Consider the following 57,671-nt stretch of genomic DNA (forward strand, 5'->3'; position numbering starts at 1 on the left):
AACAGCCAGCGTCCTCATCTGTCATTAAAATACAAAACGCCTGATGAGGTACATCAGGCGTTTTAAAAGATAAAAAAGTGTCAACCTATGCCAGGACTAGTCAACAACGTGATCAGGCCAGACGACCGTGACACTGTTTGTATTTTTTACCTGAACCGCACGGGCAAGGATCGTTACGGCCCACTTTACGTTCGCCGCCCTGCTGCGCAACGGACTCCGCCGCCAGGATTTCTTCGCTGGCATGGCTCAACTGCTGTTGTTGTGCCAGGCGCTCGGCCTCTTCACGACGTTGTTGCTCCATCGCTTCGACTTCTTCCGGCATACGAACCTGTACTTTGCTCAGGGTACTGATCACTTCGTACTTAAGCGTTTCCAGCATCGCGGCAAACATAGCGAACGATTCACGCTTATATTCCTGCTTAGGATCTTTTTGCGCATATCCACGTAAGTGGATGCCCTGACGCAGATAATCCATTGCGGCCAGGTGCTCTTTCCACAACGAGTCCAGCGTTTGCAGCATGACGCCTTTCTCAAAGTTGCGCATCATTTCCGCGCCGACGATCTCTTCTTTTTCCGCATAACTTTCGGCGGCGTGCGTCATGATACGTTCACGCAACGTCTCTTCATGCAGATCCGGTTCTTTGTCCAGCCATTCGCTAATCGGCAGATCCAGATCGAAATCGTTACGCAGGCGCTCTTCAAGGCCCGGCACATCCCACATTTCTTCCAGCGACTGAGGCGGAATATAGCTGTCGATAATGGATTTATAGACGTCTTCGCGAATACTGTTGATGGTTTCTGACACATCAGACACATCAAGGAGTTCATTACGCTGGCTATAGATAGCACGACGCTGATCGTTGGCCACGTCATCATATTCCAGCAGTTGCTTACGAATATCGAAGTTACGGCTTTCCACCTTACGCTGCGCGTTGGCAATGGCTTTGGTCACCCACGGATGCTCAATGGCCTCGCCAGGTTTCATTCCCAGTTTGCGCATCATGTTGGAAACACGATCCGAGGCAAAGATACGCATCAGCGCATCTTCCATGGACAGGTAGAAGCGTGAAGAACCGGCGTCACCCTGACGACCCGCACGACCACGTAGCTGGTTATCAATACGACGTGATTCGTGACGTTCAGTACCCACGATATGCAGACCGCCCGAAGCCAGCACCGCATCATGGCGAATCTGCCAGGCGGCTTTAATCTCTTCGATTTGCGCATCTGATGGGTTTTCAAGCTCGGCAACTTCTGCGTGCCAGCTACCGCCCAGCATGATATCCGTACCACGGCCCGCCATGTTAGTGGCGATAGTGACAGCACCCGGTTGACCGGCCTGCGCCACGATATCCGCTTCGCGGGCATGGAACTTCGCATTCAGAACATTGTGTTTAATGCCGGCGCGCGTCAGTTCGTTTGATACCACTTCTGATTTCTCAATCGAAATCGTACCGACCAACACAGGTTGTCCGTTGGCGGTACGCTCGCGGATGTCTTCAATGATGGCATCGATCTTCTCTTTCTCGGTCATATAAACCAGATCGGCAAGATCTTTACGCACCATAGGACGGTTGGTCGGCACAACAATGGTATCGAGTTTGTAGATGGAGCTGAACTCAAACGCTTCGGTATCAGCTGTACCGGTCATCCCCGCCAGCTTGTCATAAAGGCGGAAGTAGTTCTGGAAGGTGATAGAAGCCAGGGTCTGGTTTTCGTTCTGAATCTCAACGCCTTCTTTGGCTTCAATCGCCTGATGCAGACCGTCAGACCAGCGACGACCCTGCATCGTACGACCTGTATGTTCGTCGACAATGACGACTTCATCATCTTTTACAATGTAGTCGACATCGCGCGTGAACAGCGCATGGGCGCGAAGTGCCGCAGTAACGTGGTGCATCAGCATAATATTGGTCGGTGAATAAAGTGATTCGCCTTCCACCATAATGCCCTGACTTACCAGCAGTTCTTCTACTTTTACCAGACCGCGCTCGCTCATGTGCGCCTGACGCGCCTTCTCATCGACCCAATAGTCGCCTTCGCCCTGGAAGTTGTCTGAATCTTCCTTTTCCTGGCGAATCAAATGAGGAATGATTTTATTCACTTTGGTGTAAAGTTCTGAGCTGTCTTCGGCCGGACCAGAAATGATCAGCGGCGTACGCGCTTCATCAATCAGGATGGAGTCAACTTCATCCACCAGTGCATAGTGCAGCTTACGCTGTACGCGCTCTTCTGGACTGAACGCCATGTTGTCACGCAGATAGTCAAAGCCGTACTCGTTGTTGGTACCGTAGGTGATGTCTGCTGCATAGGCTTCGCGTTTGGCGACAGAAGGCAGGCCAGACATGTTGATCCCGACGCTCAGGCCAAGAAACTCAAACAACGGACGGTTATTTTCCGCATCACGCTGGGCCAGATAGTCGTTGACGGTGACGACGTGTACGCCCTGGCCGGTTAAGGCATTCAAATAGGCCGGCAGGGTTGCCGTCAGGGTTTTACCTTCACCGGTACGCATCTCTGCGATACAGCGGTTATTCAGCACCATGCCGCCAATCAGCTGCACGTCAAAGTGACGCATGCCAAACACACGTTTACTGGCTTCACGTACGGTTGCAAAGGCTTCGGGGATAAGGCTTTCCAGTGATTCACCTTTTTTCAGGCGCTCACGGAAGAGTACCGTTTTGGCTTTCAGCTCGTCATCGGAGAGCACCTCGAACTCGGGCTCCATCTTGTTGATGATATCAACGTTTTTACGCATGCGGCGCAAAGTACGATCGTTGCTGCTACCAAAAACCTTGGTCAACATTTTGATTAACATAATAAATATATTCTCAATTCAGCCGGAGAGTCCGGACTGCGAAATCTAAATGGGATTAAAAACAAAGAGATTAGCAGAACAATAAAGCGGGTCCGGCACGGATACCGTGCACTTTGCCATGTCCGTCAGAACGCGTCTGTGTCGGAGCGGCAGGAAGGGGTTGCGAGGAGACACGAACCGGGATGCTGGGTTGTGCCGCCTGGGAGGTTAATAATGCATGAAGTGAATCAATCAACGCTAGCTTTTGTGCGGCCAGCGGATGCACCTGCTCTTCCGCCTGCGCCTGCGGCGTTAACGTGAAAGAGAGATGGCGGATAACCGTGCGGATGGCGTGCTGGTGCCAGTAGTCAACCGAGAAACTGGGACGTCGCGAGGCTTCCTGAAGACGAATCAAATGGTCAAAACGAACGGCATTGCCGATAAACAGGCTACTGGCGGAAGATTCTGATGCGGTATTGAGTTCAGCCGTTTGCGCACACGCTGGCAAGCCAAGACTGGCCGCCACCATTCCGAGAAGGAAATGAGGCCAGAAATAGCGTCTACCTAATTGTCGCCAGCGTAGAAGGATTCCGATCACAATTGTTCCATTGCGCATAACATTTTAATTATTCACCGCGGTTTTCAGCAGCATGCAGCCTGTAAAAGCGCCAGAGATAGTAACACTAATGTGGCGCGGCGACACCTGGGATTAGCGCAACAACGGGAGAAATCGCGCGCGATTGTGCAGCAATTCAGCAATTGTTTGCTTTGACGTGGGAATGCTATCGCAACAAGCGGAGATTAACAGCGAGGCAATAAAAAACGGCTGGTGCCACTGACCGGAGAGAGTGTCAGCACAGCCAGCCGTTTTACGTTCTGAACGGATTTAAGCCAGAACCAAATTTGGTGCTTTGAACGCCAGTGGCAATTCAGCTTCGTCTTCGAAGGTTGCCCATTCCCAGGCTTCCTGCTTAGCCAAAACGGCCTGCAGCAGTTTGTTGTTCAGCGCATGGCCTGATTTGAACGCGGTGAACGCGCCAATAATATTGTGGCCACACATAAACAGATCGCCGATAGCATCCAGCATTTTGTGACGCACGAACTCGTCTTCAAAACGCAGGCCTTCTTCATTAAGCACGCGGAAATCATCAAGGCCAATCGCACAATCTAAACTACCGCCCAGGCACAGGCCTTTAGACTGCAGATATTCGATTTCACGCATGAAGCCAAAAGTACGTGCACGGCTAATCTGACGAACAAACGCTTCGGCAGAGAATTTCATCTGGTAGCGCTGAGAGCTGGAATCGATAGCCGGGTGTTTGAAATCGATAGTGAAATCAAGCGAGAAACCGTTATAAGGTTTGATCTCTGCCCATTTGTCACCGTCTTCAACACGCACAGTCTGCTTAACACGCACAAATTTCTTGGCGCTGCTGAGCTGCTCGATACCTGCATCCATCAGCAGATAGATGAAAGGCGCTGCACTGCCGTCCATAATCGGGATTTCTGGCGCATCGACTTCGACAATGATGTTATCGATGCCAAGACCTGCCAGTGCGGCATTTAAGTGTTCAACTGTCGAAATACGCACGCCTTCATCGTTCACCAGGCAGGTGCTCAGCATGGTGTCGCGCACGTATTTTGCATCAGCCGGAAAATCAACCGGTGGATTCAAGTCAGTGCGACGATAGATGACCCCGGTATTAGCCGGCGCAGGGCGCAGGGTCAGACTGACTTTCTTGCCGGTATGTAAACCGACACCTGTCGCCTGAACAATACGTTTTAATGTCCTTTGTTTGATCATCGTTATTATCTCGCAATATCGCTTTCCGACCGCCAGTATACGTTACCAGCGGGCGAACACTTTAGCACAAAGAGCGGGAAATCCCAATTATAGGGTTATTCCTAGTCGGCCTGCTTACGCAAAAATGCCGGAATATCAAGGTAATCTGGCTCTTTGTTAGACTGTGCACTCTGATCGTTCACCACTTTAGCGGCAGGTTTTTGCTCCTGCGGCAGCGGAGACATACCGTGCTGCTGGTAACGATGATCCATCACAGGCTGACTGGCTGGTTTGTTAGTGACCAGGGTGATCTCTGGACGCTTATCCATGCCAATACCGGTTGCCACCACAGTGACGCGCAGTTCGTCATTCATTTCTGGGTCCAGCGAGGTACCAATCACGACGGTTGCGTTGTCTGAGGCGAAGGCGCGAATAGTGTTACCCACGGTTTCAAACTCATCCAGACGCAGGTCAAAGCCCGCAGTAATGTTGACCAGCACGCCGCGCGCACCAGAGAGATCGATATCTTCCAGCAGTGGGCTGGAGATCGCCATCTCAGCGGCTTCTTCTGCACGGTCTTCACCACAGGCCACGCCAGAACCCATCATTGCGTAACCCATTTCTGACATTACGGTACGCACGTCAGCGAAGTCCACGTTCATCAGGCCAGGACGAGTAATCAGCTCGGCGATACCCTGTACGGCGCCTTTCAGTACGTCGTTAGCCGCGCCAAAAGCATCGAGCAGGGAAATACCACGTCCAAGGACTTTTAACAGCTTGTCGTTAGGAATGGTAATCAGTGAATCCACGTGCTTGGACAGCTCAGCGATACCCTGCTCAGCAAACGCCATGCGCTTCTTGCCTTCAAAGTTAAAAGGCTTGGTCACGACCGCGACGGTCAAAATACCTAAATCTTTGGCCACTTCAGCCACAACAGGCGCTGCGCCGGTACCGGTACCGCCACCCATACCTGCTGCGATGAACACCATGTCTGCCCCTTCCAGCGCAGAACGCAGTGCTTCGCGATCTTCTTCTGCAGAGTTACGGCCTACTTCCGGGTTAGCACCCGCGCCCAGCCCCTTGGTAATGTTATTACCAATCTGGATGGTCTGGCCGACCGCTGTCTTACGCAACGCCTGAGCGTCGGTATTCACAGCGAAGAATTCCACACCTTCGATACGCTCGCGTACCATGTGCTCTACGGCGTTGCCACCGCCACCGCCGACGCCGATGACTTTAATCACCGCGTCATTGGTTAATTCCATAGGTTCAAACATGATTTCTCTCCGTTATGTGCCTGTCGCCTGGAGATCACTAAAGAAAACAGCATGATCCCCTTTTACAAAAATTAAAACTCTTTTTTTAACCAACTATTAATACGTTTAAACCAGTTACCCACGGAAACGCGCTTTTCAGCCTCTGCGTCACCGTTCAGGTGTGACTCTTTACCGTAGTGCAACAGCCCCACCGCAGTGGAATAGTAAGACTCCTGCGCGTAGTCCGTCAGACCCGTGATGTTTAGCGGCTGTCCAATGCGCACCTGCGTATGAAATACGCGCTGCGCACAGGCGGCCAATCCTTCAATCTGCGCCGCGCCGCCGGTTAACACAATCCCTGCTGCAAGATGGTGTTTAACGCCCTGCTGGCGAAGCTGCTCTTGTAACTGCAAAATCTCGTCATTGACCAGATTTAAAAGCTCTGTGTAACGTGGCTCGATCACCTCGGCCAGCGTCTGACGTTGCAGGCTACGTGGCGGCCGTCCGCCCACGCTTGGCACTTCAACGTTTTCGTCTTTTCCGACGATCGACCCGAGTGCACAGCCGTGTCGCACTTTGATGGCTTCCGCATCGGTGGGCGGCGTACCAAATGCGTAGGCGATATCACTGGTGACCACATTGCCAGCATAAGGAATAACCTTAGTATGACGTAATGCGCCGCCCGTGTAGACGGCGATATCCATTGTGCCGCCACCAATATCCACCACACAAACGCCCAGTTCGCGTTCGTCTTCGGTCAGGACCGCAAAGCTGGATGCCAGACCGGCAAAAATCAGTTGGTCAACTTTGAGGCCACAACGTTCAACGGCTTTGACAATATTTTTTGCCATGTCGTTGTGACAGGTGATCAAATGCACCTTTGCCTGCATGCGCACACCTGACAGACCAACCGGATTTTTAATGCCTTCCTGATAGTCGATGGCATATTCCTGAGGAATAACGTGCAGAATGCGATGCTCGTCACGAACGCGCACTGACTTGGCCGTATGCACCACATTCTCTACATCATCCTGAGTCACTTCCTCTTCGGAAATCGGAACCATCCCGATTTCGTTCTGACAACTGATATGTTTGCCCGATAATGCAAGGTAAACGGAGGAGATCTGGCAATCCGCCATCAACTCAGCCTGATCGATGGCGCGCTGTACGCATTTCACCACCGACTCAAGATCGTTTACGCCACCTTTATCCATACCGCGGGACGGGCAACTGCCGACCCCAATAATATTGACCATACCATCAGGCAGAATTTCCCCAACCAGGGCGGCGACCTTCGCAGTGCCGATTTCGAGTCCAACTACCAGTTTTCTGTCCGTTGCCTTGATCATTGTTGTTTAGCCTGTGCCTGGTTTTGTTGCTGATTACTGTCCTGTGGCTCCATCACTATCGGTGTCCAGCCAACAGAAGCGCCAGAGTCATAGCGTAAATCAACCGAGTTGATGCGCTTGTGTTCATTCTGACCTTGCTGCAGCAGCACCGGATAGAGCTCAATAAAACGATTCAGACGCTTCATGGTATCGGTACGACCCAGCTCAATACGTACATCATCGCTGGTCACTAACTGCCATGAACGCCGCGCCGTCATCGACGCCACCTTCAGGGTAAACTTCCTAGCTTTCAGCACGTCATCCATACTGTGATAACCCGCCAGCACCTCTTTTTCACTGCCTTCTGGACCGTATAACATCGGCAGCGTTTCTTTACCCATATGGTTAGCCGGTACGCTGAATGACACGCCGTCGCTGTCAACCATGTGAGAGTCGTTCCAGCGCGCCACCGGCGTATATTCCACCAGATGGATTTTCAGTTCATCCGGCCACTGCTTACGCACGCTGACCTGCTTTATCCATGGCAATCTTTCTATCTGCTGCTGGATGATGTTCACATCCTGCGACATAAAGGTGCCAGGTGAACCTAACGACAAAATCGCCTGGCGAATATCGTCGTGAGTGGTGTAATGCAGTTGTCCCGTCACTACCAGCTTTGACAGCGGTAACCGAGAGGCATCGTTCATCCACTTCAGCACCACTAAGCCACCCGCAATCATTACGCCCATCACCATCAGCAGAAACACGATGCCGAAGAGCCGGGCACCGTTACTGCGACCGTTGCGTGCCCGCTCCTGCGCCTCACGGTTACGTACGTTCATCGCCGCCTGTGACATATCAGTCGGCCAGTTCCAGAATGCGTACAACCAACTGAGAAAACGTCAGGCCAGCCTGCTTTGCTGCCATCGGCACCAAGCTGTGGCTGGTCATACCGGGTGACGTGTTCGCTTCCAACAGTTGGAAGTGTCCTTCACCATCGGTCATGACATCAACGCGTCCCCAGCCACTGCATCCCAGTGCACGCCAGGCAGACCAAACCAGCTGTTGTAATTCTGCCTCACGCTCTGCACTCAGTCCGGCTGGACAGAAGTACTGAGTATCGTCAGAAATGTATTTAGCTTCATAGTCATAGAACTCGCTGGCGGTCTTTATTTTTATGGCTGGCAGAATCTGCTCGCCCAGAATGCCAACGGTATATTCCTCACCGCTCAGAAACGCCTCAACCAGCACGTTATCGTCGTGGCGAAATGCTTCTTCCAGTGCTGCGGTCAGATCGCTCTGCTGATTCACGCGGCTGATCCCAACACTGGACCCTTCGCTGCTCGGTTTAACGAACAGCGGTAAACCTAATGCGCTAATCGCTGTCTTGGTGGCCGTATCCAGACCGGCCTGCATCTGTTCACGCGTGATCCAGACAAATTTACCCGCCGGCAGTCCCCTGCCCTGCCACAGCAGCTTGGTGCGCAGTTTGTCCATGGTCACGGCCGATGCCATCACGCCGCTGCCGGTATAGGGCAACTGCAGGAACTCCAGCACCGCCTGAAGCGTGCCGTCTTCACCGCCACGACCGTGCAGGGCGATAAACACCTTTTCAAAACCTTGTGCAGTTAAATCCAGCACTGAAACGTCGCGGGTATCAATACCCTGTGCGTCAATACCTGCTTCGCGTAAGCCGGCCAGCACGGCACCGCCGGACATCAGGGACACGTCGCGCTCGGCTGACGTGCCGCCCATTAAAACGGCAACTTTAGGCATGACGGCCCTCCACTTTGCGCTCTGGCTGCAATTTGCAGTCGGCCAGTTTACGCGCCACTTTACCTACGTTCCCTGCACCCTGAACCAGAATCAGATCGTTACCTGACAGCAAAGGTGCCAGCATTTCAACGAGCGAATCATGCTCCGGCACCAGAATAGGATCGACCTTGCCACGGTTACGAATGGCACGGCACAGTGCACGGCTGTCCGCGCCAGGAATGGGCGTTTCACCTGCCGCGTACACATCCAGCATCAGCAAAACGTCAACCTGAGACAGCACGTTGGCAAAATCATCAAACAGGTCACGGGTTCGCGTGTAACGGTGCGGCTGAAACACCATCGCCAGTTTTTTATCAGGCCAACCCGCGCGCGCCGCTTTGATGGTAGCGTCCACTTCCGTGGGATGATGACCATAATCATCCACCAGCATGGCGGTGCCAGGCTGACCGTTGACCGGTTCGGTAGGAAACTCGCCCAACTGATCGAAACGACGGCCGGTTCCCTGAAAGCTTTCCAGCGCCGCCAGAATGGCGCTGTCTTCAATTCCTTCTTCGCTGGCAACGGCTACGGCCGCTGCTGCGTTTAATGCATTGTGCCGACCCGGCGCGTTCAGGGTGATCTGTAACGGCGCCTTGTCCTGACGAATCAGGCTAAAGTGCACCTGTGCACCACGCTGTTCAAAGTCTTCGATGCGGAAGTCAGCATCGTCACTGAAGCCATAGGTCGTAATCTGGCGGCCTACGCGAGGAAGCAGGTCACGAATCACGGCATCATCGACGCACATGACTGCGCGGCCGTAGAACGGCAAATTGTGCAGGAAATTAATGAACGTCTGCTTCAGGTTTTCAAAATCTCCCTGATAGGTGTCCATATGATCCGCTTCGATATTGGTGACGACAGCGACCATTGGCTGCAGATGGAGGAATGACGCATCGCTCTCATCCGCTTCGGCGATCAGATAGCGGCTGCTGCCTAAACGCGCATGCGTGCCTGCCGCTTTAACCAGCCCCCCGTTAACGAAAGTCGGGTCCAGGCCACCTTCTGCGTAAATGCTCGACACCATGGCTGTTGTCGTGGTTTTGCCGTGCGTGCCGGCAATCGCAATACCGTGACGAAAGCGCATCAGTTCTGCCAGCATCTCCGCGCGACGAATCACCGGGATACGTTGCTCGCGTGCCGCCACCAGTTCAGGATTGTCCTGCGCAACGGCGCTGGACACCACGACTACGCTGGCATCCGTTACGTTTTCCGGGCGATGGTTAAAGTAAATCGTTGCGCCCAGTTTGATCAGATTTTGTGTTACCGGATTCGGCGCCAGATCAGAACCGCTGATATGGTAGCCTTCATTTGCTAACACTTCGGCAATACCGCCCATGCCAGCACCGCCGATGCCGACAAAGTGAATGTGCCGGACGCGACGCATCTCGGGCACGATTGAACGCAGTTTCGCCAGTTGTTGTGTATTCATTACGCTTTATTACCTACCTACTCATTCAGTTTGTGCTCAGTTTGAGCACGGGTCAGCCAGGCTGACCTGATGCGTTAATGTGCGGCGTGAGCCACTGCCTGCGCGACCCGTTCAGTCGCATCGGGTACCGCCACCTCATGGGCTTTTTCAGCCATCGCGAGTAATGTCGGGCGATCCCAGTGACGCAACGTTTCCGCTACCGCCTCCGCTGTAAACTGCGGCTGCTCAAAAATTTTGGCTGCACCTGCGCCCTCAAGCGGCAAGGCATTCCAGTACTGCTGACGATCTTTGTGCTGAAACGGCACGAAGATGGCCGGTAATCCCGCGGCAGCAATTTCACTCACCGTCAGTGCACCTGAGCGACAAATCACTACATCAGCCCAGGCATACGCCGCCGCCATATCATCAATAAATTCGGTCACCTTGTGCTGCTGACCTGCCTGCTGATAGGCATGCTCTACGTCCTGCAATGCACCTTTACCGGTCTGATGCCAGACGGTGATCTGCTCACCCAGTTTTGCCGCAACCAGGGGCACCGTCTGGTTAAGAACGCGCGCGCCCTGACTGCCGCCCACCACCAGAATACGGATGGCACCACTGCGCCCGGCCAGGCGCTGAGTCGGTGATGGCAGGGCCAGCACGTCAGTACGCACCGGGTTTCCTACCACCTCTGCGTGGGGAAACGCACCGGGAAATGCCTGCATAACTTTGGTGGCAATTTTTGCCAGCCACTTGTTGGTGAGTCCGGCAATACCGTTTTGCTCATGCAGCACGACAGGGACACCACAACTCCAGGCAGCCAGGCCACCCGGGCCCGATACATAGCCACCCATGCCCAGCACGACGTCCGGCTTCCAGGCTTTAATAATCTTGCGAGCCTGACGCCAGGCGTTAAAAATACGCACCGGCGCTAGCAACAGGGCTTTGATGCCCTTGCCGCGTAATCCGCTGATACGGATAAAGTCGATGTCGATACCGTGCTTGGGTACCAGGTCGGCTTCCATACGATCTGCGGTGCCTAACCAGCGAACTTCCCAGCCCTGCGCTTTCAGATGATGGGCCACGGCCAGCCCCGGGAACACATGTCCGCCAGTGCCACCTGCCATGACCATCAATCGTTTACCACTCATCGACCACCTCGGGTAAACGCCTGCGCTTTAGCCAGACGCGTTTCATAATCAATACGTAACAAAAATACGATGGCCGTAGACATAATGATGAGACTCGAACCACCGTAACTAATTAACGGTAACGTCAGCCCTTTGGTCGGTAACATACCCGCCGCGGCGCCCACGTTGACCAGTGCCTGAAAGCTAAACCATACGCCGATTGAACAGGCTAAGAAGCCCGAAAAACGTTGGTCAAGTTCAAGCGCGCGTCGACCGATCGACATTGCGCGAAAAGCGACGAAGAATACCATTAACAGCGCTAAAACCACACCGATGTAACCCAGTTCTTCTCCGATAATGGAGAAAATAAAGTCGGTATGCGCTTCGGGCAGATATTCCAGTTTCTGAACCGAATTCCCCAGCCCCTGGCCCCAGAATTCACCGCGGCCAAACGCCATCAGCGATTGTGTAAGCTGGTAGCCGCTGCCGAAAGGATCTTCCCATGGGTCCCAGAATGACGTGACGCGGCGCATACGGTATGGCTCGGCGATAATCAACAGCACCACGGCAAAAATGCCGGAGCCGATGATGGCCAGAAACTGCCACAGCTTGGCCCCCGCCAGAAACAGCATCGCCAGCGTGGTAACAAACAGCACCACCACCGTCCCAAGGTCCGGTTGAGCCAGCAGCAGTACAGCCAGCACGACCATCACGCCCATCGGCTTACAGAAGCCCCAGAAGTTATTTCGCACCTCTTCGACTTTACGCACCAGGTAACTGGCGAGATAGCAGAAGAGCGTGAGTTTAGATAATTCGGCTGGCTGGATACGTAGCGGGCCTAACGCAATCCAGCGTGAAGCACCATTGACCGAGCTACCCACGACTAAAACAATCAACAGCATGGCGACAGACACCATCAGCATCACGTTGCTGTAACGCTGCCAGAAATCCATCGGGACACGCAGGGTAACCAGCGCCATACCGAATGCCAGGGCGATATAAAACGCATCACGCTTGGCAAAATAGAACGGATCGTCATTCAGACGCTGACCTACCGGCATCGACGCAGAGGTCACCATCACAAAGCCGATGGCGGCTAATCCCAGCGTTAACCAGAGCAACGTACGGTCATAGAGCACCAGCGAGGTATCATCGCTTTCGCGCGACCCCATTACCCAGTTACTCAACCGACTGGACAGGTAACTCGCAATGCCCGAACCAGGAATACGCATCAGCTTAGCTCCCTGGCCAGTTGCGCGAAGACGTCACCGCGCTGCTCAAAACTGCGAAACTGATCGAGGCTGGCACAGGCTGGCGAAAGCAGTACCATATCGCCCGGCTGGACCTGCCTGGCAATCTGTTCCATAGCCTGCTGCAGCGTTTCAGTGCGTACTGCGACGTCGGGCCGCAGCGCGGCCAGCGCATCACCATCGCGACCAAAGCAGAACAACCGGATACGATCGCCCTGAACATAAGACGCCAACGGCGAGAAGTCTGCTGATTTGCCATCCCCACCAAGCAGCAGCCAGAGCGTGCCGTTAACCTGCAAGCCTTTTAATGCGGCTTCTGTACTGCCGACGTTGGTCGCTTTTGAATCATTAATCCAGCGTACGCCGCGACTCTCATGAACCAGTTGAAAACGGTGTGGCAGGCCGGAATAGGCTGCAAGCGCAGACAGGCTGGTGGATCGTGGTAACCCCACCGCATCTGCCAACGCTAATGCCGCCAGCGCATTGGTGTAATTATGTTGCCCCACCAGCGTCATTTCATCGGTGTTCAGCACCTTCTCGCCTTTGGCGCGGAGCCAGATACTGCCCTGCTGCTTATTGAGATGGTAATCCCCGATATCGATGCCAAAACTCACACAGCGCGCGTCAGCGCCGCGCACCGGCATCGTCATGCCATCATCAGCGTTCACCACACAAACCTGGGCGTTCTCGTAAATACGCAGTTTGGCTGCCCGATACTGCTGCATACCTAACGGATAGCGATCCATATGATCTTCCGTCACGTTAAGAATGGTGGCGGCTGCGGCTTTCAGGCTGTGCGTGGTTTCCAACTGAAAGCTGGAGAGCTCCAGCACATACAGCTGCGCAGGCGCTTTCAGCAGGCTGAGCGCGGGCAAACCAATATTGCCACCCACGCCTACCTGCCAGCCTGCCGCCTTCGCCATTTCGCCGACCAGGGTGGTGACCGTACTTTTTCCGTTCGAGCCGGTAATCGCCACAATCGGTGCCTGTGCTTCACGACAAAACAGCTCAATGTCACCGACGATTTCGATGCCCGCGTCCGCAGCTTCACACAACGCCGGATGCGCCAGCGCAATACCGGGGCTGGCAATGATAAGGTCTGCCGCTAACAGCCAGTCACTGTTGATACCGCCCACGTAGCGCTCTACCTGCTCAGGCAACTTATCCAGCCCTGGCGGTGACATACGGGTATCCATCACGCGTGGCGTTACGCCCTGCGCTACAAAGAAATCAACACAGGACAGCCCGGTCAGGCCTAATCCGATGATGACGACTTTTCTCCCGCGATAGTCAGCCATGATTACCGTACCTTCAGCGTCGCCAGGCCAATCAGCACCAGCATGAGCGAAATAATCCAGAAGCGCACAATGACGCGCGGCTCTGGCCAGCCTTTCAGTTCGTAGTGATGGTGGATTGGTGCCATACGGAAAATGCGTTGCCCGCGTAGCTTGAATGACCCCACCTGCAGAATCACCGACAGCGTTTCAACAACAAACACGCCGCCCATGATCACTAATAAAAATTCCTGACGCAGCAGCACGGCGATGGTCCCCAATGCGCCGCCCAGCGCCAGCGATCCGACATCGCCCATGAAAACCTGGGCCGGATAGGTATTGAACCAGAGGAACCCTAATCCTGCCCCCACGATGGCGGTACAGACGATCACCAGTTCACCGGCATGCCGTAAATAAGGAATATGCAGATATTCGGCGAATTTCACGTTACCTGTTGCCCAGGCGACCAGTGCAAAACCTGCCGCCACAAAGACGGTTGGCATAATGGCCAGGCCATCCAGACCGTCGGTCAGGTTGACGGCATTACCGGTACCCACAATGACAAAGTAAGCCAGCACGATGTAAAACAGCCCCAGCTGTGGCATCACGTCTTTGAAGAAAGGCACAACCAGCTCTGTGGCTGGCGTATCTTTACCGGCCAGGTAAAGCGCAAAGGCAACACCCAGGGAAACCACCGACATCCAGAAGTATTTCCAGCGCGCGATCAACCCTTTGGTATCTTTGCGTACTACTTTGCGGTAATCATCGACAAAGCCAATCACGCCAAAGCCCACCAGCACCACCAGCACACACCAGACATAGGGGTTGGATGGGTAAGCCCACATTAATACCGACAGGGTGATCGAAGTCAGAATCATGATGCCGCCCATGGTCGGCGTCCCACGCTTGCTAAAGTGCGACTCCGGGCCGTCGTTACGCACCACCTGACCGATTTGCAGTTTCTGCAGCCACGCAACCAGGCGTGGCCCCATCCACAGGGAGATAAATAACGCGGTCAGCAGGCTGACAATGGCGCGAAACGTCAGATACGAAAAGACGTTAAAGCCGGAATAAAATGCGACCAGATGTTCGGCCAGCCAAACTAACATGTTCCTTTCTCCTGTAAGCTCTGTACTACCTGCTCCATGGCGGCACTACGTGAACCCTTAATCAATACGGTCATTTCTTTGTGTTCGGACAGTAACTGGCGTAAACGTTCAGTCAGCGCGGTTTTATCGCTGAAATGTTCGCCAACGCCACTGCTTTCGCTAATTAAATGGCTTATCTGACCGGTGCTTAACACCCGATCAATGCCTGCGGCTTTGGCGGCCAGGCCCACTTCACGATGGCACTGTTCGCTTTCGTCGCCTAATTCAGCCATATCGCCCACCACCATGACGCGGTAACCCGGCATCTCAGACAGCACCTGAGCTGCAGCGATCATTGAGCCGACGTTTGCGTTGTAGCTGTCATCGAGCAGCAGTTGCTGCGCGGAGAGGCGAATGGGGAACAGGCGTCCGGGCACGGACTGAAGGTTTTTCAGGCCACTCTGCACTGCGCTGAGCGGGGCATCCACCGACAGCGCGAGCGCGGCAGCAGCGAGCGCATTCGCAATATTATGCCGTCCCGGCACCGGTAAGGTAATGTCTGCTTCGCCATGCGGCGTGTGCATAACAAAGTGCGTGCCATCCTGACTGATGCGAATATCGCGCGCGTGAAAATCGCAGTCAGCATCCTGGGGGGAGAAACGCCATACCGTTTTACCGTGCAGGTTCTCCTGCCAGTGCGGCCAGTCATTGCTGTCAGCGTTTAATATCGCCGTTCCCTTCGCGGGCAAACCGTTAAAAATTTCACCTTTGGCTTTTGCCACGCCAGCCAGCGAACCAAACCCTTCAAGATGAGCCGCGGCAAGGTTATTGACCAGCGCGCTTTCCGGACGGACCAGATCGGTGGTGTAGGCGATTTCGCCCTGATGATTTGCACCCAGCTCAATGACCGCGAACTGATGTTCAGGCGTGAGGCGCAATAAGGTCATCGGCACGCCAAAATCGTTGTTCAGGTTACCGGCGGTATGAAGTGTTTCACCACATTGACGTAAAATCGCAGCCGTCATCTCTTTCACCGAGGTCTTACCGGAAGAGCCTGTCAGGGCAACGACCCGAGCGCTGGCCTGTTGACGCACCCATGCTCCCAGCTTGCCAAACGCCAGGCGCGTATCCTTAACCACGACCTGAGGCACAGATACAGGTAAACGCTTACTTACCAGCAAGGCTTTGGCCCCCTTGGCAATGGCATCTTCTGCAAAGTCATGGGCATCAAAACGCTCGCCCACGATGGCCACGAACAGGCTACCTGCGGTGACCTTGCGGGTATCCGTAGTGACATCATTTAATGTCAGGTCGTCGCCGTGCAGGGTGCCGCTGGTGATCTGTGCTAACGTGCTCAATGAAACCGGAATCATGCTACGCCTCCTAGCAATGTGGCGACCGTCGCACGATCGGAGTAATCCAGACGTTGATTGCCAACAATTTGATAGTCTTCATGGCCTTTCCCGGCCACCAATACGATGTCATCGGGATGAGCCTGCATGATGGTGCTGGTCACGGCCTGCGCGCGTCCGGAAACGACACGGGCACGGCCAGGATCGAGCAGCCCACTCAGAATGTCCTGCACAATCGCCTGAGGATCTTCACTGCGCGGATTATCATCCGTCACCACCACCACGTCGGCAAACTGCTCAGCAATTGCTCCCATTAGTGGGCGCTTACCTTTGTCGCGATCGCCGCCACATCCGAACAGGCACCACAGTTTGCCTTTGCAATGCAGGCGCGCGGCTTCCAGTGCTTTCTCTAAGGCATCCGGCGTGTGGGCATAATCCACCACGACGGTAGGCTTACCCGGGGCGCTGAAGACTTCCATTCGCCCGTTCACCGGCGGCAGTCTTGCCGCAACCCGCAGTAGATCATCCAGCGCATAACCCAGCGCCAGCAGCGTTGCCAGAGCCAACAGTAAGTTACTGACGTTGAAGGCCCCCATCAGGCGGCTGTTTATCTCGCCCTCGCCCCAGCTTGAGTCGAAGCGAATGTCGGCACCATTATCGTGATAGTTCACGTCGGTCGCACGAAGCCAGCGGCCATGATTACCGGGCTGCAGGTTATTTTCCATCGTGACTGCCACGGCATCAGGCAGATTTGCCAGCCAGCGGCGACCGACGTCATCGTCAGCATTAAGCACGGCCACACCGACCTGATGCTCGGAAAATAACAACCATTTTGCCGACGCATACTGCTGCATATCACCGTGGTAATCGAGATGGTCACGGCTGAGGTTGGTAAACACCGCAGCGGCAAAGGGCAGTGCTGAAACACGATGCTGCACCAGCCCGTGTGACGAAATTTCCATTGCCGTCAGCGATGCGCCTTTCCGGACCAGTTCATCCAGGTTGTGCTGCACGTCTACGGCTGAACCCGTGGTATTTTCCGCTGGCACCAGTTGCCCGACCAGCCCATTGCCTACCGTGCCCATCACGGCACTGGTTTCGCCCAGCAGGCTGGCCCATTGCGCCAGTAACTGCGTGGTGGTCGTTTTACCATTGGTACCGGTTACGCCAATCAGCTTTTGCTTTTCGCCAGGCTGCTGGTAAAAACGGCCTGCCAGAGCAGAAAGACGTTGATGCAGCTGCGCCAGATAAATGACCGGCACGCCGTGCATCTCACGAATTTCGCCGTCGGTCGCTTCCCCTTCTGCTTCCGCGATAACGGCAGCCACGCGCTGCGCAATCGCCTGAGGAATAAACCGGCGACCATCAACCTGATGGCCGGCAATGGCCACAAACAGATCGCCCGCCGCCGCACTGCGGCTGTCCAGAGTCATGTCACGCAACGGGCGCGCAGGTGCGTCAGGCACCCACGGTCCGAGTAAGTCGCGCAGGTTACGATCTGTCACTTGATTCCTCACTTCTGTTTGTCACCAACTCGTTTTTGTCATTGGTCGGCAGGGCATCCGGTTCGATATTCATGGTACGCAGAACGCCGCCCATGATGGCACCGAACACCGGTGCAGAAACCGCACCACCATAATATTTACCGGCCTGGGGATCGTTAATGACCACCACCAGCGCAAAACGAGGGCGACTGGCAGGCGCAACGCCTGCGGTATAGGCAATGTATTTATTCACGTAACGACCATCCGGCCCGACCTTTTTCGCGGTACCGGTTTTGATCGCCACGCGATAGCCTTTGATGGCGGCTTTCACGCCGCCTCCGCCCGGTAACGCCACGCTTTCCATCATGTGCACCACGGTTTTCACCAGGGCTTCAGGAAACACGCGCTCACCACCAACCGGCGGATCAACTTTGGTTATCGACAGCGGACGTGCAATGCCGAAGCTGCCAATCGTTGCGTAGACTCGCGCTAACTGTAACGGCGTTACCATTAGCCCGTAGCCGAAAGAGAAGGTGGCCCTCTCTATGTCAGACCACCGTTGTTTTTTAGGGTATAAGCCACTACTTTCCCCGACCAGCCCCAAATTGGTCGGTTTACCCAGTCCAAAGCGCGCATAAGTATCTACAAGCGCTGAGGAGGGCATCGCTAACGCTAGTCGTGAAACACCGACGTTACTCGATTTCTGTAAAACACCTGTCAAAGTCAGTTCGCTGTAGCGCGCCACATCTTTGATTTCATGGCCGTTGACGCGATAGGGAACGGTATTCAGTACGCTGTTCTCTTTCACCACACCGCGTTGCAGGGCCGTCATCACCACCATCGGCTTCACCGTTGAGCCAGGCTCGAAAATGTCGGTGATAGCGCGGTTACGCATCAGGTCTTTTGCCGTGTTGCTCAGGTTATTCGGGTTGTAAGCCGGGCTGTTGGCCATTGCCAGTACTTCGCCGGTGTTCACATCCACCAGCACCGCCGTGCCCGATTCCGCTTTGTTAAAGGCCACTGCGTTGTTGAGTTCGCGGTAGACCAGCGCCTGCAGGCGTTCGTCGATGCTCAGCGTCAGGTTATGCGCGGCACGGCTGTCAACCGAAGAGATATCTTCAATCACACGTCCGTAGCGATCTTTACGCACGGTTCGCTCGCCCGGTTCACCGGTCAGCCATTTATCGAAGCTCTTTTCGATGCCTTCAATGCCCTGGCCGTCGATATTGGTAAAGCCGATGAGATGTGACGTCACCTGACCAGCCGGGTAGTAGCGTCGGGACTCTTCACGCAAATGAATGCCCGGCAGCTTGAGTTTTTTAACGTATTCACCGATGGCGGGATTGACCTGACGCGCCAGGTAAATAAAGCGCCCTTTGGGATTCGCATTCACGCGTGCGGCCAGTTGATCAATGGGGATAGAAAGGGCATCGGATAAGGCTTTCCAGCGGCTGTCAAGCGTGACCCCGCCAGCATCATGCAGCTCTTTAGGATCGGCCCAGATCGCATTTACCGGCACGCTGACCGCCAGCGGGCGTCCACCACGATCGCTGATCATGCCGCGCGCGGTCGGCACCGCCTGAACGCGTAATGAGCGTAAATCGCCTTCTTTAACCAGCTTGTCTGGGTTGATCACCTGCAGCCACGCAACCCGGGACAACAGCCCACCTAACGCCAGCAAAATGCAACCGCATAACAACGCAAAACGCCAGCTTACAAAGCTGGCTTTATCTTCCGGTTTTTTTAACTTCAGCGTTCTTTTTACGCCGTTCATTAGCAGTAACAGATCCTTATTTTTGCACCACGATGTTTTCCTGCGAAGGATCAACGTGCTGCATCTGCAGCTTTTCGGTGGCGATCCGCTCAACGCGGCTGTGATCGCCAAGGGCGTTCTCTTCCAGAATTAAATTGCGCCACTCAATGTCCAGCGCATCACGCTCCAGCACCAGTTGCTCTCGCTGGGCGGTTAACAGGCGCGTTTTGTGCGTAGTGGTCACCACCAATACGGCAGAAACCAGTACGGCTATCAGCAACAGCAGGGGAATTTTGCCTTTGCGCAAAATGTCCCCGGCGATAACGCCGGGTAAGCTGTGCCGTTCGTTGCCGATCATGCGTCAGTTCTCTCCGCGATGCGTAAAACGGAACTGCGTGCACGAGGGTTCTCTTTCACCTCAACGTCACCCGGTACCATTTTTCCCAGTAGCTTTAACTGACGGCCACCCAGCGCATTGAGCTGCTGTTCGGTCATAGGGAGTCCATGTGGCACCTGCGGACCCCGACTCTGATCGCGCATAAAACGTTTTACCAGTCGGTCTTCCAGCGAATGGAAGCTGATAACGGATAAACGCCCTTGTGGGGCAAGTACCTCAACCGCACCTTTCAACGCGATATCAATCTCTTCCAGTTCGCTGTTAATCCAGATCCTGATCGCCTGGAAGCTGCGCGTGGCCGGATGTTTAAACTTATCTTTTATCGGTGTGGCAGCGGCAATTACCGCAGCCAGCTCTTTCGTGCGCGTCATCGGTTCTTCACGATTACGTTCGACGATGGCGCGGGCAATGCGTTTCGCAAAACGCTCTTCACCGTAAGTTTTCAGCACAAACGCAATATCCGCTTCTTCTGCCTGCAATAACCATTCGGCGGCAGAGTGACCCCGCGTGGGGTCCATGCGCATATCCAGTGGTCCGTCACGCATGAATGAAAAGCCTCGTTCGGCATCATCCAGTTGGGGGGACGAAACCCCCAGATCCAGCAATATGCCGTCGATACGGCCAACCAGTTCCCGCTCGGCCATGTACTCTGCCAGTGCGGAAAAAGGACCATGAACAATCGAAAAACGTGGGTCCTTTATCTCAGCCGCTGCGGCGATAGCTTGCGGGTCACGGTCAATGGCGATGAGCTTTCCGCCAGCGCCAAGCTGCGCCAGAATTAAGCGCGAGTGGCCGCCACGACCAAAGGTGCCGTCGATGTAGATGCCGTCTTCCTTGATGTTGAGGCCATTAACCGCCTCATCCAACAGCACGGTGGTGTGTTTGTAATTTTCCTGCATAGCTATAGCGATAAATCCTGCAACCGCTCAGATAAAGGCTCCTGAGCTGACTGTTCTGCGTCAATATCTTCCCTGACTTGTTGATACCAGGTCTGTTCATCCCACAGTTCAAACTTGTTGAACTGCCCAACCAGCATCACTTCTTTGCTTAAATTTGCATGCTGACGAAGCGTATTCGCCAACAACAAGCGGCCTGCATTGTCCATCTGACATTCACTGGCATGTCCCAGCAGCAAGCGCTGTACCCGGCGCTCCAGAGGATTCATGCTGGAAAGACTCGCCAGCTTCTTCTCAATGATTTCCCATGCGGGCAAGGTGTAGAGCAACAGGCATGGCTGGTGGAGGTCGATGGTACAAACCATCTGCCCCTGTGATTCCTCGCTCAGCAAATTGCGATAGCGCGTTGGTACCGCCAGGCGTCCTTTGCTGTCGAGATTGACTAACGTTGCTCCACGGAACATGCCAGCCTCACCCCTCAATTACCCATTTGCACCACTTTATCCCACTTTTTACCACAAAACGAGTTTAAGGATCGTAGGAAATCATTGTCAAGCCGGAGCGGCAGTTGAATATGACTATTTACCAAGGCGGGAATTAACACTGAGAGGGTTTCAAAACGCCAAAAGATGATTAATCAAAATTAAACTAATGAATAACTGAATAAAAAAATCTGACGCAAAAAAGAGTGGCTTAAAATTACACGTTTATTCAGGTTGAATAGCGTTGAGCCGTTTTGAGACAGGGGACGCATTTTAGGGGATTTCTTAAGGGATGCACAGCCACATAGCGACAAACAGCGTTTAAAACAGGCGCTAAGTTGTAAGTAAACAAGAATAGTCCGTTAACTTAATTTGTGAGCATGAATGAATAACGCTTACGCTTTTTTACTTTAAGAAGAAAGAGTTTAAAAACAGCATGTAATAGACAGGGCAGACTTATTGCTGCCCTTAATTTAATTAGAAATTCTGCTTAATTGTCCACGACGCAATAAATTACGACGAATTCGGGTTAAACCGGGTTTGGGTTTTCTGGGTTCATCCAAAGAGGCTAAAACTAATTCCAGCACCCGTTCGGCGACGTCACGATGACGTTGGCCAACAGACAATACCGGACATTCAAGAAAGTCCAACAACTCGTGATCGCCAAAGGTGGCAATGGCGAGATCGGCTGGCAAACGCCCGTTACGTTTCAGCGTGACATCCATGACGCCCTGCAGCAGACCAAAAGAGGTCGTGAAAAGCGCATCTGGCATGGGGTGATTCTCCAGATAAGTTTCAAACAACGCAGCAGAGGCCGTGCGTTCAAAACTATTACAGTAAATGTAATCAATTGGGCGCTCATCATCTTTCCAGGCCTCTCTGAAGCCCAATTCACGCAGGAAACTGACGGAGAGTTCAGGTAACGCGCCCATAAACAGCACGTTATTAATTTTGAGCTGACGCAATTCAGCCGCCAGCGCAAAGGCATCATCTTGGTCGGCGCCGACAACGCTGGTGAAGTGCTCACGATCCAGCGCACGGTCCAGCGCGATGATCGGTAATGGGTTATTGATCCAGCGTTGATAAAAAGGATGCTCGGGTGGAAGCGACGTCGATACGATAATCGCATCGACCTGGCGTTGCAGCAGATGCTCGATACAGCGCATCTCGTTATCAGGCTGATCTTCAGAACAGGCAATCAGCAACTGGTAGCCACGCTGGCGAGCCTGACGTTCAAGGTAGTTAGCAATGCGCGTGTAACTGGTATTTTCTAAATCGGGGATGACCAATCCAATCGATCGCGTGCGTCCGGCGCGCAGCCCTGCCGCTACCGCATTGGGATGGTAATTATGCTCGCGCACCACCGCCATGACTTTCTCAACGGTTTTGTCGCTGACACGATACTGCCGTGCTTTCCCATTTATAACGTAACTGGCCGTGGTGCGCGATACACCCGCCAGACGCGCAATTTCATCCAGTTTCACTGTAACCCCACCATTAAACAGGCTTAAGCTGATTGTTAACCCGCAGATAAGCTATGGACATCCTTTTTAGCACATCTAACAGCAGAAAAGTGCGCGTAGCAACCGCTTTTCTGATGGTCGTCAATCTTGCGCATTAAAAAGAAAAAACCCGGCATTTCGCCGGGTTACAAACATTGCTGATGGTAACGGAGCGTGATTAACGCATAATGCGCTCACCACGAGACACGCCCACGATTCCTGAGCGAGCCACTTCGACAATTTCAGCGACTTCACGAACGGTGCTTAAAAAGGCATCCAGCTTGTCGCTGGTACCTGCCAGCTGAACCGTGTAAAGCGATGGCGTGACGTCAATAATCTGCCCACGGAAGATTTCAGCGCTACGCTTCACCTCTTCGCGGCCATAACCCGTCGCCTGAATTTTCACCAGCATAATTTCACGTTCGACATACGCGCCCTGCCCTAACTCGGTCACGCGCAGTACGTCGACCAGTTTATGGAGCTGCTTCTCGATCTGCTCCAGCACTTTCTGGTCGCCGACGGTCTGAATGGTCATGCGTGACAGCGTGGGATCATCCGTCGGTGCGACGGTCAGGCTCTCAATGTTATAGCCGCGTTGTGAAAACAGACCCACTACGCGAGACAATGCGCCGGATTCGTTTTCCAGCAAAACTGATAAAATGCGACGCATAATTAAGTCCTCTCCGTTTTGCTCAACCACATCTCGTCCATGCTGCCACCGCGAATCTGCATCGGGTAAACATGCTCACTGCCGTCAACGTTGACGTCTACAAAGACCAGCCGCCCTGTGGCCAGGGTTTCCAGCGCCAGCGCCAGCTTTTCTTCCAGCTCTGCAGGATGATCAATGGCAATACCCACGTGACCATAGGCTTCAGCCAGGCGAACAAAATCAGGCAGCGATTCCATATAAGACTGAGAATGGCGACCGGAATAAATCATGTCCTGCCACTGTTTCACCATGCCCAGGAAACGGTTGTTCAGATTCAGCACCAACACCGGCAAATCGTACTGCAGCGCGGTCGAGAGCTCCTGAATATTCATCTGAATACTGCCATCACCCGTTACACAGATAACCGTCTCGTCAGGCAGGGCCATTTTAACGCCCAGCGCGGCAGGCAGGCCAAAGCCCATGGTGCCGAGGCCACCGGAGTTAATCCAGCGACGCGGTTTATCGAAGGTGTAATAAAGGGCGGCGAACATCTGATGCTGTCCCACGTCCGAAGTGACGTAGGCATCCCCGTTCGTCAGGCGACAAATGGTTTCGATAACCGCCTGGGGTTTGATTTTGTCACTGGTGCGATCGAACGCCAGGCATTGACGACTGCGCCAGGTCTCAATCGACTGCCACCAGTCACGCAGGCTGTCGAATGGCTGCTTTGCCTCACTCTGATCCAACAGTTCCAGCATTTGCTGTAAGGTCTGTTTGGCATCTCCGACAATCGGAATATCTGCCGCCACCGTTTTTGAAATGGAGGTCGGGTCGATATCAATATGCATCACGGTGGCATTGGGACAATATTTAGCCAGATTGTTGGTGGTGCGGTCATCAAAACGTACGCCAACCCCGAAGATCAAATCGGCGTTGTGCATGGTCATGTTCGCTTCGTAGGTTCCATGCATGCCCAGCATGCCGACACACTGACGATGACTGCCAGGAAACGCGCCCAGCCCCATCAGTGAGGTGGTGACCGGAATATTCAGGCGTTCGGCCAACTGCAGCAGTTCCGCTTCGCAAGAGGACGTGATGGCACCGCCGCCGGCATAGATAACGGGCTTATGCGCCGCCAGCAAGGTTTGCAAGGCGCGTTTAATCTGGCCTTTGTGCCCCTGAATCGTGGGGTTATAAGAGCGCATGCTCACGTCCTGCGGATAATGGTAAGGCAGCTTATTCGCAGGATTAAGAATATCTTTTGGCAGATCGATGACCACCGGCCCAGGACGACCCGTAGAGGCCAGCCAGAAGGCTTTTTTCAGCACCATCGGGATCTCTTCGGTATTTTTCACCAGGAAACTGTGTTTCACCACCGGACGAGAAATACCGACCATGTCACATTCCTGGAAGGCATCATAGCCAATCAGAGACGAAGGAACCTGACCTGACAGAATGACCAACGGAATAGAATCCATATAGGCCGTCGCTATGCCGGTAATCGCATTGGTTGCGCCCGGCCCCGACGTTACCAGCACCACGCCCACTTCACCGGTTGCGCGCGCCAGACCATCTGCCATGTGCACCGCGCCCTGCTCGTGACGAACCAGAACGTGATCTATCCCACCTACGGTTTGCAGCGCATCATAAATATCCAGCACTGCGCCACCCGGGTAGCCGAATACCTGCTTAACGCCCTGATCGATTAACGACCGGACGACCATTTCGGCTCCTGACAACATCTCCATTTTCTGCCTCCCGGCTTGAGGAACTGAATCTACTGACGACTGCTTTCCCGCTAGCCACATGCATCCAGCCCTGTTTTCGCCAATTAAGATCAAAACCTTATGTTTTTGCTAAGACAGCAGAACTCATTTCTGCTGTCCAGATACAGAGAATTCTGCTGGGTTATTTTTTCTAAGAGTAGGTCGATTACCATAACCGCAGAAAAACGGGCTGGCAAACGCCAAACGCCTTTTATTAAAGGAGGCAGGATACAAAGCCTCTGCTCGCCAACTTTGGCTTACGATTATTAAACTAAATACGCCAGTTAATAGCAGAGGAAAATGCTGGTAATAGTATTTTTTGCAGTCGTATCTAAGAAATAAAAAAAACAGATGACAGACAGGTTCAGCCAGCCGTCTTTCAGCCGGGCCTTTTTACGGCGTAACGCTCTTATAAAGTCTTCAGGCGCGATGGATTATGCTGCCTTTCACCACACCTTCGTGGATAAAATGATATAACGTCTTTAATTTATCATTATAATTCATTGAATTAGCACATAACCATCGACCGGCAGGCTAACGTCGCGGCAATAAGCGTGACGCGAAGTGCCTCTCTCGTTTAATACTCTGCGAGGGCCGAAAATGGCAGAACATTTTTCTTTGCCGCTGCAAAAAATAACCCTTTGCTTATGGTTGACATCGATGGGTGATTCCAGTACCAATAGATGCAGCAAAAAATTCACGAGGTTTGAAACATGTCACGTTCTTTTCGTCTATCAGGTCTACTACTAAACGCAACTTATGTGCGCGGTAGACTTGTGGGCGAAATCAAACACTGATTCGAACCTGCTAAAAGTTAAAAACCCGCGCCTGTCGCGGGTTTTTTTATGCTCGTTGCAAGGCAAGAAACGCAAAAGGATGAACACGATGAGCCAGCAAGTTATTATTTTCGATACCACTCTGCGCGATGGTGAACAGGCATTACAGGCCAGCCTGAGTGTGAAAGAAAAACTGCAAATTGCATTAGCGCTGGAACGTATGGGCGTTGATGTTATGGAAGTCGGTTTCCCTGTGTCTTCACCAGGTGATTTTGAATCCGTGCAAACCATTGCGCGCACCATCAAAAACAGCCGGGTTTGCGGTCTGGCTCGCTGTGTTGAACAGGATATTGATGCCGCTTACGAGTCGTTGCGCGTCGCTGAAGCGTTCCGTATCCATACCTTTATCGCGACGTCACCGATGCATATTGCCACGAAGCTGCGCAGTACCCTGCCTGAAGTGATCGAACGCGCCGTTCGTATGGTGAAGCGCGCCCGTAACTATACGGATGATGTCGAGTTTTCCTGTGAAGATGGTGGCCGTACCCCAATTGACGACCTGTGCCGTATGGTTGAAGCCGCAATTAACGCCGGTGCGACCACCATTAACATCCCGGACACCGTCGGCTACACCTTGCCGAACGAATACGCCAACATCATTAGCCAGTTGATTCACCGCGTGCCAAACATTGATAAAGCGATCCTGTCTGTCCATACGCATGATGATTTGGGCATGGCAACGGGCAATGCGATTGCTGCGGTTCAGGCTGGAGCCCGTCAGGTCGAAGGCACGTTGAACGGATTAGGTGAACGCGCCGGTAACTGTGCGCTGGAAGAAGTGATCATGGCGATCAAAACCCGCCAGCAGATCATGAATGTTCATACCAATATTCATCATCAGGAAATTTACCGTACCAGCCAGATGATTAGCCAGATCTGCAATATGCCGATTCCGGCCAACAAAGCAGTGGTCGGTTCTAACGCCTTTGCCCACTCTTCCGGTATTCATCAGGACGGTGTCATCAAAAATCGTGAAAACTATGAAATCCTGACTCCTGAATCCATCGGCCTGCACAAAATTCAGCTTAATCTGACATCCCGCTCCGGTCGCGCAGCGGTAAAACATCGTATGGAAGAGATGGGCTACACAGAAAGCGAATACAACCTGGATTCCCTGTATGACGCTTTCCTGAAACTGGCGGACAAGAAAGGTCAGGTATTTGATTACGATCTGGAAGCGCTGGCTTTCATTAATAAACAAAACGAAGAGCCTGAATTTTTCCAACTGAATGATTTCAATGTGCAGTCAGGCTCCAGCATTACGGCCACCGCGTCGGTAAATCTGGGCTGCGGCGAACAAACGAAATCAGAAGCGGCGACCGGTAACGGTCCGGTTGATGCGGTTTATCAGGCGATTAACCGTATTACCCAGTTCAATGCAGAACTGGTTAATTACAAGCTGACGGCAAAAGGTCATGGCGAGAATGCGCTGGGTCAGGTTGATATCGTGGTGAGCTACAACAATCGTAAGTTCCACGGCGTCGGTCTGGCGACAGATATTGTCGAATCTTCTGCAAAAGCGATGGTGAACGCACTAAACAACATCTGGCGAGCCAAACAGGTCGAGAAAGAGTTACAGCGCAAGTCTAAAGATCAGAAGGAAACGGTGTAATCATGTCAAACTCTTCACATATCGCAGTACTGGCGGGCGACGGAATTGGCCCGGAAGTGATGGCCCAGGCTATCAAAGTATTGGATGCGGTTCGTCAGCGTTTTAATTTGCGTATTACCACCAGTGAATACGATGTCGGCGGTATCGCCATCGATCGTCATGGCGAACCTTTGCCACCTGCTACCGTTGCAGGTTGTGAGCAGGCTAACGCGATTCTGTTTGGATCGGTAGGCGGCCCTAAGTGGGAGCACTTACCGCCAGCCTCTCAGCCTGAGCGCGGCGCGCTGCTGCCGTTACGCAAACACTTTAAGCTGTTCAGCAACCTGCGTCCTGCGGCGCTGTACAGTGGTCTGGAAGCCTTTTGCCCACTGCGCAGCGATATCGCTGCCCGCGGTTTCGATATTCTCTGCGTACGTGAGCTGACCGGTGGAATTTATTTTGGTCAGCCGAAAGGACGCGAAGGCAGCGGCCCACACGAGCGGGCTTTTGATACTGAAGTTTATCATCGCTTTGAAATCGAGCGCATTGCGCGCCAGGCTTTTGAATCGGCTCTTAAGCGTCGCAACAAAGTCACCTCGGTCGATAAAGCTAACGTGCTGCAAACGTCCGTGATGTGGCGCGAAATCGTGAACGAAATCGCGAAAGATTACCCAGATGTACAGCTGAGCCACATGTACATTGATAACGCCACCATGCAGTTGATTAAAGATCCCTCTCAGTTCGACGTGCTGCTGTGTTCCAACCTGTTTGGCGACATTTTGTCAGACGAGTGCGCGATGATCACCGGCTCGATGGGCATGTTGCCTTCAGCCAGCCTGAGCGAAGACGGTTTTGGCCTGTATGAACCGGCTGGCGGCTCAGCGCCCGATATCGCAGGTCAGAACATTGCGAATCCCATTGCCCAGATCCTGTCTCTGTCGCTGCTGCTGCGCTACAGCCTGAATGCCGATGACGCCGCTGCCTGCATCGAGCGCGCCATTAGCCGGGCCTTAGCGGAAGGCTATCGCACTAAAGATTTAGCGGGTGACGGCCATGCGATCAGCACAGATGAGATGGGCAGCATCATTGCCCGCTTTATCGCCGAGGAAAAATAATAAAATGAAAACCTTATACCAGAAGTTATTTGATGCACATGTCGTTCACGAAGCGCCGAATGAAACACCCTTGCTCTATATTGACCGCCACCTGATTCATGAGGTGACCTCACCACAGGCCTTTGATGGCTTGCGAGCACACGGGCGTAAAGTTCGTCAGCCGTCGAAGACGTTTGCCACCATGGATCACAACGTGTCCACCCAGACCAAGGACATCAATGCTTCGGGTGAGATGGCGCGCATCCAGATGCAGGAACTGATGAAGAACTGTGCCGAATTTGGCGTGCAGCTGTATGACCTGGATCACCCGTTCCAGGGCATCGTGCATGTTATTGGCCCAGAGCAAGGCATGACATTACCCGGCATGACGATTGTCTGCGGCGACTCGCACACGGCGACCCACGGTGCCTTTGGTTCACTGGCATTCGGTATCGGTACGTCCGAGGTGGAACATGTTTTTGCCACGCAAACCCTGAAGCAGGGCCGTGCCAAAACCATGAAGATTGAAGTGACAGGCACCGTCGCGCCGGGCATTACGGCAAAAGATATTGTGCTGGCGATTATTGGTAAAACCGGCAGCGCCGGCGGTACCGGTCACGTGGTTGAATTCTGTGGTTCCGCGATTGAAGCGCTGAGCATGGAAGGCCGCATGACACTGTGTAATATGGCGATTGAAATGGGTGCGAAAGCCGGTCTGGTTGCGCCGGATGACACGACATTCAGTTATCTGAAAGGCCGCCAGTTCTCCCCTGAAGGCGAAAAGTGGGAGCAGGCCGTTGCATACTGGCGCACGCTGAAGAGCGATCCCGAGGCTAAATTTGATCGCGTCGTTACGCTGCATGCGGAAGAGATTGCACCGCAGGTGACATGGGGAACCAACCCCGGCCAGGTGATCGCGGTTGATGCCAACATCCCCGATCCCGCATCATTTGCCGATCCGGTAGAGCGAGCCTCCGCTGAAAAAGCACTGGCTTACATGAACCTGCAACCCGGCATCAAACTGACCGACGTCAGCATTGATAAAGTCTTTATTGGCTCCTGCACTAACTCGCGCATTGAAGATCTGCGCGCCGCCGCCGCGATTGCCAAAGGGCGTAAAGTCGCGCCAGGTGTACAGGCACTCGTGGTACCCGGCTCAGGCCCGGTTAAGGCTCAGGCTGAAGCAGAAGGACTGGATAAAATTTTTATTGAGGCCGGTTTTGAGTGGCGCCTGCCTGGCTGCTCCATGTGTCTGGCAATGAACAATGACCGCCTGAACCCCGGCGAGCGCTGTGCATCCACCAGTAACCGTAACTTCGAAGGTCGCCAGGGCCGTGGCGGACGCACGCATTTAGTCAGCCCGGCAATGGCCGCCGCTGCCGCCATTAATGGCCATTTTGCCGACATTCGCAGCCTGACATAAGGAAACCATCATGGCAGAAAAATTCACTCAACATACTGGTCTGGTGGTTCCTTTGGATGCCGCTAACGTCGACACCGATGCCATCATTCCGAAGCAGTTTCTGCAGAAAGTGACCCGCGTGGGCTTCGGTGCCCATCTGTTCAATGACTGGCGTTTTCTGGACGATCACGGTTTAGAGCCCAATCCGGACTTCGTACTCAACTTTCCTGAGTATAAAGGTGCCTCGATTCTGCTTACGCGCGAGAACTTTGGTTGCGGTTCATCTCGTGAACATGCCCCCTGGGCGCTGACCGATTACGGTTTCAAAGTCGTGATTGCCCCCAGCTTTGCCGATATTTTTTATGGTAACAGCTTCAACAACCAGCTGCTGCCGGTGACGTTGAGCGACGAGCAGGTGGAAGCGTTATTCACGCTGGTGAAAGCCAATCCGGGGATAAGGTTTGAAGTGGACCTGGAATCCCAGGTCGTGAAAGCTGGCGACCAGTCTTACAGCTTTAAGATTGATGACTTCCGTCGCCATTGCATGCTGAACGGGCTGGACAGTATCGGCCTGACGCTGCAGCACGAAAGCGCGATCTCGGCTTACGAAAACAACCAGCCGGCCTTTATGCGTTAACTGGTACACCTCTTAATCAGCCCGCTCTGCTCTGCAGTCCGGGCTTTTTTTTAACGAAAACTGCGCTAAAACAATTAATCGCAATTTATTTTCTTGCAGAAAGCGCGTTATTTATTCACCGATGACGTTTATATTTTGACTCGCATCATCTTCTCCTCACTTTTTCCTCTCTGTTATCACAAGAAGTAAATCGTTTGCTATTTTAATTAACATCAATGCCCTTCTTTTGTTATTTGATAGTTAATCCCATAGAACCTGCCTATAGCTTCTGAAAAAAAAACCATTATTTCCGCAAATTCCCCGTCGCTATCATCGCCGCAGAGAAAATTCAACGCAAAGCACATCGGGATCGTCTCAGCCTGCCTGTCAGATCTTTTGTGGAGACAATGTATGCACGCTTACCCTCACCTGTTTACCCCGTTAACAATCAACGGGATGACATTAAAAAACCGTATCATCATGCCGCCAATGGGCACCAATCTGGCCAGTCTGAATGGCGAAGTCTCTCAGGAACAGCTTGATTACTATTCACTTAGAGCAAAGGGTGGCACCGGGCTCATTACGATTGAGAATATTTGCGTGGATTTCCCATTCGCGTCGAACGGCACCACACAACTACGCATTGATAATGACCAGTATATTCCCGGTTTATACAAACTCACCGAGACGTTGCATAAACACGGAGCCTGTGTCGCCATCCAGTTAAATCATGCAGGTGCATCAGCTTATACCTATCGCCTCAATGGGGAGATGCCCATTTCAGCCTCCGCGGTACCGTCAAAAAAGAAGGGGACTATTCCACGTCCGATGACGCATGAGGAAATATATCGGGCGGTTGACAAATTTGGTGACGCTGCAGAACGCGTCAGACGCGCCAATTTTGACTGCGTAGAGATTCATGCCGGGCACTCTTATTTAATTAGTCAGTTTTTATCGCCACTGTTCAATCAGCGCAATGACGAATTTGGCGGAAGTATCGAGAACCGGTCACGCTTTTTAACCCTGATTGTCGACAAAGTTCGGGCCTGCGTTGGACCGACGTTTCCCATCAGTCTGCGTATCAGCGCGGATGATTTTTTACAGGGCGGTAACACGCTCGCGGATTCGCTGCGCATCCTTGAATACTGTCAGGAAAAAGTCGACATCATCAATGTGTCGGCGGCGCAGAATGACAACCTGTTTTTACAAATAGACCAAATGTCTCAAGAGGATGGCTGGAAACGCTATCTGTCACGTGCCGTGCGCGACAAATTTAATAAACCCACCGTTGTCGCTGGCAATATTCGCACGCCTCAGCTTGCTGAAGACATTCTTGCCCAGGGTGACGCCGACCTCATTGCCATTGGTCGCGGGCTGATTGCCGAACCAGACTGGGTGCAAAAGGTACAGAGTGGGCATGAAGAGATGATGCGTAAGTGCATCTCCTGCAACATCGGGTGCGCCGACCATCGCATTGCCCGCTCGCTTCCTCTTCGCTGCTCAATTAACCCCGATATTATCCATGGCGATGCTTATAAAAAGCGGCGGGTAAATCGTCCAACGCGTGTCGTCGTCATCGGGGCTGGGACCGCAGGTATCGAAGCCGCCTGCACGGCCGCCGAGGTGGGATGCAAGACATGGCTGCTTGAAGCCAAAGACCATATCGGAGGCCTGGCTGTCGAGATTGCACGGTTGCCCGAAAAAAAACGTATTGCCGATTTTCCGCAATTCCTGAACAACCGTATTGCCCGGCTGGAGAATTTGCAATTGCAGCTGGGGCAACACATTCAGCCCGACTCCCTCGAAGTGCTGCGTCCCGACTTAATTGTGAATGCCACGGGCTCTGTCCCCCTGCTGCCGCCAATTGCAGGGTTACATGAGACGATCGACCGCCCCGGCAGCGGGGTGTTCACGATTACTGGCATGATTCAACACCTGAATAGCTTTAGCGAGCTGCAAGGCAAGCGTATCGCCGTGGTCGGCGGCGGTGCCGTTGGACTCGATGTTGTTGAGTATTTTGCCAGCCGAGGCGCTGAAGCTGTACTGATTGAAATGCAGCATTCACCAGGACGCGACCTCGACATCATCACAAAGAGAGCCATGTTAGCTCTGCTTGAACAACATCAGGTAGAACAACATATGAACACGCAACTCGTTGAAGTCCAACCCGATCGTTTCCGCGTTAAAAACCCTCACCGCACCTTCGACATCACCTTTGACTACGGCTTTATCTGTCTGGGGATGCGTCCTAACCGCACCGGTTTCGAGGCCATAGAGCACTGGGCCACCGCCAACCAAATCAAAATAATGAACATCGGCGACAGCCTGAAAGCGCGGCGAATTATTGATGGTGTACGCGAAGGACGCAACGTACTGGATGCCCTCGAAGAGATTGGCGCACTGGGTAACCGCGAAGCGACAAGCATTCCACTTTTAACTTACTGAGGACACTATCATGGCAGAACGTATTACCGGGCATACCGAGCTGATTGGGCTAATAGCCACCCCTATTCGCCACAGTATGTCGCCAACCATGCACAACGAAGCCTTCGCGCATCTTGGGCTGGACTATGCTTACCTGGCTTTTGAGGTCGGCACTGAGGAACTGAAGGAGGTGGTGCAAGGTTTTCGTGCACTGAAGCTGCGCGGATGCAATGTTTCCATGCCCAATAAAACGGAGGTTTGTCGTTATCTGGATAAGCTGTCTCCCGCTGCGCAGCTTGTTGGCGCGGTGAACACCGTCGTGAATGATAATGGCGTGCTAACCGGGCACATCACTGATGGTACAGGTTACATGCGCGCCCTCGCTGAAGAGCGCATAGATATCCTGGGCAAAAAGATGACTGTTCTGGGCGCTGGCGGTGCGGCAACGGCCATTTGCGTTCAGGCCGCGCTGGATGGGGTAAAGGCGATCTCGGTATTTAACCAACGCGATAAGTTCTTTGCCAATGCGCAGGAAACCGTGGCGAAAATTCGTGCCCATACTGACTGTGAGATTCAGCTTTTTGATCTCGACGACCATGACCGTTTACGCGCTGAGATTAACGACAGCGTTATTCTCACCAATGCGACCGGCGTGGGCATGAAACCGTTTGAAGGTCAGATGTTGCTCCCCGACGACAGCTTCCTGCGTCCTGAGCTCATTGTCTCGGATGTTGTATATATCCCACGTAAAACACATCTGCTTGAGATCGCAGAGAAAAAAGGCTGCCGTATTATTAATGGTCTCGGCATGATGCTGTGGCAAGGCGCAAGCGCGTTTGAAATCTGGACAGGAAAACCGATGCCTGTTGATCACCTCAAAAAAATCCTTTTTTGAGGATGACAGAGATGAAAAACAAATATATTCCCACCGCCGCTGGGCTGTATCTCAATTATCTCATTCATGGCATGGGCGTGCTGGTCATCACTCTCAATATGGCTAACCTGCAGGTGCAATGGAACACCGATGCGGCGGGCGTATCGATTGTGATTTCCTCACTGGGCATTGGCAAACTGATTACCATCATTACCGGTTTTCTGTCGGATCGTTTTGGCCGCAAGCCTTTTGTCTATTTGGGCATCATGAGTTACGTGGCGTTTTTCATCGGTATTCTGTTTACCCGAGATATTTATACGGCTTATATCTTTGGCGTGCTGGCAGGTATGGCAAACAGTTTCCTTGATTCAGCCACCTATCCGACGCTGATGGAGGCTTTCCCGGACTCGGCCAGCCGCGCTAACGTGCTGATTAAAGCGTTTGTCTCCGCCGGGCAATTTTTATTGCCGTTTATCATTAGCCTGCTTATCTGGACGGATTTGTGGTTTGGTTGGTCATTCGTGCTGGCAGCAGCCTTAATGATGATGAGCGGGATCTACCTGATCAAGATGCCGTTTCCCGATCATCGGGTACAGAACGTCGCGGAAGGATCAGCCACGGTGGCAACCCCACCGCGTAGTCGTCTGTATCAGTTGGATATGGTTGTGTTCACCTTATACGGCTATATCAGTATGGCGACCTTTTATCTGGTGAGCCAATGGTTGGCACAGTATGGGCAGTTTGTCGCTGGTATGCCCTATACCGCATCGGTGAAATTACTCAGTATCTACACGGCAGGATCGCTGACCTGCGTATTCGTCACGGCGGTCATGGTGAAAAAAGTGTTGAGCTCAGCCATTGCGATGATCATTTACACTTTCTTGTCGGCCCTCTCAGTGCTGATCGTCTGCCTCTATCCGACGCCACAAATGGTTACTGGTTTTGCGTTCGTCTTTGGGTTTGCGGCCGCAGGCGGCGTTATGCAACTGGGGGCAACGATCATGGCGATGAGTTTTCCCCATGCGAAAGGCTTTGCGACAGGGGTCTTTTACACCGCCGGCAGTCTGGCCAGTTTTACCATCCCTTTATTTACAGCACATCTTTCACGAATCAGTATCGCCAGCATCATGTGGTTTGATCTGATTATTGCGGTGGCAGGTTTTATCCTTGCGCTTTATATCGGTTCCCGCCAGCTTCAATTTCATTGTGCGGAAAAACGCAGCCAAACTGCCTCAGCACCCCGTTGAACAGTTAAAACAGGAATGACTATGACTCAAACGGTTAGGGTTAAAAACATCATATTCCAACAGGGACAAACGCTGCTATGTGTGCCCTTGACAGGCCGTACTCGCGCTGACCTTCAGGCCGGAGCGCAGTTACTGGCCACAGCAAAGTCAGACATTATTGAATGGCGCGTCGACCACTTCATCGATGGGAAAGACGTGAGTGAAGTCTTACTGGCGCTGGCCGACATTCGTCAGCAACTGGGGGAAACACCGCTGATCTTCACCTTCCGCAGTAAAAAAGAAGGCGGCGAGGCGGAAATCAGTGATGACGAATACTTCGCGCTCAACCGTGCAGCCGCCTTAAGCGGACTGGCTGATGTGATTGATATTGAGTTGTTTAATGATGAGTCACGCATCCGTTCGCTGGTAAGCGAGGCCCATAACGTCGGTGTTAAGGTCATTATGAGTAATCATGATTTCCACCAAACACCGGCGAAGGAAGAGATCATTTACCGGCTGCGCCGCATGCAGGATTTAGGTGCAGACCTGCCGAAGATCGCCGTAATGCCTCAGACACCGCAGGATGTGCTGACGCTGCTGTCTGCCACCCTGTTAATGAAAGAGTGCTACGCAACGCGGCCGCTTATCACTATGTCGATGGGAAAAATGGGCGGTGTCAGTCGGGTAACCGGACGCCTGTTCGGTTCCGCAATGACTTTTGGCACCCTGGGCCAGTCCTCAGCACCAGGGCAAATCGCTGTTACACAGTTGCGGGAGATGATGGAGACGCTTTCCTAGATGCTGATATGCCCAAAGCCGTGCTTTGGGCATGTTTCTGGGCGACCTCGCTGTTCGCGATAATAAAGTTTTTTAGCCTAAGCACAGCGGGTGAAAGCTTTTTGGTTTTAATCGTCGCCAGACAAATATAACGGGGTGGGAGCGAATTTTTGATCGTCAGGATATGAATATTGTAGTACGCGAGTGCCGCAATCCTTGGCATGATGGCGATACCATAACCGATACTGACCAATCCGGCCATTGCCAAATCCTCTTCCACATAGCAGGCAATGTCCGGTGACAGCTTTTGCTGTTGAAAGATTCCGTCAATAAATGGACGTAGCCCACTACTTTCTGAAAAATAGACATAGGGATAACGAATGGTCTCCGCTAAATCAACTTCACTGTCGTATAAACGCGCTAACGGATGATCTTTCGCCGCCACCACCACTAATTCTTGTTCAATCACCGGGATAAATTCAATATCAGGATCGTCGCCAATGCGAGAACAAATGACCATATCAACCCTATCCGCTTTTAGTGACTGCAACAACACAACTGACGTTCCCTGTTTAAAAGAGAATGTCACATCGTTATGACACAAGTGTTGGGAATACTTGTTGATAATTTGCGGAACAACATATTCCCCCATAGTATAGATAAACGCAATCCGGATATTTTCCCGGCACAGAAATTGATTATTTTTTAGCACCTCCTTGCCATTTTCCAATGCTGAAAGTGCCGTCTCAACATAGGGTAAAAAGCATTTACCACTTTCGCTAATCCTCACATTTCTGCCCTGACGGGAAAAGAGTGATACGCCTAACTCCTTTTCTAACTCTGCGATAGCATGACTCAACGATGGCTGGGTGATAAAAAGGCTGGATGCTGCTTCTGTGTAATGCTCAGTTTCTGACAGGCGTTTAAAATAATAAAGTTGCTTCAGGTTCATGGCATTTGCCTTTAAATAAAAAGTAAATCATCTATCCCTACTTTATCATCGTCAAAAGAACTAATTATGTACTCAGGTCAAAATTAATGGCACTAGAAAAATGCTATAAACAAGCAAAAAAGATTAGCAATGTCAGACTATTTTTTAATGTAAAAAAAACATCAAAAAATAGTTTAAACTTCAGGAATACACCATGAAAAAGTCATACCAAGAGGAACAGACTGGCAGGTACATGCAGAAAAAGAAACCCACGAAAGTCAGAATGGTTATTCTGCTATTAATATCCATTGGTACAATGATTAACTATCTTGATCGCACAATCCTGGGCATCGTTGCGCCAAAAATCACCAGTGAACTTGACATCGATCCTGCCATGATGGGCGTTGCCTTTTCTGCTTTCGCCTGGACGTATACGCTGGCACAAATCCCTGGTGGGATGTTTTTAGATCGCTTTGGTAATAAACTGACCTATGCGCTTTCTATTATGTTTTGGTCGATTTTCACCCTACTGCAAACCTTTACTTTTGGACTCAAATCATTGATCTTACTGAGGCTGGGACTGGGGCTAAGCGAAGCTCCGTGTTTTCCGGTCAATAGCCGCGTAGTAGCAAAATGGTTTCCTCGTCATGAACGTGCTCGCGCCACCGCAACCTATTCTGTCGGGGAATATATTGGCCTGGCGGCATTTTCGCCCTTACTCTATATCATTCTGGAGCATCATAGCTGGCGCAGCCTTTTTTTGATCACCGGCGGGGCCGGTATTATTTTCACGTTTATTTGGTGGCGTTTTTATCATGAACCTGAAGTATCAAAAAAAGCCAACCAGGAAGAAATTGAATATATTCTCAACAATGAACCTATCGAAAAAATCAAAAACACGCCTTTTAACTGGCCCGATGCTAAACGTTTAATATGCTGTCGGCAAATCATCGGTGCCAGCCTCGGACAATTCGCTGGAAATACGACACTGGTCTTTTTCCTGACATGGTTCCCCACCTATTTAGCGAAAGAACGGCAACTTGAATGGCTTCAGGTGGGTTTTTTCTCAGTGTGGCCATTTATGGCTGCCGCTGTAGGCGTTTTCTTTGGCGGTTGGCTGTCTGATAAATTATTAAGTAAAACGGGTTCCATTAATCTGAGCCGAAAACTCCCAGTCATTAGCGGCTTAATTCTTTCCGGCATGATCATTGCTGCTAACTGGATGAGTTCAGATAGCGCCGTGATCATTATTATGTCCATTGCCTTTTTTGGTCAAGGTATGGTCGGATTGGGCTGGACAATTATCGCGGATATTGCACCTGCTTCAATGGCAGGTCTCACTGGCGGTATATTTAATTTTTGCGCCAATATGGCCTCGATTTTGGCACCCCTGATTATTGGTATTATTATTTCAATGACGAGCAGTTTTTTTTATGCGTTAGTGTATATCGGCATCACGGCGGTTATTGGCTTAGTCGCCTATACCTTTATCATAGGCGATATTAAGCGGATTGTTCTTTAAAGTACTGTTCCCCCGGCACTGTTATTCCGGGGGAACGCGCGTATTAAACGTCTTTAACTTTGCGTATCATCACCAGCGTCAGCACAGCAATCGCGGCAATTACCCAGTACACGCTGCCGTGACCAAAATGTTCAACCAGCATGCCCTGACATAACCCCGCCAGGATGATGCCGGTCGAAATGCTGTTGGTAAACAGGGTTGTGGCCGCCCCAGCCCGTCCAGGCATCAGATCCTGAAACCACAACATCCCGATGCCTGCGACTACGCCGATAAACAGGGCGTTAAACACCTGCAGGATCAGCAATGCCAGATGGCTGTGAAACAGAATCAGTCCGCTGTAAAACACCACGGCTGAGGCAACCGCTGCCACCATCATATTGCGTTTGCCCAAGCGTTTGGCATAGAAGCCCGCCAGGATCATGACCGGGATTTCCAGCCCGGCGGCCGTGCCCATTAAGAGACCGGCAAGGTTTTCGGGCAAGCCCAAATCATTGCTGATCCACAGCGGCATGTCGATGATGTACATGGTGTTGCAGGTCCACATCAGGGTCGATGCAGCAAACAGGACGCGCACGTCACGAATACGCCAGCCGCTCAGAGGAATACCGCCCGACTGCATCAGGGAAGCGGTGCGCGGCACCGAGGGCACCGTGAACCAGACCAGCAGAAAACAGATAAAAAACAGCCCGGCCGCCACACTGAACAGCGTCACGAAACCAAAATTCAGCGCCAGCGCAAACGACAAAGGTGGCCCAATCACCCATGCCAGCGACACCTGCGCACGCATAATGGAGCTGAACATCACCACTTCGCGCGAAGCACTGTCGGCATATTCTCGCGCCAGCGCAAAGAGCTGTGGCATGGCGACATTCGCCAGCGATGAGAGCAGCACACCTAAGGTTATCAGCGTCAGATAATGGCGGGTAAACGCGAACAGTATGGCGTTTGCCAGGGCAAGGATGCAGCACAGTAAGATGATATTACGTCGATCGCCGACGCTGTCGGAGCGCTTTGCGATCATCATGCTCACCACAATGCCTGCAATGGCATTGATGGTAAAAAACAGTCCTACCCACAGCGGCGGCACCTGCACTTCCCGTGATAAAAACAGGCTTAGCGTGGGTGCCTGCAAAGCACCGGCAATACCGAGGATAAATGCGGTTACCATAAAGGCAAAAAAGACAGGATTAAAGCGCTTGAAGAGCGAGAACAACGATTTCATGCCAGGTCCCTTACAGGATGAAAGTGATAAACAGGTTGCATGACTGATGGGCGTCAGCCCTTCATTTTGCCTGATTATACTCAACGTAAAATAACAAACGGATGATGCTCATAGCCTACTGCATGTCAGGTTATACCGCGCGTGTTGCCGCTTTCTTATTGCCTTCTGCCTGCGAAACCTTTCGTACCTGGTGGCGCGGCTCAGGCTGCCCGGATAAGGTTTTTAGTAGGTAATCATCAACAAAATTGCCTCGCGTTTCATCGCCAGTACACTGTTTTATGACTGCCACCTTCACGACGAGAACGAGACATGATTACTTTCAGGCCGCTAACCGCTGACGAATTCGCTGCGTTTACAGATTATTTCATTGCTGACTATGCCGCAGAGATAGTCAGCAATGACCGCATTTCACAAGAGGATGCGCTGCGACAGGCTCGTCAGACTATCCTGTCCAGCTTCCCTGACGGCGAAAAAACGACCGGGCACGTTATTTTGTCTATCACTGACACCAGTAGGGATAACGCACAACCTGTCGGTTACCTGTGGTACAAACCGGACCTGGCGTTTAGATCCGTCTTTATAAATGACTTTTACCTGTTCCCGGCCTTCCGCAGACAAGGCCTCGGCCGGGCGTCCATGGCGGCGTTAGAAAAGCGGCTCATTGAGCAGGGTTTCACGCAAATCAGGCTGCGCGTCGCGGCAGATAACCCCTCTGCACGTCAGCTTTACGACACCGCCGGTTTTCAGGTGACGGGCATCAATATGAATAAGGTGCTGACGCCCGTCTCCGGCAAAGAACCGTTACCCTAAGCGAAAAAAGCCAGCAGAATAACGCTGCTGGCGAAATGGTAACACACGACTCAGAAGGGACAGACATCGCTGCCAGTCCATGTCAGAGCGCCATTCATGACTGAATGCCTCCCGCTCTTCCATTACAGGAAAGCTTGCCTCTAAAATGAGGTAAGAAAAACAGAGCACGTTTCTCAGGGAGTTCCTCTTTTATGTCTTCATCACGTCTGAAGCAGCAGTTCATTCGTCTGTGGCAAAGTTGCCAGGGGCAATCGCAGGAAACAACCCTGGGTGAACTGGCTGATTTGCTGCACTGTTCGCGTCGCCATATGCGAAACCTGCTAAACAGAATGCAGGAGGCTGGCTGGCTGACCTGGCAGGCCGAAGCCGGACGGGGAAAACGCTCCCTGCTCACCTTCTGCTATACCGGGCTGGCACTGCAGCAGCAGCGTGCCGAAGACCTGCTAGAGCAGGATCGTATCGATCAGTTAGTCCAACTGGTGGGGGATAAAAACCAGGTCAGGCAGATGATTAGCGCGCACCTGGGGCGCAGTTTTCGCCAGGGCAAACATATTTTGCGCGTCCTTTACTACCGTCCTCTGCTCAATCTGTTGCCCGGATCGCCACTGCGCCGTTCCGAAACCCATATTGCCCGCCAGATCTTTAGCGGCCTGACCCGTATAAATGAGGAAAAGGGGGAAATCGAAGCCGATATCGCCCATCACTGGCAGCAGACCTCGGATCGTCACTGGCGCTTCTATATACGGCCGGCCATCCGTTTTCACCATGGCCGGGAACTGGACATGGCCGACGTTATCGCCAGTCTTGAACGTCAGCGCCAGCATCCTCTGTTTTCCCATATCCACCGGATCGATTCTCCTGCCCCCTGGACGCTGGATATTTATTTAGACCAGCCCGACAGCTGGCTGCCCTGGCTACTGGGCAGCGTCAGCGCCATGATTCTGCCGCGTGAATGGCCTGAAATCCGCGATTTTGCCCGCCAGCCTGTGGGAACCGGCCCCTATCGGGTGATACGCAATCAGCAAAGCCAGCTGAAGATCGAAGCGTTTGATGATTATTTTGGCTATCGCGCGTTGATCGATGACGTGTCGGTTTGGGTCCTGCCCGAGATCAGCGACGAGCTGGTGTATGCCGGCGTTCGTCTGCAGGGCGAAAATGCCGATGAGAAACAGGAAGAGAGCCGCCTTGAAGAGGGTTGCTACTATTTACTGTTCGATCAGCGTTCAGAAAAAGCCGCCGATCGGGACATCCGGCGCTGGGTAAGCTACCTGCTTAATCCGATTGCACTCCTCAATAAGGCGGGCATGGGTTATCAGCGCTACTGGTTCCCGGCTTACGGCCTGCTGCCCCGCTGGCACCATCGCCGCGATCTGACCCCGGTGGAAAAACCTGCCGGCCTCACGACGCTGACACTGACCTGGTATAATCAGCATATTGAGCATGTCAGCATTACGGATGCCCTGCGTCCACTGCTGGCAGAACATGGCGTTGCTTTGGAAACCCGAGAGGTCAGTTACGAGAGCTGGCATCAGGGCGAGGGCGAAAGCGATATCTGGCTGGGCAGCGTCAATTTTACTCTGCCACTTGAGTATTCACTGTTTGCGTTGTTATACGAAACGCCGTTGATGCAGCACTGCCTGCCGGTTAACTGGCAGCAGGATGCCGCGCGCTGGCGCGAAAAAACGCTTCCCCTTGCCGAATGGGGTAAACACCTGGTTGAGAATAACTGGCTCCATCCGTTGTTTCACCACTGGCTACTGCTGGAGGGCCAGCGAAGCATGCGCGGCGTCCGAATGAATACGCTGGGCTGGTTTGATTTTAAATCCGCCTGGTTTGCCCCGCCCACGCTGTGAGCCTTCCCCCCTGACCGTTAAATGACTAGAATGTCACGTTCTCAACGGGGTGCCTCTTTCCACAGTGTCAGAGCGCTGAGAAATACCCGTCGAACCTGAATCGGTTAATACCGACGTAGGGATTTGAGAGGCTACTTTGCTCAGATCCTTTGCGACTCAACCCTGCCGCCATTAGGAGCGCAAAGTGTTAAAAAACGTCCTGCCCGTGCTGCTGTTACTTTCTACCCCGGTATTCGCCGCCAAACCTGTCCTGACGGTTTACACCTACGACTCCTTTTCCGCTGACTGGGGCCCCGGCCCGGCCGTAAAAAAAGCGTTTGAAGCCCAGTGCGATTGCGAACTGAAATTTGTTGCCCTGGAAGACGGGGTATCTCTGCTGAACCGCGTGCGCATGGAAGGCAAAAACAGCAAGGCCGATGTGGTATTAGGCCTGGACAACAATCTCGTGCAGGCGGCGGCACAAACCGGCCTTTTCGCCAAAAGCGACGTGGATACCAGCAAACTGCAGTTGCCGGACGGCTGGAAAGACACCACTTTTGTGCCCTTCGATTACGGTTACTTTGCGTTCGTCTACAACAAAAACACCCTGAAGAACCCCCCTACAAGCCTGAAAGAACTGGTGGAAAGCCCGGAGAAGTGGCGCGTGATTTATGAAGATCCGCGCACCAGCACGCCGGGCCTTGGCTTGTTACTCTGGATGCAAAAAGTCTATGGCGATAAGGCCCCTGAAGCCTGGCAAAAGCTGGCGAAAAAAACCGTCACGGTTACCAAGGGTTGGAGTGAAGCCTATGGTCTGTTCCTGAAAGGCGAAAGCGATCTGGTGCTGAGCTATACCACATCGCCGGCTTACCACATCATCGAAGAGAAAAAAGATAACTATGCCGCTGCGCCGTTTGCCGAAGGCCATTATCTGCAGGTAGAAGTGGCGGCCAGACTGGCCAACAGTAAACAGCCAAAACTGGCACAGCTGTTTATGCAATTTATGGTGACGCCAGCTTTCCAGAACACCATTCCGACCGGCAACTGGATGTATCCCGTGATCAAAACCGACCTGCCTGCTGGCTTTGCCTCACTCAGCGTGCCAAAAACCGCATTACAGTTCTCGCCCGAAGAGGTCGCCAGCCACCGTTCGCAATGGGTTAGCCAATGGCAACGCGCCGTCAGCCGTTAATTCCGTGCTGGCTGATTCCGGGTTCACTCGCCACGCTACTGCTTTGCAGCGTGGCGCTGTTGGCATTTGCGTCATTGTGGATGGCGGCACCGGCGACCGACTGGCTGAAGGTACTGCAGGATGATTATCTGCACCATGTGATGGTCTTTTCATTGGGTCAGGCCCTGCTCTCTGCCCTGCTCTCTCTGCTTCCGGCCATTCCGCTATCCCGAGCCCTTTATCGACGCCGCTTTCCTGGCCGCCAGTGGTTGCTGCGCCTGTGCGCTATGACCCTGGTACTGCCCGTCCTGGTCGCGGTGTTTGGCCTGCTCACCGTTTATGGTCGGGTGGGCTGGCTGGCACAGCTTTGCGCATGGCTTGGTGTGGACTATCACTTCTCACCTTACGGGCTGCAGGGCATTTTACTGGCGCACGTATTTTTTAATCTGCCGTTGGCTACGCGCCTGATGCTTCAGTCACTGGAAAGCATTCCTGCCGAACAGCGGCAGCTGGCTGCCCAGTTGAACATACGTGGCTGGCATCAGTTCCGGCTGCTTGAGTGGCCCTGGCTGCGCCGCCAGCTGCTGCCCACGGGCGCACTGATCTTCATGCTCTGCTTTGCCAGTTTTGCCACCGTACTCTCGTTGGGCGGTGGCCCCCAGGCAACCACTATCGAACTGGCCATCTTCCAGGCGTTAAGTTATGACTACGATCCTGGCCGGGCTGCGTTGCTGGCGCTTATTCAGCTCTGCTGTTGCCTGATGCTGGTGATCCTCAGCCAACGCTTCAGTAAAGCCATTCCGGCTGGCAGTCCACAGCTGCAGGGCTGGCGCGATCCTCAGGACTCCACGCTGTCACGCGTCAGTGACGCCGTGATGATTGTTTTCGCGCTGCTGCTGCTGCTGCCTCCGCTGCTGGCGGTGATTGTGAATGGTCTGGAGGGCGGGATTCAGGGCGCGTTACAGCAACCGGCCCTGTGGCAGGCCACCCTGACCTCGTTGCGGATCGCGCTCGGTGCCGGGCTGTTATGTGTGGTGCTGACCACGATGTTGCTGTGGAGCAGCCGGGAGCTGCGCCTGCGGCAGCGTAATGTCGCCGCACAAGCCATGGACAGCAGCGGTATGTTGATTCTGGCGATGCCCGGTATTGTGCTGGCAACCGGCTTTTTCCTGCTGCTGAACGCGACGGTCGGTTTGCCCGACGCCCCGGATGGCGTGGTCATTTTTGCCAATGCGTTAATCGCCATTCCCTACGCGCTGAAAGTGCTGGAAAACCCCATGCGAGATATCGCTGAACGTTACACCCGCCTGTGCGGCGCACTGGGCATCAGCGGCTGGAACCGTCTGTGGCTGATTGAACGGCGAGCGCTAAAGCGTCCACTGGCGCAGGCGCTGGCATTTGCCTGCATCCTGTCAATTGGTGACTTCGGCATTGTCGCGCTGTTTGGCAACGCGGATTTCCGCACGCTGCCGTTCTACCTTTATCAGCAGATAGGTTCCTATCGTGGCGCAGATGGGGCCGTGACTGCGCTGATACTGCTGTTACTCTGCCTGTCTCTGTTCACTCTGATGGAAAAATTACCGGGTCGCCATGCTGACACTGAATAATCTGACTTACCTGTATCAGCATTTGCCGATGCGTTTTTCTCTGAACGCCGTTCGCGGCGAACGGCTGGCTATTCTCGGCCCCAGCGGCGCGGGTAAAAGCACGTTGTTAAATCTGATAGCCGGCTTTCTGCCTGTCAGCCAGGGCAGTCTGACGATCGACGGTGTCGATCACACCCACAGCGTACCCGCTCAGCGACCGGTGTCGATGCTGTTTCAGGAAAACAACCTGTTTCCACATCTTAACGTTGAACAAAATCTGGGGCTGGGCTTACATCCAGGATTGAAGCTTAATTCAGCGCAACGTCAGCAGGTCGCGGCTATCGCCCACCAGGTGGGGTTAAGCGATATGCTGACGCGCCTGCCGGGTCAGCTCTCGGGTGGACAACGCCAGCGCGTTGCGCTGGCGCGCTGTTTACTCCGCGATCGCCCGCTGCTGCTGCTGGATGAACCTTTTTCGGCGCTTGACCCGGCCCTGCGCGGTGAGATGCTTCATCTGGTGCGTACCGTCTGCGAAACCCGCGCGATTACGTTGCTGATGGTGTCGCACAGCCTTGAAGATGCGCAGCAGATTGCACCACGCAGTGTTGTCGTGGTGGACGGACGGGTTTACTGGGATGGCGCGACGGACAGGCTGTTGTCAGGCGAAATACGGGAAGCCGATGTGCTCGGCATCCCGCTTCGTTAGCCAATAAAGACCTGCCACAACAGATGGCGGAAAATCGGCATCATCGGGTGAAACTGGATGCCGACAAAGGCTGCAACGGCGACGACAAAACTCAGCGGTGCCAGCCAGCGCAGGCGTTGTGGCGGCAAATACGCCGTCGCCCAGTCGCGGGTTTTACCGCTGCGCCACCAGCGCCAGCACAGCCAGCATCCCAGCCACACCAGAATAGCAACGCCCAATAACAGCCAGATGAAATGACCGCCCCTGGCTTCTTTCGGTACATCAATCGCGACGCCTGCCAGAATACCCGGCAATAAATAGAGCGGTGGCCATAAAATGCAGCCGATCAGGTTGGGGGGCAGAAACTTACTCACCGGCAGTTCCAGCATGCCCGCCACCAGCGGGATTAACGGTCGGGTTGGTCCCACAAAGCGCCCGACCAGAATGGTAAACATGCTGTGCTGATACAGCGCATGTTCGGTCTTATCCAGTAACCCTTTGTACTTTTGCAGGTATTTCCAGCGATGGAGCGGCCCCTGAAATTTCCAGCCAATGCCATAAGATACCCAGTCGCCCAACAGGCAGCCGACGAAGCCCGCCGCCCAGGCCGGATATAATCCTATCTGCCCACTACCGACCAGCGCGCCCAGGCTTGCCATCATCACGGTTCCAGGGAGTAACAGCCCCACGAACGCTAATGACTCCAGAAATGTCACCAGCGCCACGGCAAACAACGCCCACTCCAGCGACTGTGTAATCAGGTGTTCAACCCAGGCTTCCATATCAATCCTCAGTAAAAGCAGAAGGCTGGATTGTCCAGAGCAGACATCACAGCGTCAAGGCAAGAATTGTAGGTCAATATTGACAAAACGCACCGGCAGACACTGTATAAATATCCATGTTATACTTTTTAACCTACACTTCCGACTCGCTGTCTGCCTGGAGAATACGTGAATAAGCCCCGCGCAGGGTTTCTGCTCAGCCGTCACTGGCGCGATACGCCGCAAGGCACTGAAATTACGCTCTGGCTGGCCACCGATTCAGGTGCTCAGCGCGTCGTGCTGCCCGCGCAGGAATCGGTGGCCTTTATTCCCGTTGAATATCAGGCCCAGGTGGAATCGCTGTTGCAGGACGAGCGTCAGCTGCGCATCCAACCTTTGCAGTTAAAAGATTTTCGCCGCCGTCCGGTATTTGGCCTTTACTGCCGCCAGCACCGTCAGTTGCAGTGGATTGAAAAAAAACTGCGTGAAAACGGTATTCCTCTCTATGAATCCGATATCCGTCCCCCCGAGCGCTACTTGATGGAACGGTTTATCACCGCGCCCGTGTGGTTCGATGGAGATATTCAGGGCGATTCGGTGGTTAACGCTCGTCTTAAACCTCATCCTGATTACCGCCCGCCGCTAAAGTGGGTATCGCTGGATATCGAAACCACTCAGCACGGGGAGCTTTACTGCATCGGCCTGGAGGGCTGCGGTCAGCGCCAGGTTTACATGCTGGGGCCGCCTAACGGTGATGCCAGCGCACTGGATTTTGAACTCATCTACCTTGAAAGCCGCCCGCAGTTGCTGGACGCGCTTAATCGCTGGTTTGCCGACAACGACCCGGATGTGATCATCGGCTGGAACGTGGTGCAGTTTGACCTGCGTGTGCTGCAAAAACACGCCGACCGCTATGGCATTCCGTTGCGTCTTGGCCGTCAGCAGGCCGTGCTGGAGTGGCGTGAACACGGTTTTAAACCCGGCGTTTTTTTTGCCCAGGCCAGCGGACGCCTGATTATCGATGGTATTGATGCGCTGAAATCCGCTTTCTGGGACTTTCCCTCCTTTAGTCTGGAGGCTGTCTCGCAGCAGCTGCTTGGTGAAGGCAAAGCCATTGATAATCCGTGGCAGCGCATGGAAGAGATCAACTGGCGTTTTGCCAACGATAAACCGGCGCTGGCGCGCTATAACCTGAAAGACTGTGAGCTGGTGACGCGCATCTTCCACAAAACCGAGATTATGCCGTTTTTGCTGGAGCGCGCAGCCGTCAACGGGCTGGCAGTCGATCGCCACGGCGGCTCCGTCGCCGCCTTCAGTCATCTGTATATCCCCCGCATGCATCGGGTCGGCTTTGTTGCGCCTAATCCTGGCGATGTTGCACCAGAGGCCAGCCCCGGTGGTTACGTAATGGATTCCCGTCCCGGCCTGTATGATTCGGTGCTGGTGCTGGATTATAAAAGCCTGTACCCGTCGATTATCCGCACTTTCCTGATCGATCCCGTCGGCCTGATTGACGGCCTGGCGCACCCTGCTGACACTGACTCCGTCACCGGTTTCCGCGAGGCACGTTTCTCCCGCACAACGCACTGCCTGCCGGCTATCGTTGAACAGATTTGGCAGGGACGTGAAACCGCAAAACAGCAGGGTAATAAACCGCTGTCGCAAGCGCTGAAAATCATCATGAATGCGTTTTACGGCGTGCTGGGCACCAGCGCCTGTCGCTTTTTTGACCCACGGCTGGCTTCCTCCATCACCCTGCGCGGTCACGCCATTATGCAGCAAACCCGCGAGCTCATTGAAGCCGAAGGCTATGATGTGATTTATGGCGATACCGACTCAACTTTTGTCTGGCTCAAATCCGCCCACAGTGAAGCCGATGCAGAAGCCATTGGCCGCTCGCTGGCGCTGAAGGTTAATCACTGGTGGCGCACGCATCTGCAACAGCAATACGGCCTGACCAGCGCACTGGAGCTGGAGTATGAAAATCACTTTTGCCGCTTCCTGATGCCCACCATTCGCGGTGCCGAACAGGGCAGTAAGAAACGTTATGCCGGCTTAATTCGGGAGGCCGAAGGTGAACGTATGGTGTTTAAAGGGCTGGAATCGGTACGTACCGACTGGACGCCGCTGGCGCAGCAGTTTCAGCAGGCGCTTTACAGCCGGATATTTCATCGCCAGCCGTGGGAGGAGTATGTCCGTACCACCGTGGCGCAATTACTGGCGGGCGAGCTGGACGATCAGCTGATTTACAAAAAGCGCCTGCGCCGCCCGCTGAACGAGTATGAACGAAACGTGCCGCCGCACGTTCGCGCCGCCCGCCTGGCTGATGAACAGAACCGTAAACTGGGCAGGCCGCTGCAATACCAGACCGGAGGCCGCATTCGCTATGTGATTGCCACCGGCGGTCCTGAGCCCGTGGAGGCCCGAACCACGCCGCTGGACTACGATCATTACGTCACAAAACAGCTGCAACCCGTAGCCGAAGGCATTCTGCCCTTCGTCGAGGGTGACTTTGCTACACTCATTACCGGGCAGTTAGGGCTTTTTTGACAGGTGACGAATGCCCTGCCATCCAGTACCATAATGCCCTTCCTCAAAACTCACTGCTCTGACATGACGTACCAGGCCCTTTTGCCTGGTTGACATGCTATTGCCTGAGAATGGGGAACACCTTCAAAAACGTTAAAAATTCGAGCAAAAATTATATGGTTTTTACATTAGGTCAGCGTTGGATCAGTGATACAGAAAGTGAACTGGGATTAGGCACCGTGGTGGCGATTGATACTCGCATGATCACGTTGATTTTTCCGGCCACAGGGGAAAATCGCCTCTACGCTCGCAACGACTCGCCGGTCACTCGCGTGATTTTTAATCCGGGTGATACCGTTACCAGCCACGAAGGCTGGCAGATGCAGGTCGATGAAGTCCGCAATGACAATGACCTGATAACCTATATCGGCACGCGCCTTGATACCCAGGAAACCGACGTTATGCTGCGCGAAGTGATGCTCGACAGCAAACTGGTGTTCAGTAAGCCTCAGGACCGGTTATTTGCAGGCCAGCTTGATCGAATGGATCGCTTCGCCCTGCGTTTTCGTGCACGTAAATACCAAAGTGAGCAGTATCGTCTGCCTGTCAGCGGCCTGCGCGGCATGCGCACCAACCTGATTCCACACCAGCTGCACATTGCTCACGATGTGGGCCGTCGCCATGCGCCGCGCGTTCTGCTGGCGGATGAAGTGGGCTTAGGTAAAACCATTGAAGCCGGCATGATTATCCAGCAGCAGCTGTTAGCGGGCCGGGCTGAGCGCGTGCTTATTGTGGTGCCGGAAACCCTGCAACATCAATGGCTGGTAGAAATGCTGCGCCGCTTCAACCTGCGCTTTGCCCTGTTCGATGACGATCGCTATGCCGAAGCACAGCATGACAGTGATAATGCCTTTGACACCGAGCAGTTGATCATCTGCTCGCTGGACTTTGTCCGTCGTAATAAGCAGCGTCTGGATAAGCTGGCGGAGGCTGACTGGGATTTAATGGTGGTCGATGAAGCTCATCACCTGGCCTGGTCCGAAGGCGAACCCAGCCGTGAATATCAGGTTATCGAAAAACTGGCCGAAAAAACGCCGGGCGTCCTGTTACTGACGGCAACGCCAGAACAGTTGGGCATGGAGAGCCACTTTGCGCGTCTGCGCCTGCTCGATCCTAATCGTTTTCATGATTTTGCCGCCTTCGTTGAAGAGCAGCAGCACTTCCGTCCGATTGCGGACGCGGTCACCTCGCTGCTGGCCGATCATGCCATCTCACAAAGCGAGATGAATATGATCAATGAGCTGGTCGGCGAGCAGGACATTGAACCGCTGCTGCAGGTGGCAAACAGCGACCGAGAAGGCAAGCAGGACGCGCGCAAAGAACTCATTTCTATGCTGATGGATCGCCACGGCACCAGCCGCGTTCTGTTCCGTAATACGCGTAACGGTGTGAAAGGCTTCCCTAAACGTGAGCTGCACCAGATCCGTCTGCCGCTGCCTGCGCAGTATCAAACCGCCATTAAAGTGTCCGGTATTATGGGAACGCGCAAAAGCGCAGAGGCGCGTGCGCGCGACCTGCTCTACCCGGAGCAGATCTATCAGGAATTCGAAGGCGATACCGGCACCTGGTGGAACTTCGATCCACGCGTTGAATGGCTTATGGGTTATCTCACCAGTAACCGTAAAGAGAAGGTGCTGGTGATCTGCGCTCAGGCCGCGACGGCGCTGCAGTTGGAACAGGTCTTGCGTGAACGGGAAGGGATTCGCGCTGCGGTGTTCCACGAAGGCTTGTCGATTATTGAACGCGATCGGGCCGCCGCCTGGTTTGCTTCAGACGAGAACGGTGCGCAAGTGCTGCTGTGTTCCGAAATTGGCTCCGAAGGCCGTAACTTCCAGTTCGCCAGCCGTCTGGTCATGTTCGATCTGCCGTTTAACCCGGATCTGCTGGAACAGCGTATTGGTCGTCTGGACCGTATTGGTCAGGCACACGATATCCAGATTCTGGTGCCGTGGCTGGAGAAAACGGCGCAGGCCGTGCTGCTGCGCTGGTATCACGAAGGGCTGGATGCGTTTGAGCACACCTGTCCGACCGGCAGAGCAATCTATGACAGCGTTCACGCAGAGCTGATCAACTATCTGGCTGCGCCGGAAAACAGCGACGGTTTTGATGATTTCATCATTGAATGCCGCAAGCAGCATGACGCGCTGAAATCCCAGTTGGAACAGGGCCGTGATCGTCTGCTGGAACTGAACTCTAACGGTGGCGACGCCGCTCAGGCGCTGGCGAATACCATCGCCGAGCAGGACAATGATACCGAGCTGGTTAACTTTGCCCTCAACCTGTTCGACATCGTGGGAATCAATCAGGAAGACCGCAGCGATAACCTGATTGTGCTGACGCCATCGGATCATATGCTGGTGCCGGATTTTCCGGGCCTGCCAGAAGATGGCTGCACGATCACCTTCAATCGCGATCAGGCCCTTTCGCGTGAAGATACGCAGTTTATCACCTGGGAACATCCGTTAATCCGTAATGGGTTGGATCTGATCCTGTCAGGTGACACCGGGAGCTGTGCGCTGTCATTGCTGAAGAATAAGGCCTTACCCGTGGGAACGCTGTTGGTCGAAATGATCTATGTGGTGGAAGCGCAGGCGCCGAAACATCTGCAACTCACCCGTTTTCTGCCGCCAACGCCCGTGCGTCTGCTGTTAGATCGCAACGGTACGAATCTGGCCGGTAAAGTGGAGTTCGAGAGTTTCAACCGTCAGTTGAATGCGGTTAACCGCCATACCGGCAGTAAGCTGGTGAATGCCGTACAGCAGGATGTTCACGCGATTCTTACGCTGGCCGAAAAAGAAGTCGTCAGTGAAGCGCGCGCCGTCATTGACGCGGCGCGGCGTGAGGCAGGCGAAAAGCTGGGGGCCGAGTTATCCCGTCTTGAAGCCCTGAGAGCCGTGAACCCCAACATCCGTGACGATGAAGTCGAGGCGTTAGAAAGCAATCGCCAGCAGGTGCTGGAGAGTCTGGATGAGGCCAACTGGCGACTGGACGCACTGCGTCTGATTGTGGTTACGCATCAATAAGTTCAGGGCCGCAAGGCCCTCTTTTTTGGAATAACCTATGGAACCCTATAATCCGCCGCAGGAGCCCTGGCTGCACATCCTGTATCAGGATGCCCACATCATGGTGGTGAATAAGCCCAGCGGCCTGCTTTCGGTACCCGGCCGGCTTGAAGAGCACAAAGACAGCGTGATGACGCGGATTCAACGCGATTATCCCGAGGCTGAGTCCGTGCACCGGCTGGATATGGCGACCAGTGGCGTGATAGTGGTTGCCCTGACGAAAGCCGCCGAACGCGAGCTTAAACGCCAGTTTCGCGAGCGCGAACCCGCGAAGACCTATGTGGCTCGGATCTGGGGCCATCCGGCCCACGAGAAAGGCGTGGTGGATTTACCGCTGATTTGCGACTGGCCAAATCGCCCAAAACAAAAAGTGTGTTTCGAGACCGGCAAGTCGGCACAAACCGACTATCAGGTGATTGAATATCGCGAAGATAACAGCGCCCGCGTTGTACTGAAGCCGATTACCGGGCGGTCGCACCAGCTGCGCGTGCATATGCTGGCGCTGGGCCATCCGATTCTGGGGGACGGTTTTTATGCCCATCAGGAAGCAAAAGCCATGGCAGAACGCCTTCTGCTGCATGCCGAATCATTAACCATTACGCACCCAGCGTTTGGTAATGCCATGACCTTCAGACAGCCTGCCGATTTTTAACCCGCGCGCCATGCCTGGTATTCGCGCGCCCTGGCCATTCGCCCGGGCGCGCATCAACCGCTTACTTAAACCCTTTTTCTTTGCGAATCAGATCGTAAGCTGACTGAATGTCCTGCGCTTTCTGTTTGGCCATTTCCATCATTTCTGGCGGCAGGCCTTTCGCCACCAGCTTATCCGGGTGATGTTCACTCATCAGCTTGCGATAGGCGCGTTTAATGGTGGTGGCATCATCCGTCGTTTTCACGCCCAACACATTGCAGGCATCCGAGAGCGTCGGGCCACGTTGCGCCTGCTGAAAGCCACTCTGTTGCGAGTAGCTGCGGCCGCCGCCGAACTGCTGGCCCCCTTCCATCATGCGCAGAAACTGGTCGAACTGGCTGCGTGAAATCCCCAGTTCTTCACCAATCACATACAGCACCTGACGTTCATTGGGATGCAGTGAGCCATCGGCAAAGGCCGCCTGAATCTGAATTTCCAGAAACATCCTAATCAGATCAAAACGGCCGAAGCAGGCGCTGCGCAATTCACGCAATTTATTACGTAACGGATACTCGCCCTGTTTGCCTTCACGAAAAGCACGCTGAGCAGCCGTTCGGGCCTCTCCGTGCAACTGCATGCGATCCATAAACAGCGAGGCAATCTGGATATCCGCTTCGGTTACGCGCCCTTTGGACTTGGTTAAGTGCCCCATGACCTGAAAAGTCGTACTGAAAAACAGTGACTGCCGGGTCTGATTATTTGAGAAGTAAGCCTTGCTCTGCGCACCGCGAACCTTATCAAATCCATGCCCAACGATCAGACCAATTACAATTCCCCAAAAGCCTGCGCCGGACAGCAATCCAAGCACTAAACCTATAACTTTTCCCCAGTAGCGCATAAACTCCTCAATTCGCCATGCTTACGGCTGAAAATTGCATTATCATACCTGTCATTTATCTCAGCGCCTAACGGCAGCGCGGACAGAAAAGGATTAACACTGGCACAACGCCAGGCAGTGCGTTAGTCTCTGACCCGATTGTCGGCATGATGCCAGTTTTCATGGAATTTTCGATACCGCGTATGAAAAAACATATACCTACTCTGCTGGCCACCATGATCGGCGCAGCCATTAGCCAGCAAGCCTTCGCCGACGATTTAATGTCGCAGTGTATGTTGGGCGTACCCAGTTACAATCGTCCCCTGGTTAACGGCGATCCTAATCAGCTGCCCGTTACTATTCACTCGGATTCACTGAAAGGCAACTACCCTGACGATGCGGTATTCACAGGTGATGTGGATGTTAAGCAAGGCAACAGCCGCATGCTGGCAGACGAAGTCCAGCTTCATCAACGCCAGCCCGAAGGGCAGACGGTTCCCGTCCGTACTGTGGATGCGCTAGGTAATGTGCACTACGATGACAATCAGGTCATCCTGAAAGGTCCGAAAGCCTGGTCAAATCTTAATACCAAAGATACGAACGTATGGAACGGCGATTATCAGATGGTAGACCGCCAGGGGCGAGGCACTGGCGATCAAATGAAGCTGCGCGGAGAAAACCGTTACACCATTATGGAAAACGGAACCTTCACCTCCTGTCTGCCTGGCAGTAACAGCTGGAGCGTTGCCGGTTCTGAGATTATTCAGGATCGTCAGGAAGAGGTTGCTGAAATCTGGAATGCGCGCTTTAAGCTCGGTTCGGTTCCCGTATTCTACAGTCCCTATATGCAGCTGCCGCTGGGCGACCGCCGCCGTTCAGGCTTCCTGATCCCCAACGCCAAATACGGCAGCAGCAACGGTTTTGAATTCATTCTGCCTTATTACTGGAACATCGCGCCGCAGGCGGATGCCACCATTACGCCGCATTACATGAGTAAGCGCGGGCTGCAATTGCAGAATGAATTCCGCTACCTGACCCAGGCGGGTGCAGGCATCGTTGAGTTCGACTATCTGGCATCGGATAAGCAGTACGACAACGATAAAGCCGCGCGCGGCATCGCCCAAAATGACAGTTCCGACCGCTGGTTATTTTACTGGCGCCATTCAGGTGTTTATGACCAGCACTGGCGTTTTAGCGCTGACTACACCAAAGTCAGCGATCAGTATTATTTCAACGATCTGACCTCACCTTATTACAGCTCGACTGACGGTTACGCCTCGCAGAAATTTAGCGTGGGCTACGCGGATACCAACTGGGACGCGACCCTGTCGACCAAAGACTTCCAGATTTTTGGTAATACCAGCAACAGCAACGTCTATCGCGCCTTCCCGCAACTGGATGTGAACTGGTATCAGAACGATGTCGGCCCGTTTGACACGCGCATTTATGCGCAGGCTGTGAAGTTCACCAACGTAAACAGTAGTTTCCCTGAAACCACACGTTTACATGTTGAGCCCACCATCAATCTGCCGTTATCAAACGGCTGGGCCAGCCTGGATACCGAAGCCAAGTTTCTGGCGACGCACTACCAGCAAAAAGATGTTGATTACTACAACACTAACTTTGCACCGAGCAGCACCACCAGTGGTGTGCTGAAAGACTCCGTCAACCGCACCTTGCCTCAGTTTAAGGTCGACGGTCGCATGGTGTTTGACCGTGATATGGACTGGGCGCAGGGTTATACCCAGACGCTGGAACCCCGGGTTCAGTACCTCTATATCCCGTATCGTGACCAGAGTGATATCTATCCTTACGACTCCACCCTGTTGCAAACCGACTATACCGGCCTGTTCCGCGATCGCTCATACAGCGGTCTGGATCGCATCGCATCGGCCAACCAGGTTGCAACCGGTGTGACGACACGAATTTATGATACCGATCTGGTTGAACGTTTTAACGTTTCTGTGGGTCAAATCTATTCGTTTACGCCTTCTCGTACGGGCGTTAACCAGGTCAACAAAGAAGATGATACCGGCAGTCTCCTGTGGGCAGGTGACAGCTACTGGAAGATAAGCGATCGTTGGGGCGTGCGTGGCGGGCTGCAATACGATACCCGCCTGAATAACGTCGCGCAGGGTAATACCGTGCTGGAATACCGTCGTGACGCTGACCGTATGGTGCAGTTGAGCTACCGTTACAGTAGCCCGGAGTATGTTGCTTCTGCGCTTAATGACAGCTCACTGGTGAATAACCCGATTTATAAAAACGGGATTTCACAAGTTGGTACGACGGCGAGCTGGCCGATCCATGACGCCTGGTCGGTGGTTGGCGCGTATTACTATGATACGCGTAATAATCGTCCTGCATCACAGTTGGTTGGCCTGCAGTACAGCTCTTGTTGTTACGCGGTTCGTCTGGGCTATGAACGCAAAATCAACGGTTGGCAAAACAACGACAGTAAGTATGACAACCAAATCTCATTCAACATTGAGTTACGTGGCCTGAGTTCAAATTATGGGCTGGGCACCGGCCAGATGCTGGCTCAGGGAATCATCCCTTATCAGCATGCATTCTGATGTTGTGATGTTTGACAGGCAATCCCGCAGTGCGGAACCAATAATGGATAAAGTATGAAGAACTGGAGAATGCTGATTCTTGGTGTGGCGATAAGTGCCAACACCGTGTTCGCAGCACCACAAGTGGTTGATAAAGTTGCAGCTGTAGTGAATAACGGTGTGGTCCTGGAGAGTGATGTGGACAGCATGATGAGCACCGTTAAATCTCAGGCGAAGCAAGCAGGTCAGCAGTTGCCCGATGACAAAACGTTGCGCCATCAGATCCTCGAACGTGAGATCATGGACGCGATTATTATGCAGCTGGGCGATAAAGCCGGTTTGCAAATCAGCGATCAGCAACTGGATCAGGCTATCCAGAATATTGCCGCGCAAAACCGCATGAGCGTTGATCAACTGCGTAGCCGCCTGGCTTACGATGGAATGAACTACAACACCTATCGGGCTCAGATTCGTAAAGAGATGCTGATCTCGGAAGTGCGCAATAATGAAGTACGCCGTCGGGTCACGATCCTGCCGCAGGAAGTCGATACGCTGGCGCAGCAGGTTGGCGCGCAGAACACCCAGGGCACGGAAATGAACATCAGTCACATTCTGCTGCCACTGCCGGAAAACCCGACGCAGCAGCAGGTTGACGATCAGGAAAAGCTGGCAAAACAGCTGATGACCGAACTGAAAGGTGGTGCGGACTTTGGCAAGCTGGCCGTAACCTACTCCGCCGACTCTCAGGCGCTGAAAGGCGGTAATATGGGCTGGGCGAAAATCGAAGAGCTGCCTACCCTGTTTGCTCAGGCGCTGACCACGGCGAAGAAAGGCGATATTGTTGGCCCTATCCGCTCAGGTGTAGGTTTCCATATTTTGAAAGTGAACGACCTGCGCGGCGAGAGCAAAAATGTCTCTGTGACCGAAGTACATGCGCGTCACATTCTGTTGAAGCCTTCTCCGATCATGACCGACGATCAGGCTCGCGCCAGGCTGGAGCAGATTGCTGCCGATATTCGCAGTGGTAAAACCACCTTTGCCGCGGCAGCCAAGCAGTTCTCTGACGATCCAGGTTCCGCAAATCAGGGTGGCGATCTGGGCTGGACCTCACCAGAAGCGTACGATCCGGCTTTCCGCGATGCGTTGCTGCGTCTGAAAAAAGGCGAAACCAGCCAGCCGGTTCACTC

The 57,671-nt window shown here is 53.3% G+C and carries 45 protein-coding genes and 1 riboswitch (1 of these 46 running past the window's edge); of the genes, 20 read left to right on the forward strand and 25 right to left on the reverse strand.

Annotated features, from left to right (window positions below):
* Window positions 1–112 precede the first annotated feature (112 nt).
* From secA to ilvI, 21 genes are all read right to left on the reverse strand, one after another.
* On the reverse strand, window positions 113–2,818 hold the full coding sequence (gene secA / locus NR177_RS13340; protein WP_063878411.1) for a preprotein translocase subunit SecA: 2,706 nt from the start codon (window positions 2,816–2,818) through the stop codon (window positions 113–115).
* A gap of 70 nt (window positions 2,819–2,888) precedes the next feature.
* Window positions 2,889–3,395, reverse strand: a complete 507-nt coding sequence (secM, locus tag NR177_RS13345) for a secA translation cis-regulator SecM (RefSeq protein WP_241567497.1) — start codon at window positions 3,393–3,395, stop codon at window positions 2,889–2,891.
* Window positions 3,396–3,683: 288 nt separating this feature from the next.
* Window positions 3,684–4,601: a UDP-3-O-acyl-N-acetylglucosamine deacetylase gene (gene lpxC, locus NR177_RS13350; protein WP_063878409.1), complete on the reverse strand. Its 918-nt coding sequence runs from the start codon at window positions 4,599–4,601 to the stop codon at window positions 3,684–3,686.
* 101 nt (window positions 4,602–4,702) lie between these two features.
* On the reverse strand, window positions 4,703–5,857 hold the full coding sequence (gene ftsZ / locus NR177_RS13355) for a cell division protein FtsZ (protein WP_013024618.1): 1,155 nt from the start codon (window positions 5,855–5,857) through the stop codon (window positions 4,703–4,705).
* A gap of 71 nt (window positions 5,858–5,928) precedes the next feature.
* On the reverse strand, window positions 5,929–7,185 hold the full coding sequence (ftsA, locus tag NR177_RS13360) for a cell division protein FtsA (protein ID WP_063878408.1): 1,257 nt from the start codon (window positions 7,183–7,185) through the stop codon (window positions 5,929–5,931).
* Window positions 7,182–8,021, reverse strand: a complete 840-nt coding sequence (gene ftsQ / locus NR177_RS13365; protein WP_063878407.1) for a cell division protein FtsQ — start codon at window positions 8,019–8,021, stop codon at window positions 7,182–7,184. The genes ftsA and ftsQ overlap by 4 nt, the downstream gene beginning before the upstream one ends.
* A gap of 1 nt (window position 8,022) precedes the next feature.
* A complete protein-coding gene (locus NR177_RS13370) occupies window positions 8,023–8,940 on the reverse strand; it encodes a D-alanine--D-alanine ligase (RefSeq protein WP_145393616.1) in 918 nt (305 codons plus the stop codon).
* Window positions 8,933–10,408 carry a UDP-N-acetylmuramate--L-alanine ligase gene (gene murC, locus NR177_RS13375; protein ID WP_256853047.1) on the reverse strand — a complete coding sequence of 492 codons (1,476 nt, stop codon included), beginning with the start codon at window positions 10,406–10,408 and terminating at the stop codon, window positions 8,933–8,935. Before murC ends, NR177_RS13370 begins: the two co-directional genes overlap by 8 nt.
* 74 nt (window positions 10,409–10,482) lie before the next feature.
* Window positions 10,483–11,538, reverse strand: coding sequence for an undecaprenyldiphospho-muramoylpentapeptide beta-N-acetylglucosaminyltransferase (gene murG / locus NR177_RS13380; RefSeq protein WP_109716540.1), 1,056 nt, complete (start codon window positions 11,536–11,538; stop codon window positions 10,483–10,485).
* The gene (gene ftsW / locus NR177_RS13385) at window positions 11,535–12,749 is read right to left on the reverse strand and encodes a cell division protein FtsW (RefSeq protein WP_063878403.1); all 1,215 of its coding nucleotides are present in this window, start codon (window positions 12,747–12,749) and stop codon (window positions 11,535–11,537) included. The genes murG and ftsW overlap by 4 nt, the downstream gene beginning before the upstream one ends.
* Window positions 12,749–14,065 carry a UDP-N-acetylmuramoyl-L-alanine--D-glutamate ligase gene (gene murD, locus NR177_RS13390; protein ID WP_256853048.1) on the reverse strand — a complete coding sequence of 439 codons (1,317 nt, stop codon included), beginning with the start codon at window positions 14,063–14,065 and terminating at the stop codon, window positions 12,749–12,751. The genes ftsW and murD overlap by 1 nt, the downstream gene beginning before the upstream one ends.
* A 2-nt stretch (window positions 14,066–14,067) precedes the next feature.
* The gene (mraY, locus tag NR177_RS13395; RefSeq protein WP_256853049.1) at window positions 14,068–15,150 is read right to left on the reverse strand and encodes a phospho-N-acetylmuramoyl-pentapeptide-transferase; all 1,083 of its coding nucleotides are present in this window, start codon (window positions 15,148–15,150) and stop codon (window positions 14,068–14,070) included.
* Window positions 15,144–16,502: a UDP-N-acetylmuramoyl-tripeptide--D-alanyl-D-alanine ligase gene (gene murF / locus NR177_RS13400; RefSeq protein ID WP_256853050.1), complete on the reverse strand. Its 1,359-nt coding sequence runs from the start codon at window positions 16,500–16,502 to the stop codon at window positions 15,144–15,146. Before murF ends, mraY begins: the two co-directional genes overlap by 7 nt.
* The gene (gene murE / locus NR177_RS13405; RefSeq protein WP_256853051.1) at window positions 16,499–17,986 is read right to left on the reverse strand and encodes a UDP-N-acetylmuramoyl-L-alanyl-D-glutamate--2,6-diaminopimelate ligase; all 1,488 of its coding nucleotides are present in this window, start codon (window positions 17,984–17,986) and stop codon (window positions 16,499–16,501) included. Before murE ends, murF begins: the two co-directional genes overlap by 4 nt.
* Window positions 17,973–19,739: a peptidoglycan glycosyltransferase FtsI gene (locus NR177_RS13410; protein WP_063878399.1), complete on the reverse strand. Its 1,767-nt coding sequence runs from the start codon at window positions 19,737–19,739 to the stop codon at window positions 17,973–17,975. The genes murE and NR177_RS13410 overlap by 14 nt, the downstream gene beginning before the upstream one ends.
* Window positions 19,740–19,755: 16 nt before the next feature.
* Window positions 19,756–20,076 carry a cell division protein FtsL gene (gene ftsL, locus NR177_RS13415; RefSeq protein ID WP_013024606.1) on the reverse strand — a complete coding sequence of 107 codons (321 nt, stop codon included), beginning with the start codon at window positions 20,074–20,076 and terminating at the stop codon, window positions 19,756–19,758.
* A complete protein-coding gene (rsmH, locus tag NR177_RS13420; RefSeq protein WP_063878398.1) occupies window positions 20,073–21,014 on the reverse strand; it encodes a 16S rRNA (cytosine(1402)-N(4))-methyltransferase RsmH in 942 nt (313 codons plus the stop codon). The genes ftsL and rsmH overlap by 4 nt, the downstream gene beginning before the upstream one ends.
* Before the next feature lie 2 nt (window positions 21,015–21,016).
* On the reverse strand, window positions 21,017–21,475 hold the full coding sequence (gene mraZ / locus NR177_RS13425; protein ID WP_063878397.1) for a division/cell wall cluster transcriptional repressor MraZ: 459 nt from the start codon (window positions 21,473–21,475) through the stop codon (window positions 21,017–21,019).
* Between the two features lie 491 nt (window positions 21,476–21,966).
* Window positions 21,967–22,977, reverse strand: coding sequence for a catabolite repressor/activator (gene cra, locus NR177_RS13430; RefSeq protein WP_096010982.1), 1,011 nt, complete (start codon window positions 22,975–22,977; stop codon window positions 21,967–21,969).
* A 196-nt stretch (window positions 22,978–23,173) separates the two neighbouring features.
* Window positions 23,174–23,665 (reverse strand): acetolactate synthase small subunit, encoded by a 492-nt coding sequence (ilvN, locus tag NR177_RS13435; RefSeq protein WP_006117664.1) that lies wholly within the window; start codon window positions 23,663–23,665, stop codon window positions 23,174–23,176.
* 2 nt (window positions 23,666–23,667) lie between these two features.
* Window positions 23,668–25,392 carry an acetolactate synthase 3 large subunit gene (gene ilvI, locus NR177_RS13440; protein ID WP_063878395.1) on the reverse strand — a complete coding sequence of 575 codons (1,725 nt, stop codon included), beginning with the start codon at window positions 25,390–25,392 and terminating at the stop codon, window positions 23,668–23,670.
* Between the two features lie 731 nt (window positions 25,393–26,123).
* Here ilvI and leuL point away from each other — a divergent pair.
* From leuL to aroD, 9 genes are all read left to right on the forward strand, one after another.
* The gene (gene leuL, locus NR177_RS24020) at window positions 26,124–26,207 is read left to right on the forward strand and encodes a leu operon leader peptide (RefSeq protein ID WP_109716544.1); all 84 of its coding nucleotides are present in this window, start codon (window positions 26,124–26,126) and stop codon (window positions 26,205–26,207) included.
* A gap of 88 nt (window positions 26,208–26,295) precedes the next feature.
* On the forward strand, window positions 26,296–27,858 hold the full coding sequence (gene leuA, locus NR177_RS13445) for a 2-isopropylmalate synthase (RefSeq protein WP_145393611.1): 1,563 nt from the start codon (window positions 26,296–26,298) through the stop codon (window positions 27,856–27,858).
* 2 nt (window positions 27,859–27,860) lie between these two features.
* Complete coding sequence (gene leuB, locus NR177_RS13450; RefSeq protein ID WP_256853052.1) at window positions 27,861–28,952, forward strand: 3-isopropylmalate dehydrogenase; 1,092 nt, start codon at window positions 27,861–27,863, stop codon at window positions 28,950–28,952.
* A 4-nt stretch (window positions 28,953–28,956) separates the two neighbouring features.
* Window positions 28,957–30,354, forward strand: coding sequence for a 3-isopropylmalate dehydratase large subunit (leuC, locus tag NR177_RS13455; RefSeq protein ID WP_063878392.1), 1,398 nt, complete (start codon window positions 28,957–28,959; stop codon window positions 30,352–30,354).
* A gap of 10 nt (window positions 30,355–30,364) precedes the next feature.
* A complete protein-coding gene (leuD, locus tag NR177_RS13460) occupies window positions 30,365–30,970 on the forward strand; it encodes a 3-isopropylmalate dehydratase small subunit (RefSeq protein WP_063878391.1) in 606 nt (201 codons plus the stop codon).
* A 390-nt stretch (window positions 30,971–31,360) separates the two neighbouring features.
* Window positions 31,361–33,394, forward strand: a complete 2,034-nt coding sequence (locus tag NR177_RS13465) for an NAD(P)/FAD-dependent oxidoreductase (RefSeq protein WP_256853053.1) — start codon at window positions 31,361–31,363, stop codon at window positions 33,392–33,394.
* A 10-nt stretch (window positions 33,395–33,404) separates the two neighbouring features.
* Complete coding sequence (locus NR177_RS13470) at window positions 33,405–34,268, forward strand: shikimate dehydrogenase (RefSeq protein ID WP_096010978.1); 864 nt, start codon at window positions 33,405–33,407, stop codon at window positions 34,266–34,268.
* A gap of 11 nt (window positions 34,269–34,279) precedes the next feature.
* Window positions 34,280–35,494, forward strand: a complete 1,215-nt coding sequence (locus NR177_RS13475; RefSeq protein WP_256853054.1) for an MFS transporter — start codon at window positions 34,280–34,282, stop codon at window positions 35,492–35,494.
* 21 nt (window positions 35,495–35,515) lie between these two features.
* A complete protein-coding gene (gene aroD, locus NR177_RS13480) occupies window positions 35,516–36,271 on the forward strand; it encodes a type I 3-dehydroquinate dehydratase (protein WP_256853055.1) in 756 nt (251 codons plus the stop codon).
* Here aroD and NR177_RS13485 read toward each other — a convergent pair.
* Window positions 36,234–37,202, reverse strand: a complete 969-nt coding sequence (locus NR177_RS13485; protein ID WP_241567492.1) for a LysR family transcriptional regulator — start codon at window positions 37,200–37,202, stop codon at window positions 36,234–36,236. The two genes, aroD and NR177_RS13485, sit on opposite strands and share 38 nt — an antisense overlap.
* Before the next feature lie 193 nt (window positions 37,203–37,395).
* Here NR177_RS13485 and NR177_RS13490 point away from each other — a divergent pair, with 193 nt between their 5' ends.
* Entirely contained in the window at window positions 37,396–38,703 is a 1,308-nt protein-coding gene (locus tag NR177_RS13490) for an MFS transporter (RefSeq protein WP_256853056.1), read from the forward strand.
* 43 nt (window positions 38,704–38,746) lie between these two features.
* On the opposite strand, the gene NR177_RS13495 is transcribed toward NR177_RS13490, so the two are convergent.
* Window positions 38,747–39,925, reverse strand: coding sequence for an MFS transporter (locus NR177_RS13495; protein ID WP_256853057.1), 1,179 nt, complete (start codon window positions 39,923–39,925; stop codon window positions 38,747–38,749).
* A gap of 309 nt (window positions 39,926–40,234) precedes the next feature.
* Here NR177_RS13495 and NR177_RS13500 point away from each other — a divergent pair, with 309 nt between their 5' ends.
* From NR177_RS13500 to thiQ, 5 genes are all read left to right on the forward strand, one after another.
* Window positions 40,235–40,735, forward strand: coding sequence for a GNAT family N-acetyltransferase (locus tag NR177_RS13500; RefSeq protein ID WP_256853058.1), 501 nt, complete (start codon window positions 40,235–40,237; stop codon window positions 40,733–40,735).
* Between the two features lie 191 nt (window positions 40,736–40,926).
* Window positions 40,927–42,588 carry an HTH-type transcriptional regulator SgrR gene (sgrR, locus tag NR177_RS13505; RefSeq protein WP_241567489.1) on the forward strand — a complete coding sequence of 554 codons (1,662 nt, stop codon included), beginning with the start codon at window positions 40,927–40,929 and terminating at the stop codon, window positions 42,586–42,588.
* Between the two features lie 35 nt (window positions 42,589–42,623).
* Window positions 42,624–42,728, forward strand: a riboswitch (TPP riboswitch).
* Window positions 42,729–42,772: 44 nt separating this feature from the next.
* Window positions 42,773–43,759: a thiamine ABC transporter substrate binding subunit gene (gene thiB, locus NR177_RS13510; protein ID WP_256853059.1), complete on the forward strand. Its 987-nt coding sequence runs from the start codon at window positions 42,773–42,775 to the stop codon at window positions 43,757–43,759.
* Complete coding sequence (gene thiP, locus NR177_RS13515) at window positions 43,735–45,345, forward strand: thiamine/thiamine pyrophosphate ABC transporter permease ThiP (RefSeq protein WP_256853060.1); 1,611 nt, start codon at window positions 43,735–43,737, stop codon at window positions 45,343–45,345. The genes thiB and thiP overlap by 25 nt, the downstream gene beginning before the upstream one ends.
* Window positions 45,329–46,030, forward strand: coding sequence for a thiamine ABC transporter ATP-binding protein ThiQ (gene thiQ / locus NR177_RS13520; protein ID WP_109716554.1), 702 nt, complete (start codon window positions 45,329–45,331; stop codon window positions 46,028–46,030). The genes thiP and thiQ overlap by 17 nt, the downstream gene beginning before the upstream one ends.
* On the opposite strand, the gene NR177_RS13525 is transcribed toward thiQ, so the two are convergent.
* Window positions 46,027–46,791: a DedA family protein gene (locus tag NR177_RS13525; RefSeq protein ID WP_256853061.1), complete on the reverse strand. Its 765-nt coding sequence runs from the start codon at window positions 46,789–46,791 to the stop codon at window positions 46,027–46,029. The two genes, thiQ and NR177_RS13525, sit on opposite strands and share 4 nt — an antisense overlap.
* A 168-nt stretch (window positions 46,792–46,959) precedes the next feature.
* Between NR177_RS13525 and polB the strand changes: the two genes are divergently transcribed.
* The 3 genes from polB to rluA all read left to right on the forward strand — a co-directional run bounded on the left by polB (window position 46,960) and on the right by rluA (window position 53,073).
* The gene (polB, locus tag NR177_RS13530) at window positions 46,960–49,320 is read left to right on the forward strand and encodes a DNA polymerase II (protein WP_256853062.1); all 2,361 of its coding nucleotides are present in this window, start codon (window positions 46,960–46,962) and stop codon (window positions 49,318–49,320) included.
* A gap of 155 nt (window positions 49,321–49,475) precedes the next feature.
* Window positions 49,476–52,382, forward strand: coding sequence for an RNA polymerase-associated protein RapA (gene rapA, locus NR177_RS13535; protein ID WP_063881107.1), 2,907 nt, complete (start codon window positions 49,476–49,478; stop codon window positions 52,380–52,382).
* A 37-nt stretch (window positions 52,383–52,419) separates the two neighbouring features.
* Window positions 52,420–53,073 carry a bifunctional tRNA pseudouridine(32) synthase/23S rRNA pseudouridine(746) synthase RluA gene (gene rluA, locus NR177_RS13540; RefSeq protein WP_256853063.1) on the forward strand — a complete coding sequence of 218 codons (654 nt, stop codon included), beginning with the start codon at window positions 52,420–52,422 and terminating at the stop codon, window positions 53,071–53,073.
* A gap of 61 nt (window positions 53,074–53,134) precedes the next feature.
* Here rluA and djlA read toward each other — a convergent pair whose 3' ends face one another.
* Complete coding sequence (gene djlA, locus NR177_RS13545; RefSeq protein ID WP_256853064.1) at window positions 53,135–53,950, reverse strand: co-chaperone DjlA; 816 nt, start codon at window positions 53,948–53,950, stop codon at window positions 53,135–53,137.
* A gap of 182 nt (window positions 53,951–54,132) precedes the next feature.
* Here djlA and lptD point away from each other — a divergent pair, with 182 nt between their 5' ends.
* Together lptD and surA are read left to right on the forward strand one after the other, a co-directional pair.
* Entirely contained in the window at window positions 54,133–56,505 is a 2,373-nt protein-coding gene (lptD, locus tag NR177_RS13550; RefSeq protein ID WP_063881106.1) for an LPS assembly protein LptD, read from the forward strand.
* Between the two features lie 54 nt (window positions 56,506–56,559).
* Window positions 56,560–57,671 carry the 5' portion of a peptidylprolyl isomerase SurA gene (gene surA / locus NR177_RS13555; RefSeq protein ID WP_063878375.1) on the forward strand. 184 nt of this gene lie beyond the right edge of the window, so only the first 1,112 of its 1,296 coding nucleotides appear in the window; it begins with the start codon at window positions 56,560–56,562; its stop codon lies off the right edge, out of view.

Source organism: Pantoea sp. Fr+CA_20 (genome assembly GCF_024520835.1).
Classification (GTDB): domain Bacteria; phylum Pseudomonadota; class Gammaproteobacteria; order Enterobacterales; family Enterobacteriaceae; genus Pantoea; species Pantoea allii.

What these genes read in the sequence shown, in the direction of transcription:
- secA (WP_063878411.1), bottom strand. Translation starts at nt 2,818, where the DNA reads ATGTTAATCAAAATGTTGACCAAGGTTTTTGGTAGCAGCAACGATCGT.
- lpxC (WP_063878409.1), bottom strand. Translation starts at nt 4,601, where the DNA reads ATGATCAAACAAAGGACATTAAAACGTATTGTTCAGGCGACAGGTGTC.
- ftsZ (WP_013024618.1), bottom strand. Translation starts at nt 5,857, where the DNA reads ATGTTTGAACCTATGGAATTAACCAATGACGCGGTGATTAAAGTCATC.
- ftsA (WP_063878408.1), bottom strand. Translation starts at nt 7,185, where the DNA reads ATGATCAAGGCAACGGACAGAAAACTGGTAGTTGGACTCGAAATCGGC.
- ftsQ (WP_063878407.1), bottom strand. Translation starts at nt 8,021, where the DNA reads ATGTCACAGGCGGCGATGAACGTACGTAACCGTGAGGCGCAGGAGCGG.
- NR177_RS13370 (WP_145393616.1), bottom strand. Translation starts at nt 8,940, where the DNA reads ATGCCTAAAGTTGCCGTTTTAATGGGCGGCACGTCAGCCGAGCGCGAC.
- murC (WP_256853047.1), bottom strand. Translation starts at nt 10,408, where the DNA reads ATGAATACACAACAACTGGCGAAACTGCGTTCAATCGTGCCCGAGATG.
- murG (WP_109716540.1), bottom strand. Translation starts at nt 11,538, where the DNA reads ATGAGTGGTAAACGATTGATGGTCATGGCAGGTGGCACTGGCGGACAT.
- ftsW (WP_063878403.1), bottom strand. Translation starts at nt 12,749, where the DNA reads ATGCGTATTCCTGGTTCGGGCATTGCGAGTTACCTGTCCAGTCGGTTG.
- murD (WP_256853048.1), bottom strand. Translation starts at nt 14,065, where the DNA reads ATGGCTGACTATCGCGGGAGAAAAGTCGTCATCATCGGATTAGGCCTG.
- mraY (WP_256853049.1), bottom strand. Translation starts at nt 15,150, where the DNA reads ATGTTAGTTTGGCTGGCCGAACATCTGGTCGCATTTTATTCCGGCTTT.
- murF (WP_256853050.1), bottom strand. Translation starts at nt 16,502, where the DNA reads ATGATTCCGGTTTCATTGAGCACGTTAGCACAGATCACCAGCGGCACC.
- NR177_RS13410 (WP_063878399.1), bottom strand. Translation starts at nt 19,739, where the DNA reads ATGAACGGCGTAAAAAGAACGCTGAAGTTAAAAAAACCGGAAGATAAA.
- ftsL (WP_013024606.1), bottom strand. Translation starts at nt 20,076, where the DNA reads ATGATCGGCAACGAACGGCACAGCTTACCCGGCGTTATCGCCGGGGAC.
- rsmH (WP_063878398.1), bottom strand. Translation starts at nt 21,014, where the DNA reads ATGCAGGAAAATTACAAACACACCACCGTGCTGTTGGATGAGGCGGTT.
- mraZ (WP_063878397.1), bottom strand. Translation starts at nt 21,475, where the DNA reads ATGTTCCGTGGAGCAACGTTAGTCAATCTCGACAGCAAAGGACGCCTG.
- ilvN (WP_006117664.1), bottom strand. Translation starts at nt 23,665, where the DNA reads ATGCGTCGCATTTTATCAGTTTTGCTGGAAAACGAATCCGGCGCATTG.
- ilvI (WP_063878395.1), bottom strand. Translation starts at nt 25,392, where the DNA reads ATGGAGATGTTGTCAGGAGCCGAAATGGTCGTCCGGTCGTTAATCGAT.
- leuL (WP_109716544.1), top strand. Translation starts at nt 26,124, where the DNA reads ATGTCACGTTCTTTTCGTCTATCAGGTCTACTACTAAACGCAACTTAT.
- leuA (WP_145393611.1), top strand. Translation starts at nt 26,296, where the DNA reads ATGAGCCAGCAAGTTATTATTTTCGATACCACTCTGCGCGATGGTGAA.
- leuB (WP_256853052.1), top strand. Translation starts at nt 27,861, where the DNA reads ATGTCAAACTCTTCACATATCGCAGTACTGGCGGGCGACGGAATTGGC.
- leuC (WP_063878392.1), top strand. Translation starts at nt 28,957, where the DNA reads ATGAAAACCTTATACCAGAAGTTATTTGATGCACATGTCGTTCACGAA.
- leuD (WP_063878391.1), top strand. Translation starts at nt 30,365, where the DNA reads ATGGCAGAAAAATTCACTCAACATACTGGTCTGGTGGTTCCTTTGGAT.
- NR177_RS13465 (WP_256853053.1), top strand. Translation starts at nt 31,361, where the DNA reads ATGCACGCTTACCCTCACCTGTTTACCCCGTTAACAATCAACGGGATG.
- NR177_RS13470 (WP_096010978.1), top strand. Translation starts at nt 33,405, where the DNA reads ATGGCAGAACGTATTACCGGGCATACCGAGCTGATTGGGCTAATAGCC.
- NR177_RS13475 (WP_256853054.1), top strand. Translation starts at nt 34,280, where the DNA reads ATGAAAAACAAATATATTCCCACCGCCGCTGGGCTGTATCTCAATTAT.
- aroD (WP_256853055.1), top strand. Translation starts at nt 35,516, where the DNA reads ATGACTCAAACGGTTAGGGTTAAAAACATCATATTCCAACAGGGACAA.
- NR177_RS13485 (WP_241567492.1), bottom strand. Translation starts at nt 37,202, where the DNA reads ATGAACCTGAAGCAACTTTATTATTTTAAACGCCTGTCAGAAACTGAG.
- NR177_RS13490 (WP_256853056.1), top strand. Translation starts at nt 37,396, where the DNA reads ATGAAAAAGTCATACCAAGAGGAACAGACTGGCAGGTACATGCAGAAA.
- NR177_RS13495 (WP_256853057.1), bottom strand. Translation starts at nt 39,925, where the DNA reads ATGAAATCGTTGTTCTCGCTCTTCAAGCGCTTTAATCCTGTCTTTTTT.
- NR177_RS13500 (WP_256853058.1), top strand. Translation starts at nt 40,235, where the DNA reads ATGATTACTTTCAGGCCGCTAACCGCTGACGAATTCGCTGCGTTTACA.
- sgrR (WP_241567489.1), top strand. Translation starts at nt 40,927, where the DNA reads ATGTCTTCATCACGTCTGAAGCAGCAGTTCATTCGTCTGTGGCAAAGT.
- thiP (WP_256853060.1), top strand. Translation starts at nt 43,735, where the DNA reads ATGGCAACGCGCCGTCAGCCGTTAATTCCGTGCTGGCTGATTCCGGGT.
- thiQ (WP_109716554.1), top strand. Translation starts at nt 45,329, where the DNA reads ATGCTGACACTGAATAATCTGACTTACCTGTATCAGCATTTGCCGATG.
- NR177_RS13525 (WP_256853061.1), bottom strand. Translation starts at nt 46,791, where the DNA reads ATGGAAGCCTGGGTTGAACACCTGATTACACAGTCGCTGGAGTGGGCG.
- rapA (WP_063881107.1), top strand. Translation starts at nt 49,476, where the DNA reads ATGGTTTTTACATTAGGTCAGCGTTGGATCAGTGATACAGAAAGTGAA.
- rluA (WP_256853063.1), top strand. Translation starts at nt 52,420, where the DNA reads ATGGAACCCTATAATCCGCCGCAGGAGCCCTGGCTGCACATCCTGTAT.
- djlA (WP_256853064.1), bottom strand. Translation starts at nt 53,950, where the DNA reads ATGCGCTACTGGGGAAAAGTTATAGGTTTAGTGCTTGGATTGCTGTCC.
- lptD (WP_063881106.1), top strand. Translation starts at nt 54,133, where the DNA reads ATGAAAAAACATATACCTACTCTGCTGGCCACCATGATCGGCGCAGCC.